Annotated in this window: 50 protein-coding genes (1 of these 50 running past the window's edge); 11 read left to right on the top strand and 39 right to left on the bottom strand. The window is 73.7% G+C overall.

Going from position 1 to position 57671, the window contains the following annotated elements; translation table 11 throughout:
* Nucleotides 1-76: 76 nt before the first annotated feature.
* The 4 genes from AB0910_RS23295 to fmt form a co-directional block, all read right to left on the bottom strand.
* Complete coding sequence (locus AB0910_RS23295; protein WP_366746556.1) at nucleotides 77-1126, bottom strand: sugar-binding domain-containing protein; 1050 nt, start codon at nucleotides 1124-1126, stop codon at nucleotides 77-79.
* 141 nt (nucleotides 1127-1267) lie between these two features.
* The gene (rpe, locus tag AB0910_RS23300) at nucleotides 1268-1951 is read right to left on the bottom strand and encodes a ribulose-phosphate 3-epimerase (protein WP_366746557.1); all 684 of its coding nucleotides are present in this window, start codon (nucleotides 1949-1951) and stop codon (nucleotides 1268-1270) included.
* Between the two features lie 157 nt (nucleotides 1952-2108).
* Nucleotides 2109-3572 carry a transcription antitermination factor NusB gene (locus tag AB0910_RS23305; RefSeq protein WP_366746558.1) on the bottom strand — a complete coding sequence of 488 codons (1464 nt, stop codon included), beginning with the start codon at nucleotides 3570-3572 and terminating at the stop codon, nucleotides 2109-2111.
* 293 nt (nucleotides 3573-3865) lie between these two features.
* Nucleotides 3866-4810: a methionyl-tRNA formyltransferase gene (gene fmt, locus AB0910_RS23310; protein ID WP_366746559.1), complete on the bottom strand. Its 945-nt coding sequence runs from the start codon at nucleotides 4808-4810 to the stop codon at nucleotides 3866-3868.
* A gap of 275 nt (nucleotides 4811-5085) precedes the next feature.
* Between fmt and AB0910_RS23315 the strand changes: the two genes are divergently transcribed.
* The gene (locus tag AB0910_RS23315; protein ID WP_366746560.1) at nucleotides 5086-5646 is read left to right on the top strand and encodes a hypothetical protein; all 561 of its coding nucleotides are present in this window, start codon (nucleotides 5086-5088) and stop codon (nucleotides 5644-5646) included.
* Between the two features lie 574 nt (nucleotides 5647-6220).
* Here the strand turns inward: AB0910_RS23315 and AB0910_RS23320 are convergent.
* Nucleotides 6221-8356, bottom strand: a complete 2136-nt coding sequence (locus AB0910_RS23320; protein WP_366746561.1) for a primosomal protein N' — start codon at nucleotides 8354-8356, stop codon at nucleotides 6221-6223.
* A 473-nt stretch (nucleotides 8357-8829) separates the two neighbouring features.
* On the opposite strand from AB0910_RS23320, the gene AB0910_RS23325 reads away from it, so the two are divergent.
* The 6 genes from AB0910_RS23325 (at nucleotide 8830) to AB0910_RS23350 (ending at nucleotide 19444) form a co-directional block, all read left to right on the top strand.
* Nucleotides 8830-11700 carry an AAA family ATPase gene (locus AB0910_RS23325; protein ID WP_366746562.1) on the top strand — a complete coding sequence of 957 codons (2871 nt, stop codon included), beginning with the start codon at nucleotides 8830-8832 and terminating at the stop codon, nucleotides 11698-11700.
* Nucleotides 11701-12350: 650 nt separating this feature from the next.
* A complete protein-coding gene (locus AB0910_RS23330) occupies nucleotides 12351-13976 on the top strand; it encodes a S53 family serine peptidase (protein ID WP_366746563.1) in 1626 nt (541 codons plus the stop codon).
* A gap of 242 nt (nucleotides 13977-14218) precedes the next feature.
* Complete coding sequence (locus AB0910_RS23335; RefSeq protein ID WP_366746564.1) at nucleotides 14219-15475, top strand: helix-turn-helix transcriptional regulator; 1257 nt, start codon at nucleotides 14219-14221, stop codon at nucleotides 15473-15475.
* 53 nt (nucleotides 15476-15528) lie between these two features.
* On the top strand, nucleotides 15529-16305 hold the full coding sequence (locus AB0910_RS23340) for a toll/interleukin-1 receptor domain-containing protein (protein WP_366746565.1): 777 nt from the start codon (nucleotides 15529-15531) through the stop codon (nucleotides 16303-16305).
* Nucleotides 16302-18290: a hypothetical protein gene (locus tag AB0910_RS23345; protein WP_366746566.1), complete on the top strand. Its 1989-nt coding sequence runs from the start codon at nucleotides 16302-16304 to the stop codon at nucleotides 18288-18290. Before AB0910_RS23340 ends, AB0910_RS23345 begins: the two co-directional genes overlap by 4 nt.
* Nucleotides 18287-19444, top strand: coding sequence for a hypothetical protein (locus tag AB0910_RS23350; protein ID WP_366746567.1), 1158 nt, complete (start codon nucleotides 18287-18289; stop codon nucleotides 19442-19444). Before AB0910_RS23345 ends, AB0910_RS23350 begins: the two co-directional genes overlap by 4 nt.
* Nucleotides 19445-19513: 69 nt before the next feature.
* On the opposite strand, the gene AB0910_RS23355 is transcribed toward AB0910_RS23350, so the two are convergent.
* The 14 genes from AB0910_RS23355 to pyrR form a co-directional block, all read right to left on the bottom strand.
* On the bottom strand, nucleotides 19514-19813 hold the full coding sequence (locus tag AB0910_RS23355; protein WP_366746568.1) for a YciI family protein: 300 nt from the start codon (nucleotides 19811-19813) through the stop codon (nucleotides 19514-19516).
* A 75-nt stretch (nucleotides 19814-19888) separates the two neighbouring features.
* Entirely contained in the window at nucleotides 19889-21121 is a 1233-nt protein-coding gene (gene metK, locus AB0910_RS23360; RefSeq protein WP_366746569.1) for a methionine adenosyltransferase, read from the bottom strand.
* Between the two features lie 283 nt (nucleotides 21122-21404).
* Nucleotides 21405-22616: a bifunctional phosphopantothenoylcysteine decarboxylase/phosphopantothenate--cysteine ligase CoaBC gene (gene coaBC, locus AB0910_RS23365; protein WP_366746570.1), complete on the bottom strand. Its 1212-nt coding sequence runs from the start codon at nucleotides 22614-22616 to the stop codon at nucleotides 21405-21407.
* Nucleotides 22617-22796: 180 nt separating this feature from the next.
* Nucleotides 22797-23069, bottom strand: a complete 273-nt coding sequence (gene rpoZ / locus AB0910_RS23370; RefSeq protein WP_366746571.1) for a DNA-directed RNA polymerase subunit omega — start codon at nucleotides 23067-23069, stop codon at nucleotides 22797-22799.
* A gap of 111 nt (nucleotides 23070-23180) precedes the next feature.
* Nucleotides 23181-23744, bottom strand: coding sequence for a guanylate kinase (gene gmk, locus AB0910_RS23375; RefSeq protein WP_366746572.1), 564 nt, complete (start codon nucleotides 23742-23744; stop codon nucleotides 23181-23183).
* A gap of 38 nt (nucleotides 23745-23782) precedes the next feature.
* Nucleotides 23783-24106 carry an integration host factor gene (locus AB0910_RS23380; RefSeq protein WP_345646552.1) on the bottom strand — a complete coding sequence of 108 codons (324 nt, stop codon included), beginning with the start codon at nucleotides 24104-24106 and terminating at the stop codon, nucleotides 23783-23785.
* A gap of 219 nt (nucleotides 24107-24325) precedes the next feature.
* Entirely contained in the window at nucleotides 24326-25213 is an 888-nt protein-coding gene (gene pyrF / locus AB0910_RS23385; RefSeq protein ID WP_366746573.1) for an orotidine-5'-phosphate decarboxylase, read from the bottom strand.
* The gene (locus tag AB0910_RS23390; RefSeq protein ID WP_366746574.1) at nucleotides 25210-26322 is read right to left on the bottom strand and encodes a quinone-dependent dihydroorotate dehydrogenase; all 1113 of its coding nucleotides are present in this window, start codon (nucleotides 26320-26322) and stop codon (nucleotides 25210-25212) included. Before AB0910_RS23390 ends, pyrF begins: the two co-directional genes overlap by 4 nt.
* 8 nt (nucleotides 26323-26330) lie before the next feature.
* Nucleotides 26331-29648: a carbamoyl-phosphate synthase large subunit gene (gene carB, locus AB0910_RS23395; RefSeq protein ID WP_366746575.1), complete on the bottom strand. Its 3318-nt coding sequence runs from the start codon at nucleotides 29646-29648 to the stop codon at nucleotides 26331-26333.
* The gene (gene carA / locus AB0910_RS23400; RefSeq protein WP_366746576.1) at nucleotides 29641-30789 is read right to left on the bottom strand and encodes a glutamine-hydrolyzing carbamoyl-phosphate synthase small subunit; all 1149 of its coding nucleotides are present in this window, start codon (nucleotides 30787-30789) and stop codon (nucleotides 29641-29643) included. Before carA ends, carB begins: the two co-directional genes overlap by 8 nt.
* Nucleotides 30786-31412 carry a hypothetical protein gene (locus AB0910_RS23405; RefSeq protein ID WP_366746577.1) on the bottom strand — a complete coding sequence of 209 codons (627 nt, stop codon included), beginning with the start codon at nucleotides 31410-31412 and terminating at the stop codon, nucleotides 30786-30788. The genes carA and AB0910_RS23405 overlap by 4 nt, the downstream gene beginning before the upstream one ends.
* Nucleotides 31409-32701 carry a dihydroorotase gene (locus tag AB0910_RS23410; protein WP_366746578.1) on the bottom strand — a complete coding sequence of 431 codons (1293 nt, stop codon included), beginning with the start codon at nucleotides 32699-32701 and terminating at the stop codon, nucleotides 31409-31411. The genes AB0910_RS23405 and AB0910_RS23410 overlap by 4 nt, the downstream gene beginning before the upstream one ends.
* Nucleotides 32698-33732 (bottom strand): aspartate carbamoyltransferase catalytic subunit, encoded by a 1035-nt coding sequence (locus AB0910_RS23415; protein ID WP_366746579.1) that lies wholly within the window; start codon nucleotides 33730-33732, stop codon nucleotides 32698-32700. Before AB0910_RS23415 ends, AB0910_RS23410 begins: the two co-directional genes overlap by 4 nt.
* A gap of 100 nt (nucleotides 33733-33832) precedes the next feature.
* Entirely contained in the window at nucleotides 33833-34420 is a 588-nt protein-coding gene (pyrR, locus tag AB0910_RS23420; RefSeq protein ID WP_366746631.1) for a bifunctional pyr operon transcriptional regulator/uracil phosphoribosyltransferase PyrR, read from the bottom strand.
* 206 nt (nucleotides 34421-34626) lie between these two features.
* Between pyrR and bldD the strand changes: the two genes are divergently transcribed.
* Entirely contained in the window at nucleotides 34627-35127 is a 501-nt protein-coding gene (gene bldD, locus AB0910_RS23425; protein ID WP_225022367.1) for a transcriptional regulator BldD, read from the top strand.
* Nucleotides 35128-35387: 260 nt separating this feature from the next.
* Here the strand turns inward: bldD and nusB are convergent, their stop codons facing one another.
* From nusB to rpsD, 15 genes are all read right to left on the bottom strand, one after another.
* The gene (gene nusB, locus AB0910_RS23430; protein WP_366746580.1) at nucleotides 35388-35816 is read right to left on the bottom strand and encodes a transcription antitermination factor NusB; all 429 of its coding nucleotides are present in this window, start codon (nucleotides 35814-35816) and stop codon (nucleotides 35388-35390) included.
* Between the two features lie 2 nt (nucleotides 35817-35818).
* Nucleotides 35819-36385 carry an elongation factor P gene (efp, locus tag AB0910_RS23435; protein WP_366746581.1) on the bottom strand — a complete coding sequence of 189 codons (567 nt, stop codon included), beginning with the start codon at nucleotides 36383-36385 and terminating at the stop codon, nucleotides 35819-35821.
* A gap of 81 nt (nucleotides 36386-36466) precedes the next feature.
* Complete coding sequence (locus AB0910_RS23440) at nucleotides 36467-37576, bottom strand: M24 family metallopeptidase (protein WP_366746582.1); 1110 nt, start codon at nucleotides 37574-37576, stop codon at nucleotides 36467-36469.
* A 72-nt stretch (nucleotides 37577-37648) separates the two neighbouring features.
* Entirely contained in the window at nucleotides 37649-38578 is a 930-nt protein-coding gene (locus tag AB0910_RS23445) for an AAA family ATPase (RefSeq protein WP_366746583.1), read from the bottom strand.
* Between the two features lie 79 nt (nucleotides 38579-38657).
* The gene (gene aroQ, locus AB0910_RS23450) at nucleotides 38658-39098 is read right to left on the bottom strand and encodes a type II 3-dehydroquinate dehydratase (protein WP_366746584.1); all 441 of its coding nucleotides are present in this window, start codon (nucleotides 39096-39098) and stop codon (nucleotides 38658-38660) included.
* On the bottom strand, nucleotides 39095-40198 hold the full coding sequence (gene aroB, locus AB0910_RS23455) for a 3-dehydroquinate synthase (protein WP_366746585.1): 1104 nt from the start codon (nucleotides 40196-40198) through the stop codon (nucleotides 39095-39097). The genes aroQ and aroB overlap by 4 nt, the downstream gene beginning before the upstream one ends.
* Complete coding sequence (locus tag AB0910_RS23460; protein WP_366746632.1) at nucleotides 40195-40680, bottom strand: shikimate kinase; 486 nt, start codon at nucleotides 40678-40680, stop codon at nucleotides 40195-40197. Before AB0910_RS23460 ends, aroB begins: the two co-directional genes overlap by 4 nt.
* Before the next feature lie 29 nt (nucleotides 40681-40709).
* Entirely contained in the window at nucleotides 40710-41894 is a 1185-nt protein-coding gene (gene aroC, locus AB0910_RS23465) for a chorismate synthase (RefSeq protein WP_366746586.1), read from the bottom strand.
* A gap of 182 nt (nucleotides 41895-42076) precedes the next feature.
* Nucleotides 42077-42946 carry a shikimate dehydrogenase gene (locus AB0910_RS23470; protein ID WP_366746587.1) on the bottom strand — a complete coding sequence of 290 codons (870 nt, stop codon included), beginning with the start codon at nucleotides 42944-42946 and terminating at the stop codon, nucleotides 42077-42079.
* Entirely contained in the window at nucleotides 42943-44784 is a 1842-nt protein-coding gene (mltG, locus tag AB0910_RS23475; RefSeq protein WP_366746588.1) for an endolytic transglycosylase MltG, read from the bottom strand. Before mltG ends, AB0910_RS23470 begins: the two co-directional genes overlap by 4 nt.
* A gap of 122 nt (nucleotides 44785-44906) precedes the next feature.
* Nucleotides 44907-45371: a Holliday junction resolvase RuvX gene (gene ruvX / locus AB0910_RS23480; protein WP_366746589.1), complete on the bottom strand. Its 465-nt coding sequence runs from the start codon at nucleotides 45369-45371 to the stop codon at nucleotides 44907-44909.
* Complete coding sequence (gene alaS / locus AB0910_RS23485; RefSeq protein WP_366746590.1) at nucleotides 45368-48037, bottom strand: alanine--tRNA ligase; 2670 nt, start codon at nucleotides 48035-48037, stop codon at nucleotides 45368-45370. The genes ruvX and alaS overlap by 4 nt, the downstream gene beginning before the upstream one ends.
* The gene (locus AB0910_RS23490) at nucleotides 48037-48414 is read right to left on the bottom strand and encodes a hypothetical protein (protein WP_366746591.1); all 378 of its coding nucleotides are present in this window, start codon (nucleotides 48412-48414) and stop codon (nucleotides 48037-48039) included. Before AB0910_RS23490 ends, alaS begins: the two co-directional genes overlap by 1 nt.
* A gap of 7 nt (nucleotides 48415-48421) precedes the next feature.
* Nucleotides 48422-48853, bottom strand: coding sequence for a DUF948 domain-containing protein (locus AB0910_RS23495; RefSeq protein ID WP_366746592.1), 432 nt, complete (start codon nucleotides 48851-48853; stop codon nucleotides 48422-48424).
* A gap of 240 nt (nucleotides 48854-49093) precedes the next feature.
* Nucleotides 49094-49708: a 30S ribosomal protein S4 gene (gene rpsD, locus AB0910_RS23500; protein WP_225014964.1), complete on the bottom strand. Its 615-nt coding sequence runs from the start codon at nucleotides 49706-49708 to the stop codon at nucleotides 49094-49096.
* Nucleotides 49709-49926: 218 nt separating this feature from the next.
* Between rpsD and AB0910_RS23505 the strand changes: the two genes are divergently transcribed.
* Nucleotides 49927-50619: a DUF2470 domain-containing protein gene (locus tag AB0910_RS23505; RefSeq protein WP_366746593.1), complete on the top strand. Its 693-nt coding sequence runs from the start codon at nucleotides 49927-49929 to the stop codon at nucleotides 50617-50619.
* Between the two features lie 58 nt (nucleotides 50620-50677).
* Here AB0910_RS23505 and AB0910_RS23510 read toward each other — a convergent pair whose 3' ends face one another.
* The 4 genes from AB0910_RS23510 to AB0910_RS23525 all read right to left on the bottom strand — a co-directional run bounded on the left by AB0910_RS23510 (nucleotide 50678) and on the right by AB0910_RS23525 (nucleotide 54874).
* Nucleotides 50678-52030: a replication-associated recombination protein A gene (locus tag AB0910_RS23510; RefSeq protein ID WP_366746594.1), complete on the bottom strand. Its 1353-nt coding sequence runs from the start codon at nucleotides 52028-52030 to the stop codon at nucleotides 50678-50680.
* 54 nt (nucleotides 52031-52084) lie between these two features.
* Complete coding sequence (locus AB0910_RS23515) at nucleotides 52085-52720, bottom strand: vitamin K epoxide reductase family protein (RefSeq protein ID WP_366746595.1); 636 nt, start codon at nucleotides 52718-52720, stop codon at nucleotides 52085-52087.
* Nucleotides 52721-52865: 145 nt separating this feature from the next.
* Entirely contained in the window at nucleotides 52866-54134 is a 1269-nt protein-coding gene (gene hisS, locus AB0910_RS23520) for a histidine--tRNA ligase (protein ID WP_366746596.1), read from the bottom strand.
* A 14-nt stretch (nucleotides 54135-54148) separates the two neighbouring features.
* Complete coding sequence (locus AB0910_RS23525) at nucleotides 54149-54874, bottom strand: MBL fold metallo-hydrolase (protein ID WP_366746597.1); 726 nt, start codon at nucleotides 54872-54874, stop codon at nucleotides 54149-54151.
* Between the two features lie 232 nt (nucleotides 54875-55106).
* Between AB0910_RS23525 and AB0910_RS23530 the strand changes: the two genes are divergently transcribed.
* Nucleotides 55107-55916 (top strand): peptidylprolyl isomerase, encoded by an 810-nt coding sequence (locus AB0910_RS23530; RefSeq protein ID WP_366746598.1) that lies wholly within the window; start codon nucleotides 55107-55109, stop codon nucleotides 55914-55916.
* A 162-nt stretch (nucleotides 55917-56078) separates the two neighbouring features.
* Nucleotides 56079-57308, top strand: a complete 1230-nt coding sequence (locus AB0910_RS23535; RefSeq protein ID WP_366746599.1) for a DUF349 domain-containing protein — start codon at nucleotides 56079-56081, stop codon at nucleotides 57306-57308.
* Between the two features lie 134 nt (nucleotides 57309-57442).
* On the opposite strand, the gene AB0910_RS23540 is transcribed toward AB0910_RS23535, so the two are convergent.
* Nucleotides 57443-57671: the end of a RelA/SpoT family protein gene (locus AB0910_RS23540; protein WP_366746600.1), read on the bottom strand. Its footprint extends 2285 nt past the window's final position; 229 of the gene's 2514 nt are visible here — the last part of the coding sequence; the start codon falls outside the window, past its right edge; its stop codon occupies nucleotides 57443-57445.

Consider the following 57671-nt stretch of genomic DNA (forward strand, 5'->3'; position numbering starts at 1 on the left):
GCCGTGCCTTGGACGTTCCTCCAAGGCACGGCCCCACCGGGCTGGTGCGCGCGGTCCGCAGGCCCGCGCGGGCGGGTCAGTCCCCGTCCGGGTCGGCGCGCTCCAGGGCGGGGCGGGGCGCCGGGGTGAAGTCCTTCAGCAGGAAGTCCGCCGCGACGGTGTCCGTGACCAGGCTGGTGACGAGCCCGGAGCGCAGCACCGCGCCGATCGCCTCGGACTTGCGCCGCCCGCCCGCGATCGCGACCACCTCGGGGATGCGGCGCAACCGGTCGGCCTCCACGGTGATGCACCGCTCGCCGAGGTCCCTGCCGACCCTGCGGCCCTGCGCGTCGAAGAGGTGCGCCGACATCTCGGCGGCGACGCCGAGCGAGGAGTAGTGCGCCCGCTCCTCCTCGGGGAGCATGTCGTGCACCGTCGAGATGCCCGCCTCCCAGGAGCCGATGGACACGGCGGCGACGGTGACCTTGTCGAAGTAGTCGAAGGCGCGGGCGATGCCCGGCTGGTTGCGCAGCGCCGACGCCGTCGCCGGGTCGGGCAGCAGCATCGGCGCGTAGATCGGGTGCGCCTCGCCGCCCGAGACCTGCGCGGCGCGGCGTACGGCCTCCACCGAGCCGCGCTCCGCCGTACCCGCGTCGTACACGCCGGTCAGCTGGACGACCGTGCACGGCGGCAGGCGGTCGAGCGCCGCCGCCATGTGGATGGTGGACCGGCCCCAGGCGAGGCCCAGCACGTCGCCCTCGGTGACCAGCTCGCCCAGCAGGTCGGCGGCGACCTCGCCGAGGTTCTCCGGGTCGGGCGACTCGTCGGCGCCGTCGGCGGGCGACTCCACCACCACCGCGTGCCGCAGCCCGAAGCGGGCCCGCAGCGCGTCGGAGCGCTCCGCGTCCAGCTCGGCGGGCACGCGGATCTCGATCCGCACCAGGTCGCGTTCGAGGGCGGTCTCCAGGACCCTGGCCACCTTGAAGCGGCTGACGCCGAACTCCTCGGCGATCTGGATCTTGGACTTGCCCTCCAGGTAGAACCGGCGCGCCATGGCCGCCGCCTGTACCAGTTCCGCGGGTCCCATGCGCAGGGCCGGCCGCCCCGCCGAGATTCCAGGCACCGCGTTCTCCTTCACTCTGCGCACCCTCTGGACTCGCCGTTCATCCTGTCAGATACGTCGGTAGTCGATCAGCCCTGTCGGGCCCCGTTCACTTGACCGTGGCGCACCGGCCGCACGGCCGCCGCGCCCGCGCGGCCCCGCGCCGCCGCCCCGGCCCCGGCGCGGTCAGTGGCCGCAGGACCAGGACGCCTTGGCGGTGGTCTCGTCAGCCTGGTGGCGCAGCATCCGCACCGCGGCGGCGGGGTCGTCCGCCCCGTAGACCGCGGAGCCCGCGACGAAGACGTCCGCCCCGGCGTCGGCGCACCGTTCGATCGTGTCGGCGGAGACGCCTCCGTCGACCTGGAGCCACAGTTCGAGGCCGTGCCGCGCGATCAGCTGCCGCGTCCTGCGGATCTTCGGCAGCATGATGTCGAGGAACGCCTGGCCGCCGAAGCCCGGCTCCACGGTCATGATCAGCAGCATGTCCAGCTCGGGCAGCAGGTCCTCGTACGGCTCGACCGGCGTGGCCGGCTTGAGCGCCATCGAGGCGCGGGCGCCCTTGGCGCGGATCTCGCGCGCGAGGCGCACCGGCGCCGCCGCGGCCTCCGCGTGGAACGTCACGGACCCCGCGCCCGCCTCGACGTACTGCGGCGCCCACCGGTCGGGCTGCTCGATCATGAGATGGCAGTCGAGCGGGGTGCTCGTCGCCCTGCCCAGCGCCTCCACCACGGGGACGCCCAGGGTCAGGTTGGGCACGAAGTGGTTGTCCATCACGTCGACGTGCAGCCAGTCGGCGCCGTCGACGGCCTTGGCCTCCTCGGCGAGCCGGGAGAAGTCGGCGGACAGGATGCTGGGGTTGATCTGTGCCATGCGCCAAGCCTCCCACGGACCGGGGGCCGTTCCTGCCCCGGTCCACGTTTCGGTACGGACCAAGGGGTCCTGCGGTTCGGTACGGACCAGGGGTCCTGCGGTGCGTGCGCACCGCCCGCGGCATGCGTGCGCACAGCCCGCAGACGGGCCGCGCCGGTCAGGACGTGCGGCGCAGCAGCGCGAGGTACATGGCGTCCGTACCGTGCAGGTGCGGCCAGAGCTGGATGTCCGGGCCCTCGCCGAGTGCGGGGACGCCGGGCAGCAGCGGGCGCGCGTCGACCAGCTCGGCCCCGGTGCGGCCCTCGCGCAGCACGTCGTCCACCACGACGCGGGTCTCCGCGAGGTGCGGTGAGCAGGTCGCGTAGCCGACGACGCCGCCGACCCGCACGGACCGCAGCGCCTCGCGCAGCAGGCCGCGCTGGAGCGGCGCGAAGCCCTTCAGGTCGTCGGGGCGGCGGCGCCAGCGCGCCTCCGGCCTGCGGCGCAGCGCGCCGAGGCCCGAGCAGGGGACGTCGACGAGCACCCGGTCGAAGGCGCCTTCGCGCCACGGCGGCCTCGTGCCGTCCGCCGTGACGACCTGGGCGGGCCCCGGGTTGCCCGCGAGGGCGCGCTCCACGAGGCGCGCGCGGTGCGGCTGCTTCTCGGCGGCGAGCAGCGCGGCCCCGCGCTCCGCTGCGAGCGCGGCGAGGAGCGCGGCCTTGCCGCCAGGCCCTGCGCAGCCGTCGAGCCAGCGGGCGTCGGGGCCTTCGAGGGGCGCCTGCGCGAGGGCGAGCGCGACGAGCTGGCTGCCCTCGTCCTGGACGCCGGCCCTGGAGTCCTTCACGGCCCGGAGCGCGCCGGGCTCGCCACCCTCGGCGAGCCTGACCGCGTACGGCGACCAGCGGCCCGGCAGGCCGCCCTCGTCGCCGACCGCGTCGAGCAGCTCGCCGGTGGTGGACCTGCCGGGCCTGGCGACCAGCGTCACCTCGGGCCGCTCGTTGTCCGCGGCGAGCAGGTCCTCGATCCCGGCGCGGCCGCCGCCGAGCGCGTCCCACAGCGCCGAGACCACCCAGCGCGGGTGGGCGTGCACGACGGCGAGGTGGTCCTCGGGGTCGTCGTCGTACGGCGGCGCGACCCGGGCGAGCCAGGTGTCCAGGTCGTCGGCGGAGATCTTGCGCAGCACGGCGTTGACGAACTTGGCGCGGCCGTCGCCGAGTACCACCCGGGCCAGCTCCACGGTCGCCGAGACGGCGGCGTGGGTGGGGATGCGCATGCCGAGGAGCTGGTGCGTGCCGAGCGAGAGCACGTCGAGCACCGGCGGGTCGACCTCGCGCAGCGGCCGGTCGACGCAGGCGGAGATGACGGCGTCGTACGTGCCCTGCCTGCGCAGCGTCCCGTAGACCAGCTCGGTCGCGAGCGCGGCGTCGCGCGCGTCGAACCCGGACTGCTCGCGGGCCTTGCCGAGCAGCGGGGGCAGGACGAGGTTCGCGTACGCGTCGCGCTCGTCGACCGCGCGCAGCGCCTCGAAGGCGATGATGCGCGCGGGGTCCTTCCTGGGGCGCCGGTACGGCTTGCCGGTGCGGCGTCCACCGCCCGGCGTGTGCGGCTGCTGCCTGCGGGCCCTGGGGGCCTGGTCGTTCAAAGGTGCTCCGGGGGTACGGGGTGGGGTCGGCCGACGCGGACCGCGGCTCACGGATACCCGGTCGTCCGCGCCCACCGGGCCCGGGACCAGCGGCGCTCCCAGGGCGGCTCGCCCGCACCCCGGTCCTCACGTCCCAGCGTACGCGGGCTGCGAAGGGGCTGTGCGGGCGGTACGGGCGGGGGCCGGGAGCCCTGCGGGCGCCGTACGGACGGCGGTCGGGCGCGGCCCGTGGACAGGACGCGCTCACGGTGGCGCGCGGTCAGGTGCCGGGACGCGCTCGCAATGCCGCGCGGTCAGGCGGCCGGGGTCCCGCCGAGGTGTTCGCCGGGGGCGATGCGGACGCCGCGTGCCCAGTCGGCGGCACGCATCGGCTTCTTGCCCTGGGGCTGCACCCACAGGAGTTCGACGGCGGTCGAGCCCGTGCCGACGTGCACGGTGTTCTTGCCTGCGGCGAGCGCGCCGGGCGCGAGGTCGGTGCGCTCGGGCGCGGGCGCCAGGTGGACCAGCTTCAGGCGCTCGCCCCTGAACAGGGTCCACGCCCCGGGCGCCGGGGTGCAGGCGCGCACGACGCGGTCGACGCGCAGCGCGGGCGCCGCCCAGTCGACGCGGGCGTCCTCGACGGTCAGCTTGGGCGCGAGGGTGATGCCGTCCGCCGGCTGCGGCACGGGCTTGAGCGTGCCGTCCTCGATGCCGTCCATCGTGGCGACGAGCAGCCCGGCGCCCGCGAGCGCGAGCCGGGTCAGCAGGTCCCCGCTGGTGTCCGTGGGGCGCACGGTCTCGGTGAGCACGCCGTACACCGGGCCGGAGTCGAGGCCCTCCTCGATCTGGAACGTGCTCGCGCCCGTCACCTCGTCGCCCGCCATCACCGCGTGCTGCACGGGCGCGGCCCCGCGCCACGCGGGCAGCAGTGAGAAGTGCAGGTTCACCCAGCCGTGTGCCGGAACGTCGAGGGCGACCCGCGGCAGCAGCGCCCCGTACGCGACGACGGGGCAGCAGTCGGGGCCGATCTCCCGCAGGCGCGCGAGGAATTCCTCGTCGCGCGGCTTCGCGGGGCGCAGGATCTCGATGCCCGCCTCCTCCGCGCGCTCGGCGACGGGGCTCGCGACGAGCCTGCGGCCGCGGCCCGCGGGCGCGTCGGGCCTGGTCACCACGGCGGCCACCTCGTGGCGCTCCGACGCGATGAGGGCGTCGAGAGCGGGTACGGCGACCTCGGGGGTCCCTGCGAAGACGAGCTTCATCGGTGGCGTGCTGCCTCTCGGAAGGGGGCGGTGGCGGCCGGGCGCGGCCCGTGCCACGGGTCTGCGGGAGCGCACCAGTTTATGGCGCGGACGGCACGCCCGCCCCACCGGCGCCCCGTGGGGCGCGCGGCCACCCACGCGCCCCACGCATATGCCCCTACGCCCCCGCAGCGTGACCACAGCCCAGGTGTCGCGTTGTCAAGAGAGATTGACCACATCGGGCCGCACCGGTACGGCCCGATTCCTCATTCCACGCCGGTCCGAGAGGCTCGTCCATGGCCGACCACGCAACCCACGACGCACAGGCCCGTGCAAGTCTGCACATGTTGGTGCGGGACATCGAGCGCGTCCGCCGCCAGGTGGACGCCCTGCGTACCCTCACCGCCCAGTTGGGCAATGTCTACCGGCCCCGGCGGACGGGCCCCTCCACGGGCTTCGTCGTCTACGGGCGCGCGCCCGCCCCGACCGTACGGCTCGCGCAGGAGCTGCGCGACAGCGTCGAGACCCTCGTGACGGCCGCGGTGGACTTCGACCGCTCGCTCGGCTTCTCCTGGGACGCCGTCGGTTCCGCACTCGGCGTCACGAAGCAGGCGGTGCACCGCCGTTACGGGGCCAGGCGCACGACGCCGCGCCCGGGGGCCGTGGAGGCGGCGGACGCCGCGGCGCCGCACAGGCAGCTGCCCGCGACGGGCGCCCTGCCGTCGGTGCCCGCGGCCCGCTCGATGCCGCCGCAGCCCGGCGCCGAGCCGCGCGACACCCACCACGACCCCCACGAGGAACGCGAACTCCACGAGGAGCAGCGGCCGCCGGTCTTCCCGAGCCCGCGCAGCAGCTGACACGGCACGGCCCGGCGCGGGCGCCGCGGTTGGGCACACGGTGCGGCCGCCGCGGCCGGGTACGCGGTGCGGTCAGGAGCGGATGCGGCAGCGGGTACGCGCCCGGGCACGGGCATCGGGCCGGGTACGCGCTCGGGAGCGGGCTTCGCGGCCCGGTAAACGCCCCCGGCGTCGCAGCCGCCTACGCGCCCGGGCCCGCCGGCCGGAGCCGGGCGCGGCGCCGCTGCGCACCGGTCGTGGCCGCCTTCACCGTCACCGGCGCGGGCCCGGCCCCGTACCGCACACCGCACCCGCGCTGACCGGCTCGGCCGCCGACCGCCCGAGCCGGTCGGTGCGGCGGACGGTCGGGCGGACCGGTGCAGCGAGTCGGGCGGACCGGTGCGACACGCGGGCCCGCCCGCCGCACCGGTCGGCCCACCTGAACGGGGACCGGAGGCAGGCCGATTGTCCGGCATGACGCCGGGCCCCGAGGGGCGCCCGCGCGAAGGCCCCGGGCCTGCGGGGTCCGCCGCACGCGAAGGCCGCGGGCCCACACCGCCGGGCGGGCCAGCTCGGAGGCCGGGCGCCTGCGGTGTCAGCCGATGTCGGGCGGGTCGACGCGGACCCGCACCGTGGGTGCCGCGGCGCCGCGCGAAAGGCGGGCTGCCTGAGCCTCCTTGAGCGCCGCGGCCAGCGCTGCTCCGCTTCCGGGGGGCACCCGGAGCAGCACCCGCTCCCAGCGCTCGTCCGGGGGCGCCTCGCCCCGCCGGGGAGCGCCCCTGGGGGCGCTGCGCACCGGTACGGGCCCCAACACCTCGGCGTCCCCCGGCAGTCGGGTGCTCGCCACGAACGCGGCCACGGCCTCCGGCGGCCCGGCCACCGACGCCATACGCGACACCGGCGGGAAGCCGAGCTCCGCGCGCTCCGCGAGCTCGCGGCGCGCGTGGCCCACCGGGTCCCAGCGGACCAGCGCCTGCACGGGGCGCAGCGTCGGCTCCGCCACCACGACGACCCTGCCCCCCTCCGCCTGGCCGCGCACCAGGGAGGCCGCCTGGAGCCAGCGCCGCAGGGCCTCCTCCCCCGCCCGCAGGTCGGGCCGCGACACCATGGCCCAGCCGTCGAGCAGCAGGGCGGCCGCGTATCCCCCCTCGGCGACGGGTTCCGCGCCCGGCGTGCTGACGACGAGCGCGGGGCGGCCGGGCACCGCGTCGAGCACATGGTCCCGGCCCGAGGTGCGCACCGGCACCGCGGGGAAGGCCCGGCCGAGCTCCTCGGCCGTGCGCCCGGCGCCGACGACCCGGGCCCGCAGCCTGGGGCTGCCGCACTCGGGGCAGTGCCAGTCCTGGGCCGCCCTGCCGCACCACGCGCACCGCAGTTCGTGCGCGCCCGCCGCCTCGACGGGCCCCGCGCAGCGCGCGCAGCGCGCCGGGGTGCGGCAGCGCTCGCAGGCGAGCCGCGGCACGTATCCGCGGCGCGGCACCTGCACCAGCACGGGCCCTGAGGCCAAAGCGTCCCTGACGGTCTGCCAGGCAAGGCTGGGCAGCCGGGCGGCGCGCGCCGCCTCGTCGCGGGCGAGTTCGGCGTCGCCGACCGTGCGCACCAGGGGCGCGGCGGACCGCACCTGCTCCCGGGAGGCGGCGAGCGGCGCGGCCCAGCCGGTGGCGACGAGCTGCGCGGCCTCGACGGTGCAGCCCGTGCCGCCCAGCAGAAAGGCCGTACGGTCCTGCTGGGCGCGGAGCAGCAGCACCTCACGGGCGTGCGGCTGGGGCGCGTGCTGCTCGCTGTGGCTGCCGTCGCCGTCGTCCCAGAGCGCGACGAGCCCCAGGTCGCGCACGGGCGCGAACATCGCGGCCCGGGTGCCGACCACGGCCCGTACGGAGCCGCGCCGCACGGCAAGCCACTCGCGGTAGCGCTTCTCGGGTCCCGCCTCCGCCGTGAGCAGCGCGTGCCTGCCCTCCCCCAGGATCCCGGTGAGGGCCGCGTCGACCCGGGCCGAGGCCCGGCCGTCCGGCACGACGACGAGGGCGCCGCGCCCCGAGGCGAGCGTCGCTGCGACGGCGCGGGCGAGCTCCGCCGCCCAGTGCGGTCCGGGCAGCGCGCTCCACACGGCACGCGGCGCGGCGCCCGCGGCGAGCGCTTCGAGGAACGCGGGCCCCGTCTCGTACCGCTCCCAGGTGCCGGGCTCGGGCGCGGGCGGCGGCGGCGCGGGCCCGGGCGACGCCGCGCGCTCGGCGCGGGCGCTGCGCGGGGGCACGGCGAGCTGGAGGACGTCGGCGAGCGAGCCCGCGTAGCGGTCGGCGACGGCGCGCGCGAGCCGCAGCAGCTCGTCACTGAGCACCCGCTCGGGCGAGACGACGTCGGCGAGCGCGGCGAGGGGGCCCGAGTAGTCGGAGGTGGCGCGCCGCTCGACGAGGAAGCCGTCGATCAGCCGCCCGCCCTCGCGCCGCCCGCCGCGCACGGCGTGCGCGCCCGCGCCGAACCGCACGCGCACGCGCACGCCGGGCTGCGCGTCCGCGTCGAGTTCGGCGGGGACCGCGTAGTCGAAGTACTGGTCGAGGTGGAGCACGCCCTTGTTGACCACGACGCGCGCGACCGGCAGCCGCTCCGCGAGGGCGGCGCCGCGCCAGGTGCGCGGCTTGGCGCGGGGCGTCTTCGCCTCGCGCACGGTCTCCCTGATCAGCGCGAGCTGCTCCCCCTCGGTCCCCTGCTCCCGCTCGTCGCCGCTGCTCACAGCCCCATACCTACCAGACACCTGTGACACGGCGCCCGCCCGCGCGGAGGTCGGGCTCTCCGGCTCCCGGGTTCGCGACGCCCGGCACCCGACCCCCGGCCCACAGGTACGGACCAATCCCGCCCGCGCCGGCCGTCCGGGCCAATAAAAAGCAAAGCCGACGCAAAGGCGGCTTAGAGAGTCACCCATGAGCCGGTTCGATCTTCCGCACCGATCCCACGGGCCCGCGGACGGCGGCACCGGCCGGGGCGCGCCGGCGGACGGCGGCGGTCCGCGCAGGCGGGAGCGGGGACACGCGGCGCGGCGCGGGCCCCTCCCCGGGGGCGGGCGACGGCGCGGGGCGGGCGGCGCGCGGCGCCTGTACCACTCTTGACACGGCGTCGATGTCGTCCTGTCATGAGCACGCGTACGGGCCGCGGCAGCGGGGTCCGCAGCACCGCGAAGTACCGCGAACGAAAGGGTGGTCCGTCAGCGTGCGAGATCTCCTTTCCCGGCGGGAGACCGCGTACCGGGCGGAGTCCCGCCCTCCGCTTGTTCTGCGCGGCCAGCAGGCACCTCTGGACGCCGCGGGCGACGCGCTGCGCGGGGGCCGCGGCGTCCTGCTGTACGGGCCCACGGGCAGCGGCAGGACGACGGTCGTGGAGGCCCTGGCCGCCCGGTTCGCGCCGGACGGCGCGCCCGTGCTCTCCTGCACGCCCGCGCAGGAGGACGCGAGGCTGCCGTACGTCGCCCTCGTCGACCTGTTCGGCCAGCTGCCGGGCGAGGTGTTCGACGCACTGCCGCCGGAGCGCGCCCGGGTGCTGCGCCAGGTGCTGCTGCACTGCCGGGTGACCGTCGAGGAGCGCGACGGGCTCGCGCTGCGGATGGCCGTGACCGAGGCACTCGCCCTGTGCGCCCAGGACGGGCCCGCGCTGCTCGTGCTCGACGGGCTGCACTGGCTGGACGAGCAGAGCGCCGACGTGCTGTCGTTCGCCGCGCGCAGGCTGCGCGGCGCCGCACTGCGGGTCGTCGCGACCGAGCGGGTGGCCCCCGGCGGCCAGCCGGCCCGCCCCTGGTGCTGCCCGCCGGGCACCGCCGAGATCCCGCTGCCGCCGCTGCCCGACGACGACATCGCGGCGCTGCTCGCCGCCGCGGGCGGCGAGCCGCTGCCGCCGCAGGCGCTCCGGGTCGTACGCAGGATCGCCGCGGGCAACCCCGGCTACGCACGCGAACTGGCCCGCGGGGCACGGCTCGAAGGGGCGCTCGACGCGGACGGCAGCCCCCGTGTTCCCGGCAGGCTACGCGCGTCGACCCTGGCGGGCGCACGGGAGCTGCCCGCCGCCGCGGTGCGGACCCTGCTGGTGTGCTGCGCCGCCGCGCGCCCCGACCTCACGCTCCTGCGGGCCGCGGGAATCGCCGAGGCCGAGGCCCACCTCGGGGCGGCCGAGAAGGCGGGCGTGGTGGTCCTCGGCGCGGACGGCGCCGTGGTGTTCACGCATCCGCTGGTGCGGGCCTCGCTCTACGCGGACGCGCCGACACGGGAGCGCCGCGCGGCGCACGCGCTGCTCGCCGACGCCGTCACGGACCGGCGGCGCGGCGCACGCCACCTGGCGCTCGCGCACCCCTACGAGAACGAGAAGGTCGCGGCCGCCGTGCTGGCCGCCGCCGGCACGGCCCACGCGGAGGGCGCCCTCGACGACGCCGCGGAGCTCGCCAGGCTGGCCGCGGACCGCACGCCCTCCGGCACCGGCACCCATGACGCCCGCCGTCTGCGGGCCGCCGAGTACGCCTGCGACGCGGGGCGCCGCGACCAGTGCGCGCAGCTGGCCCGCGCGGTGCTGCGCTCGTCGTCCTCGCCGCGCCTGCGGGTCGCCGCCAGGATCGTGCTGCTGCGCAACGCGGGCCAGGCGCTCGAAGGCCTCCAGGACGTGCTGTCCGGCGGTTTCAGGGACGCGGCGGGCGACGGCGTGCTCACCGCGCGGCTGCACCACTGGGCGGCGCTGCGCAGCCTGGTGCTCGGCGACCCGGCGGAGGCGGCCCGGCACGCGCTGTGCGCCACCACGGGCGAGGCGGTCGCCGCCGACCCGGTCACCGGGCTGAGCGCCCTGACGACGCTGGCCCGGGTCCACTCGCTCACCGGCAGGACCGAAGCGGCGAGGGCCACGCTCGACCGGGCGCTCGACCTCGCGGTGCGCGAGGGCGACCCGCGCCGCCGCGGCATGGTCCGCATGCGGGCCATGCTCGCGCTCGACGACGACCAGGTGGCCACGGCGCGCTCCCAGCTCGGCCCGCTCCTGTGCGACGAGGGCGGCAGCGGCAGGGAGTGCGTCGACTACACCAGCGTCGAGGACCATGTGGCGACCCTGCTCGCCCTGGTCAGGACCCAGGTGCGCGCGGGCGACTGCCGCGCGGCCGTGCGGGACGCGCAGCGCTGCGCCCGCGCGGCCGCCGAGGCCGGCCTCGTGTCGGCGCCCGCGCTGTACGCCCGTGCGCTCGCCGCGTCCGTGGGCGCGGCGGCCGACGAGGCGCGGCCCCTGGCGGCGGACGCCGTACGCGCCTCGGAGGCGGACGGCGACCGCCTCTTCCTGCTGCGCGCACTCGCCGCGCAGGCGCAGACGGCACTCTTCGAGGGCTCGCTCCAGGGCGCCGCCGACGCGGTGGGGACGCTGCTGCGGGTGCGGGAGATCGGCGGCGCCATGGGGGTCGCCGACCCGCCGCTGCTGCACTGGACGGCCGACCTGGCCGAGGCGCAGGTGATGCTGGGCGACACCGAGGCCGCGGACGAGGCGCTCGCCGAGGCCCGCAGCCACGTGCACGGCGGGACACCGCAGAGCGTGCTCGCGGCGCTCGAACGCGCCGAGGGCCTGCGCGAGGCCGCCTGCGGACGGGCCCGCGAGGGCGCGGAGCTCCTCGCCGCCGCTGCCGCGAGGCTGCGCCCGCTCGGCCTCCCCTTCGACCTGCTGCGCACCCTGATCGCCCTCGGCACCGCCGAGCGCAGGGCCCGGCACAGGACGGCCGCGAACCGCGCGCTCTCCGAGGCGCTCGAACTCGCCGAGGCGCACGGGGCCGTCCCCCTCGCGGCCCGCGCCCGCGCCGAACTCGCCCGCCTCGGTGCCCTCGACGGCGGCGGCGCCGCAACCCTGACGGCCACCGAGACCCGGATCGCCGAGCTGGTCACCGGCGGCGCGTCCAACCGGGAGGTCGCGGCGAAGCTGTTCATCAGCGTCAAGACCGTCGAGGGCAACCTCTCCCGCGTCTACCGCAAGATCGGCGTGCGCTCCCGCACCGCGCTGGCCCGCGCCATGACCTCCCCCGAGGCCTTCGCCACCCCCGGCCCCGGCGCGCCGGGCGGCCGCAGAGCCTGAAGCACGGGCGCGCGCCGCTCCACCGGTACGCGCCGGCCCCGCGAACTCCCGCGTGGGCCCGCGGCGATGGCGCTGCCCGCGGGCGCGGGCGGGCCGCCCCTTGCGTCGGGGCCCTGTGCCCCGCGGGTGCGCACGCGGCGCCCCGTACGCCCGCGCCGGCCCGCGCGGCAGGCGCGTACCGGCGATCCGGCCCCGTACCCGTACCCGTACCCGTACCCGTACCGACCGTGCCCGCCCCCACGCACGTACCGACGGCCGCCCCCAACAAACGGACCAGTGGCCCGATCCCGATCCCTGACCCCAACACCCGCGTACGGCACCCCCGTCCGGATGTCGGCGTCCGGCGCCCGCGTCCCCTGATCCGGCGGCAGCGGTCCTGCCGAAGACTCCCGGCCGCCGCGTCAACGGCCCCTGGCCGCATGCCGGCACAAGCCAACCCGCCCCCGGCGTCGCACCGGCACGATGCCAACCGCCCCGGCCTCACGCCGACATGACGTGCCCCGCGACGCGGCGCCGCAACGCCCCGGCCACACGAAACACCGTCTCAACACGGCGAGCAAGGGTTCCCCCGCTTATGGACAAGTCCCCTTTCTCCCTAGCGTGTTCCACGTCACCCTTTCGAGACTCGAACTTCCCCCCGGAGGCTGTTCGTGACCCCACGTCTCAAGTTCCTCGCCCTCGCCGCCGCACCGGTTCTGCTGGCCGTCGCCGTCCCCGTCGCCGCCGCCGGCACCCCCGGCCCCTCGGCGACGCGTGCCGCGGTCGCGGGCGACGTCGTCCCCGGGCTCACCGCCCACGCGGCGCGCACCGGTTCTGTCGCCGCCGACACGTCCCTGTCCGTGGCCGTGAGCCTCGCGCCCAGAGACCACGCAGGACTCGCGGCGTTCATCTCCCGCGTCACCGACCCGGCCTCCGCCGACTACGGCCACTACCTCACCAAGGCACAGTTCGCGGCCCGTTACGGCCGTACCGACGCCGAGGTCGCCAAAGTGAAGGAGTACCTGAAGTCGCAGGGCCTCACCGTCGGCAAGGTCCACTCCGGCAACCTGCTGATCGACGCCCACGGCACCGCAGCGCAGGTGCAGAAGGCGTTCGGCACCACGCTGTCGACGTACAAGGACAAGTCCACCGGCCGGTCGTTCTACGCGAACGAGGCCGCGCCGACCCTGCCCGCGTCCGTCGCGTCCCTGGTGAGCGACGTCTCGGGTCTCAACAACCAGGTGGTCCTGCACCACCAGGCCGCCAAGGTCACCCCCCACAACGGCCCGGGCGGCGGCTACACCCCGGCGCAGATCAAGGGCGGCTACAACGTCTCGTCGTCCACGACCGGCAGCGGCCAGAAGATCGCCCTGCTGGAGTTCGACGGCTTCCAGCAGTCCAACATCACCAAGTACGACAGCCAGTACAGCCTGGGCTCCGCCGCCCCGACCGTGAAGAAGGTCGACGGGGGTTCCGGCTCCCTCGGCGACGGCCAGGTCGAGGTCGAACTCGACATCGAGGTGCTGAACGCGATCGCGCCCAAGGCCGCGGTGACGGTCTTCGAGGGCCCGAACTCGGACGCCGGCGAGGTCGACACGTACCAGGCCATCGTCGACAGCGGCATCCCGACCACGTCGATCAGCTGGGGCGCGGCCGAGACGCAGCGCACCAGCTCCAACCTGAGCGCGGTCGACGCCGTGTTCCAGCAGGGCGCGGCCGAGGGCCTCGGCTTCTACGCCGCCTCGGGCGACAGCGGCTCCGACGACGCGGGCAACGGCGGCACCTCCGTCGACTTCCCGGCCAGCGACCCGAACGTGACCGGCGTGGGCGGTACGACGCTGACCGTGACGTCCTCGAACGCCTGGAGCCGCGAGACCGCGTGGAGCGGCGGCGGTGGCGGCAAGTCCAGCAAGTTCTCGATACCGAGCTGGCAGACCTCGGTGCAGCAGAGCCAGGGCGGCGGCAAGCGCCAGGTACCCGACGTCTCGGCGCTCGCCAACCCGAGCCCCGGCGTGTCCATCTACTCGCAGGGCCAGTGGGGCCAGGTCGGCGGCACCAGCGCAGCGGCGCCCGAATGGGCCGCGTACGCCGCGCTCTACAACCAGCAGGCCGCCGCGGCAGGCAAGCCGAACCTCGGCTTCGCCAACCCGGCGCTCTACGCCACGGGCGGCACCGGCTTCCACGACATCACCAGCGGCAGCAACGGCGCCTACTCCGCCGCCAAGGGCTGGGACTTCACCACGGGCTGGGGCTCCTACAACGCCTCGACCCTGACGTCGAAGCTGCTCGGCCAGTAACAACCGGCCCCAGGGCCGCACCGACGCGAGGGGCGTGAGCCACCGGTCCCCACCGGCGACCCACGCCCCTCGCCCATGCCCGCACACCTCATACACCGCGCCAACTACCCCTCACGCAGGGGGCATTGAAGCACCAAGTGGAAACGGGAAACACCCGCACGCTCTTGTGACCCCCGAGCGACGCCCCGACCCTGGTCAAGGGGCCTGACGCCCTGCGCGACGACTCGACATCGGGAGCCCAGGTGCTTGAGGGACAGTATGCGTTCGGCAGCGAACTGCGCCGGGCACGGCACGCGGCAGGGCTGACGCTCAGCCGGCTCGCGGCCCGCGTCCACTACAGCAAGGCGCAGCTCAGCAAGGTCGAGACGGGGCAGAAGCGCCCCTCCCAGGAACTCGCACGCCTCTGCGACGCCGCACTCGGCACCCAGGGGGCGCTGCTGGGCCTCGTACCGGCGCCGTCCGTGCCGCGTACAAAGCGGGAAGCCGCCGCCGACGAGGAAGGCGGCGCGGCGCCCGCGCGGCGCGGCCTCCTCGCCGCGGGCGCGGCGGCCGTGCTCGGCACGGCGGCGACGCCGTCCGCGTCGGCGGCGCCCGCCGCCGACGGCGCACTGCTCGACATCTCGCGGAACCTCTTCGCGGAGTTCCGCCGCCTCGGCCAGTCCGCACCGCCCGGCGCCGTGCTGCCCGCACTCGCCGAACAGACGCGCGTGCTGCGCCTGTTGGCGCGGCGCAGCGGCGCCCGTACCCGAGACGGGCTGATCGCGCTGAGCTCCCGGTACGCCGAGTTCGCGGGCTGGATGGCGCAGGAGGCGGGCGACGACCAGGCCGCCCTGCGCCTGACTGACGAGGCGGTGGAGTTGGCCGCGGCCGCCGGGGACAGCGATCTCGCCTCATACGCGCGGGTCCGCCGGGCACTCGTCTCGTACTACCGCGGCGACGCGGCGGAGACGCTCGCGCTGACCGCCACCGTCAGCTCCCCCGCCCTGCCGCCCCGGATCCTGGGACTCGCCGCGGTGCAGGAGGCCGAGGGCCACTCGCTCGCCGGCGACCACGGCTCCAGCATGCGCGCACTCGACCGTGCCCGCGCCCTGCTCGCCCGGGTGCCCGCCGATCCTGCCCAGCCGGTGCTCGGCGCCAGCCATGTCCCCGACCAGGTCGCCATGATCACCGGATGGTGCCTGCTCGACCTCGGTAGGCCGCGCCAGGCCGCCGAGGTCTTCGACCGCGAGATGCACCGTGTGGCGCCCACCGCGCTGCGCACCAGGGCGCGCTACGGCACCAGGCAGGCGCTGGCCCACGCGCTCGCGGGCGACATCGACCAAGCCTGCGCCCTCGCCCACGATGTGCTGAGCGCCGTCCACACGGTCGGTTCAGCGACCGTCGCCCTGGACGTCCGCCGCCTGTCGCGCACGCTGGCCCGCCATCCGCGCCACCCGGCGGTCAAGGAGGTCGAACCGCTCCTGGCCTTCGCCCTCTCCCCCGCCGCGCGCCTGCTCTGACCCGCATTCCGCACCTCACTTCCATCCCTTTACCGAGGAGGGGCCCCTCTGCCATGCCCTACAACGCCGATGTCTTCATCAACTACCGCACCAAGGACGGCGAGCACGTCGCCGGGCAGCTGTACGAGAGCATCACGAAGCGGTTCGGCGACGATCGCGTGTTCCGCGACGGGAGCACGCTGACGCCCGGCCGTCCCTTCCCCACCGGGATCATGGACGCGCTGCACGCGTCCTCCGTGTGCATCGCCGTCGTCGGCGAGGGCTGGGCGGCGTCGCCGCTGCTGCGGCGCGAGGACGACTATGTACGGCGCGAGCTGCTCGAAGCCCTTGAGCGCGGCATCACCGTGCTGCCCGTACTGATCGACAAGACGCCCTGGCTGAAGGCGGCGGACCTGCCGCCCGAGCTGGCGCGCCTCGCCGAGATCCAGGCCATGCGCCTGCGCGCCTACGACTCCAGGCACGACCTGGCGGAAATCGGCGACTACCTCTCCGACATGGTCCCCGCGCTCCGCACATCCGACCGGGAGGGCGAACAGAAGGAGGACAAGCCCAGCGGCTCGGTCAACAATGCCGCGGGCGACAACACCGGCAGCGGGACGCTGATCCAGACCCGCGACACGGGCGACATCGACACCAGCACCCACACCAACACGACGTCCATCGGCCGGGCCGGGCACGTCCACAGCGGCTCGGGCGACCAGCACAACACCGCCCCGCAGCACGCGCCGCACCTGGGCCACGGCTCCTTCTACGTGGCCGGGGACCAGTCGGGAGGCGGCAACACCAACACCTTCCACTACGGCGAGCGGGACCGGGACGGTGATCGGTGAGCGTCCTCTGGTCGGAGATCGCCACGGCGGCTGCGGTGCACTCGGGGACCGGCACCCAGAACAATTACTACAGCGTCCATCCGCCCGGGGACCAGGCCCCCCTGTCCGAGGACTCCACGGGACGCGCACCGCGCGAGCTCGCCAAGGAGCACCTGCTCTGGCTGATGCCCCGCTTCGAACCGCCCACGGGATACGCCAGGGCGTACGCGAGACTCGTGAGGCACCATGTCGTCCTGCTGGACGGAGAGCCAGGAACGGGGCGCACGGCCACGGCCGAGGTGCTGTTGCGCAACCATGCCCCGCGCAGGGACACCTTCCACGAGATCGTCGCGGATCCGGAGCAACAGCTGCTCGATCCCGAACAGATCGCGGAGGACGGCCGGTTGCTGCTCGACCTGTCCTCCGCTCCCCGCGGTCGGCTGCAGGAGGTCGAGAAGCAGCTCGGCTCCTTCACGACGACACTCGAAAGGCGTCACGCGGCACTGGTGGTGATCCTTCCCACCGGCTCCGCCCGGAACCTGCCGTCGTTCCTGGGCCGGAAGGCCGCTCTCATCGAGCGGCCCCCGCACGCCGAGATCAGGATCCTCAGGCGGTTCCTGCGGCTGTCCCATGTCCGGGGGCGGGAGACCGCACCGCCCCCGCAGTCGCTGAAGCGCTTTGTCGATGCGAACCACTCGCTGGAGGAAGCCGCCCGCTTCGCATGGCAGGTGAGCACGGCGGTCAGCGAGGGCACTCCCTTCTCCGCCGCGTGCGACACGGTCGCCACCATGCTGGCGGACCGGTCGGGCGAGGCCTCCGCCCTGCTCGCCCGGGTGCGCGACAGCCGCACACGCGGCCTGCTCATCGCCACCGCCCTGTTGGAGGGTGCGAGGAGTGACGCCGTGCACGAGGCGGCACGAGCGCTGCACACGAGCGTCGGCGGCGAGGCGGGAGCCTCCCCCGTGCTGGCCGCCCGCCCCTTGTCGGAACGCTTCCTCTCGATCGACGCAGGAATCCAGCCCGACGGCTGTGTGCGCTTCGCCGCCCCTGGCATGGCAAAGGCCGTCGCCCGCCAGGTCTGGCGCGACTTTCCGGACCTCAGGAACGCCCTGCGGACGTGGGTCGCCGCAGCTCTGGCCCTGCCCCGCCTGCACGAGCCCGAACGGGAAGCGCTGGTCCTGCGGTTCGCGGAACTGTCCCTGCACGAGGAGCACCACGAAGACCTCAAGGACCTGGCCCTGCAATGGTCCCGGTCGTCCTCGGGCTACGAACGGCGCGCTGCCGTGCGCCTCCTCGGTGCCGGACTCGGACACCGTACGGCCGGCCAGGAGTTCCGGGCGTACCTGTACGACCGCTCACGGCAGGAAACACTCACGCGGCCCGAACGGCAGGTCCTCGTCGCGGTCTGCCGGGGCGACCTGGCCGTGCACCACCCGTTCGCCGCCGTCGTACGCCTGCACCACCTGGCGCGGCGCGAGGCGCCGGGCACGGTGGCGGGCGATGCCCTCATGGAGCTGGCAGCCGAGGGGCGGCGGCTCCTGCGCTTCCTTCTCGGACGAGTCACGCACAGCTCCGACGGCGAACCCCACCGGGTGCCCGACGCGGAACTCTTCCTCCGCTGCGCGGACTCACCGCACGTACGCGGCGGCTCAGGGGCCGAGGGCCGTCCGCTCGCCGCGGACCCCGCCGTCCGGGCCGAGCTGGCCACCGGGTGGGCCGAGGTCTTCGCCTGCCTCGACACCGGCCGCTGGTTCCCGTGCGCACGCGGCTGGTTCGACACGGCCGCACGGGACGGCGACGCCCACGGCCTGGTGGACGTGCTCATCGACGCATGCCAGGGCCGCAGCTCCGCGCAGGGCCTGCTCTACCGGGCGGCCGTGCGCTGGGCGGCCACGCGCCCCGCGGGGGACACCGCGGCGTTCGCGCTGCCCGGCGCGATCCTGCAACGGGTCAAGGAAATCCACGCGCACCGAGCCGCCCTTCCACGGGAGACCCCCACGCCATGAGTTCCGCGACCAAGACCGTGTCCGTCTTCCTGACGCTGATCGGCGCTCTCGTCCTGGCCCTCGTCGGCTTCTGCACCCACTGGCCGCCGTGGGCCTGGGCGTTGGGCGCTTTCGGGATCGCCGTGCTGCTGACGGCAGGCGGGGCTGTCGCGCGGCGCAGGGCCGAGCGGTTCCCCCGGCACCTGCTCGCGGAGCCCGATCTCCCGATCCCGCCGGTCGAGCGGCGCGAGGTGCGGGTGCGTGACGTCGCCCTTCCCAGCGAGCTGCCCGACTACGACTTCCTCTTCTCGGCAACCGTCCGCTGGTGCCCGGTCAGCGGACCCGACCACGCTCCGCTCGTCAACGCGGGCGCGCTGGCCGTCGACGCCGTCCTGGCCCGCGCGCAGCAGGTCACTGCGGCTAGGCATCCCGCCAGGGCTTCCCTCGTGCAGCACGAGCTGAACGGCGCGCTGGGCACGATGTTCACGGTGCGGGACGGCAGGGCGGAGGCGATGGCGGTCGACGTGCGCCTGTGTCTGTCGGACGCCGACCAGGAACGGCTCGTCAAGCTGGCCGAGGTGCGCAAGAACGAGGCGGTCTGGGAGCACGAGCGCAAGTACGAGCAGAGCCGGCGCGCCTATCTCGGCGATGACGTCCTCAAGGACACCGGGAGCGCCGTGGTGTGGGCGCTGCACCGCAACGACGACAAGGTCGACAGGACAGTGCAGGACATCGGCCTGCTGGCCGAGTTGACGGCCGCGGCCAACAACGTGGAGCTCGCCGAGCGGTTCCACCGGTTCGTCCCCTCCCTGGCCTCGGCACTCTCCGAGCCGCACGGCGCGGCTGCCGGAGATCAGGAGGAGGCGGAGGGCAGGGGCGCGTTCGCGGTGTTCAGCCGGTTCGTCGAGGGCCTGGGCCCGGTGGCGGCTCCGGGGGACATCGTGCTCGTCGCGAGCGTCGTCGCGGACTTCGTGGCCGACAAGGACCCCGAGGAGGCCGAGCGGATCAGAGACCGGTTCGTCCACGGCGGGCCCGAGGGCCGGGGCGGCCCCGAGGGGCAAGAGGGCCAGGGCGGCGCCGACGACCCGGACGGCCCACTGGCACCCGCCGGGATGTCGCCCGACGGGACAGGGCCGCGTCCCGGCCTCGCGCCCGAGGTCGAGCCGCCCCTGTGACCGGGCGCGGAGCCGGGGGCGCTCCCGGAACGGGGGCCCCGCCGCCACCGCCCGGCGCCCCGCCGGGTGTCAGTCGCGGGGCTTCTCGCGGTACGGGGCGAGGGCGGGGGACGTCCTTGTGGGGGTGAACTCCGTGATGCGGTACGTGCAGACCCCGGCCAGGGTGAACGGGTCGGCCGCTGCGAGGCGTTCGGCCGCGGCGCGGTCGTCGGCGACGGCGAGGAGGACGCCGCCGTCGCGGGGGACCTTGCGGCCCGAGGCGATGACGCGGCCCGCCGCGATGTGCTCGTCGAGCCAGGCCACGTGGTCGGCGAGCGCGGCGTCGACGCGGTCCATGGGGGCGGTGTAGGTGAGTTCCAGTACGAACATGGGTCCAACGTAACGGGGCCCGGTCCCCCGCCTGGGCGGAGGGCCGGGCCCTGGTCGGCGCGCGGCGCCGTGCGGTCAGATGCCCGCGGCCTCGCGGAGCGCGTCGACGCGGTCGGTGCGCTCCCAGGTGAACTCGGGCAGCTCGCGGCCGAAGTGGCCGTACGCGGCGGTCTTGGCGTAGATCGGACGCAGCAGGTCGAGGTCGCGGATGATCGCGGCGGGCCGCAGGTCGAAGACCTGGCTGATGGCCTTCTCGATCTTCTCGTGGTCGACGGTCGCGGTGCCGAACGTCTCGACGAACAGGCCCACCGGCTCGGCCTTGCCGATCGCGTAGGCGACCTGGACCTCGCAGCGGGCGGCGAGGCCCGCCGCGACGACGTTCTTCGCGACCCAGCGCATCGCGTAGGCGGCGGAGCGGTCGACCTTCGACGGGTCCTTGCCGGAGAAGGCGCCGCCGCCGTGGCGCGCCATGCCGCCGTACGTGTCGATGATGATCTTGCGGCCGGTGAGGCCGGCGTCGCCCATGGGGCCGCCGATCTCGAAGCGGCCCGTGGGGTTCACCAGCAGCCGGTAGCCCTCGGTGTCGAGCTTGATGCCGTCCTCGACGAGCTGCTGGAGCACGTGCTCCACGACGAACTCGCGGATGTCGGGGGCGAGCAGCGAGTCCAGGTCGATGTCGGAGGCGTGCTGCGAGGAGACGACGACCGTGTCCAGGCGGACGGCCTTGTCGCCGTCGTACTCGATGGTGACCTGTGTCTTGCCGTCCGGGCGCAGGTAGGGGATGGTGCCGTTCTTGCGGACCTCGGACAGGCGGCGGGAGAGCCGGTGCGCGAGGTAGATCGGCAGCGGCATCAGCTCGGGCGTCTCGTCGCACGCGTAGCCGAACATCAGGCCCTGGTCGCCGGCGCCCTGCTGGTCGAGCTCGTCGACCTCACTGCCCGCAGCGCCCTCGGCACCGGCGGCGACGCGCCGCTCGTAGGCGGAGTCGACGCCCTGGGCGATGTCGGGCGACTGGGCGCCGATGGAGACGGAGACCCCGCAGGACGCGCCGTCGAAGCCCTTCTTGGAGGAGTCGTAGCCGATCTCCAGGATCTTGTTGCGCACCAGCTGGGCGATCGGGGCGTACGCCTTGGTGGTGACTTCGCCGGCGACGTGGACGAGGCCCGTGGTGATCAGGGTCTCCACGGCGACGCGGGAGGCCGGGTCCTCGGTGAGGAGTGCGTCGAGGATGGTGTCGCTGATCTGGTCAGCGATCTTGTCGGGGTGACCCTCGGTCACTGACTCCGAGGTGAAGAGACGGCGGGACACATCGCTCCCTGGGGTTGCAGCGGCTGCTGACTCGATCAGCTGATCATTGACGGCTTGAGTGCGGCCGGAGCTGCGTCCTGCCGCACTCTCGCGCCAGTTTATCGGTCACCCCGCTCCCGGAGTCCAGACATCTCGCTCCGTGAGCGTGGTGTGGCCTCCGTTACCCGGAACGGAAACGCCTCCAGCGGGGCCCGTCTGGGCGTTTGCGGGTTTCCCACCGTCTCTTCCGCTTCGGCGCGCCGTCCACCCCTGGAGACGGATGACCAGCATGCGGACAGCGGGGTCACGGTGCGGGCAGCCGCCCCACCACCAGGTCCCAGACCGTGTCCGCGAGCGCCTCCTTGGGGCCGTGCGGCACGGGCGTCTCGGCGCCGTCCGCGGCCAGCACCACGGCCTCGTTCTCCTCGGCGCCGAAGGTCTTGTGCTCCCCCACCTCGTTGACGACGAGCAGGTCGCAGCCCTTGCGGCGCAGCTTCGCGCGGCCGTTGGCCAGGACGTCGTCCGTCTCGGCGGCGAAGCCGACGACGACCTGCCCCGGCGCGGGGCGCTCCGCGGCCAGCTGGTGGAGGATGTCCGGGTTCCGCACGAGCGCCAGCGGCTCCGGCTCCGCGTCGTCCCGCTTCTTGATCTTGCCCTGGGCGTAGGCGGCCGGCCGGAAGTCCGCGACGGCGGCGGCCATCACCACGGCGTCCGCGTCCGCGGCCGCCTTCAGCGCGGCGTCCCGCAGTTCGAGGGCCGTGCCGACGTGGACGACGTCGGCGCCCGCCGGGTCGGGGAGGCCGGTGTTGGCCTCGATCAGCGTGACCCGCGCGCCGCGCGCCACCGCCGTGCGCGCCAGGGCGAAGCCCTGCTTGCCCGACGAGCGGTTGCCGAGGAAGCGCACCGGGTCGAGCGGCTCGCGGGTGCCGCCCGCGCTGACCACCACATGGCGGCCCGCGAGGTCGGCGGGGAGCGCACCGCGGGTCAGCGCGGCGCGGCACACCTCGAAGATCTCGCCGGGTTCTGGCAGCCGCCCCTTGCCCGTGTCGACGCCGGTCAGCCGGCCGACGGCGGGCTCGATCACGACGGCGCCCCGCCGGCGGAGCGTCGCCACGTTCTCCCTGGTGGCGGGGTGCTCCCACATCTCCGTGTGCATGGCGGGGGCGAAGACGACGGGACATCGGGCGGTCAGCAGGGTGTTCGTCAGCAGGTCGTCGGCGAGGCCGTGCGCGGCCCTGGCCAGCACGTCGGCGGTGGCGGGGGCGACCACGACGAGGGCGGCGGCCTTGCCGATGCGCACGTGCGGCACCTCGTGCACCCCGCTCCAGACCTCGGTGGAGACCGGGTGGCCGGACAGCGCCGACCAGGTGGCCTCCCCGACGAAGTGCAGCGCCGAGGCCGTCGGCACGACCGTGACGTCGTGCCCCGACTCGGTGAGCCTGCGCAGCAGCTCGCACGCCTTGTATGCGGCGATGCCGCCCGCCACGCCCAGAACGACCCTCGGCCTGTCCACCATGCCTCCCGCTCCCACACTCTCGCGCGGGGCGGCGGTCCGCGCCCGCCGCTCCTGCTCCCATGACACACCACAGGCCCGGCAGTCGTCTGCCGGGCCTATGGACAACGTGTCGATCATATGACCAACCGTGCGTGCGGTGGGTCCACAGCAGTACCGCGGTACCGCTGCGCGTCCGCGGTACTACTGCGGCGGCGCCTCGATGGCCTCGGACGTCAGCAGGCCCGCGTTGATCTCCCGCAGGGCGATCGAGAGGGGCTTCTCGTGCACATGGGTGTCCACGAGGGGGCCCACGTACTCCAGCAGGCCCTCACCGAGCTGCGAGTAGTACGCGTTGATCTGGCGCGCGCGCTTGGCCGCGTAGATCACCAGGCTGTACTTGGAGTCCGTGGCCTCAAGCAGCTCGTCGATCGGCGGGTTGATGATGCCCTCGGGCGGGGTCATGGAAGAGGACACTCTCTGGCCTTCCGAAGAATGAATCGAGATTGCGCGGCCACGGCCGCCCGGTCACACCGGCACCGTCACGTCCGCGCGGGGACGCCCGCACGCTCGCGCGCGGGCACTGAATCAGGACACTTCCATCAAGGCTAGCAGCTCGCGCGCCACGTCCTCGACGGAGGTGTTGACCAGGGTGGTGTCGAACTCGGACTCGGCGGCGAGCTCGATCCTGGCGGCCGCGAGCCTGCGCTCGATCACGTCGGCCGGCTCGGTGCCGCGCCCGGTGAGCCTGCGCACCAGCTCGTCCCAGTCGGGCGGGGCGAGGAAGACCAGCCGGGACTCCGCCATCGAGTCCCTGACCTGCCGGGCGCCCTGGAGGTCGATCTCCAGCAGCACCGGCTCACCGGCATCGAGGCGGTCCAGGACCGGGGCCCGGGGCGTCCCGTAGCGGTGCCCGGCGAACTCCGCCCACTCCAGCAGCTCCCCGTTGGCGACGAGCTTGTCGAACTCGTCGTCCGTCACGAAGAAGTACTGGACGCCGTGGCGCTCCCCGGGGCGTGGCTTCCTGGTCGTGGCCGACACCGAGAGCCACACCTCGGGATGAGCCTTGCGCATATGGGCGACGACCGTGCTCTTGCCGACCCCTGAGGGTCCGGAGAGCACGGTCAGCCGCTGCCGTGCCTCTGCTGCCATGCAGCGATTATCCAGGTTCCCGGGGGTGCCCGGAAACGTCACGCTGAGGTGCTGCCGAACTCGCGCTCCAGGGAGGCGATCTGGTTGGAGCCGAGGCCGCGCACCCGGCGGCTCTCGGAGATGCCGAGACGCTCCATGATCTGCTTGGCGCGGACCTTGCCGACGCCGGGCAGCGACTCCAGCAGCGCCGAGACCTTCATCTTGCCGATGACGTCGTTCTCCTGGCCCTGCTTGATGACGTCATGGAGGGAGGCGCCGGAGTGCTTGAGTCGATTCTTGACCTCGGCCCGCTCCCGGCGAGCCGCGGCGGCCTTTTCGAGCGCGGCTGCGCGCTGTTCAGGGGTAAGGGGCGGAAGAGCCACGCCTACGTCACCTCGGATGTCGAACTGTCGGATACGGACCGGCGCGGGGACTGCCGTCCCGCGCCAGGCGAGCAACGGGCAACGCTCTGCTCGTCGGCTCTGGTGGGGAGACTATCGGCCAAGACCGCCGGAGTCAGCGAGAACAGATGAAAAGTCCCTGGTCAGCATCGCCCGACCGGTACATTTCCGACATTTTCCACCTCTTTTCGACTCCAGGTTTTACCTGAACCCCTCATTCCGGTGGTCCAGGGCCGCCCGCACCTCGTCACGGAACCGCTCCGCCGCCTCCCTGAGCGGCCCCGCACCGGGCCCGTGGCGCAGGATTCCGCGGCTCACGCTGGGCACGACCCGGCCCACCGCGGCGCCGAAGACCGCCGGCAGATCCGCGGGTGTCGCGCCCTGCGCGCCGATGCCGGGCGCGAGCAGCGGGCCGTTCACGTCGAGGCCGGCACCCGTGTCGCCGAGGGTCGCGCCCACCACGGCGCCGACCGAGCCGAGGGGCTCGGCCCCCGCGTTCTCCGCCGCGATGTGGTCGAGCACCACCTGCGCCAGCGTGCGCCCGTCGGGGGCCGTGGCGCGCTGCACCTCCGCGCCCTCCGGGTTGGAGGTCAGCGCGAGCACGAACACGCCGGCGCCGCCGGCCGCTGCCGCGTCGAGCGCGGGCCGCAGCGACCCGAAGCCGAGGTACGGGGAGAGCGTGACCGCGTCGGAGAAGAGCGGGGAGTCCGCGTCGAGGTACGTCGCGGCGTAGGCGGCCATCGTGGAGCCGATGTCGCCGCGCTTGGCGTCGGTGAGGACCAGCGCGCCCGCGGCGCGCGCGTCCGCGACGGTGCGCTCCAGGACGGCGAGGCCCCGGGAGCCGAACCGCTCGAAGAAGGCCGACTGCGGCTTCAGCACCGCGACCCGGTCGGCCAGCGCCTCGACCGTCGTACGGGCGAAGCGTTCGAGGCCCGCCACGTCGTCGCCGAGCCCCCAGGCGCTCAGCAGCGAGGCGTGCGGGTCGATGCCCACGCAGAGCGGGCCGCGGGTGTCCATGGCGCGCCGCAGCCGCGCGCCGAAGGGCTCCGGCCCGCTCAGGCGGCCGCCTTCCTCCTCCGGCGCGCTCATGCGGCCGCCGCCTTCCTGACGTCCGCGCCGACGGCGTCGGCGAGGGTGGCGTACGGCCCCGCGGCGAGGCGCGCGGCGAGGCCCTTGTGCACGGCACGGCACCAGAACGGGCCCTCGTAGATGAAGGCGCTGTACCCCTGCACCAGGGTGGCGCCCGCCAGGATGCGCTGCCAGGCGTCCTCCGCGTCCTGCACGCCGCCGACGCCGACCAGGATGATCCGGTCGCCGACCCTGGCGTACAGGCGGCGCAGCACCGCGAGGGAGCGCTCCTTGAGCGGCGCGCCCGACAGGCCGCCGGTCTCCGCCATCAGCGCGGGCGGCGACGAGAGTCCGAGGCCCTCGCGGGCGACGGTGGTGTTGGTGGCGATGATCCCGTCGAGCCCGAGTTCCACGGCGAGGTCGGCGACGGCGTCGACGTCCTCGTCCGCGAGGTCGGGGGCGATCTTCACCAGCAGCGGGACGCGCCGGTCCGGCACGGCGCGGTCCGCGGCCTCCCGCACCGCGCTCAGCAGCGGCCTCAGGTGGCCGACCGCCTGGAGGTCGCGCAGGCCGGGCGTGTTCGGGGAGCTGACGTTGACGACCAGATAGTCGGCGTGCGGGGCGAGCCGCTCCGCCGACGTGGCGTAGTCGGCGACGGCCTCGGACTCCGGCACCGCCTTGGTCTTGCCGATGTTGACGCCGACGACCGGGCGGAAGACGGGGCGGCGCGCGCCGAGGCGCGCCGCGACCGCGGCGGAGCCGTCGTTGTTGAACCCCATGCGGTTGATCAGCGCGCGGTCGCGTACCAGCCGGAACAGCCGGGTGGGCGGGTTGCCCGGCTGCGGCCGCGCGGTGACGGTGCCGATCTCGACGTGGTCGAAGCCGAGCATCGCCATGCCGTCGATCGCGACCGCGTTCTTGTCGAAGCCGGCGGCGAGCCCGAAGGGGCCGTGCATCCGCAGCCCGAGCGCCTCGGTGCGCAGCTGCGGGTAGCGGGGCGCGAGGACCGCGGCCGCGTACGTGCGCAGCACCGGGACGCGCGCGGCGAGCCTGATCCACCGGAACGCCAGGTGGTGCGCGCGCTCCGGGTCCATGCGGCGGAAGACGAGGCGGAAGAGGAGTGCGTACATGCGGCGCCTCAGTCCTCCCTGGCGGCGGTCAGGTGCTCGGCGTGCTCCTGGAGGGAGCGGACGCCGACCCCGCCGTGGTTGAGCGCGTCGATGCCCTGGACGGCCGCGGCGAGCGCCTGGACGGTCGTCAGGCAGGGCACGGCGCGCGCGACGGCCGCGGTGCGGATGTCGTAGCCGTCGAGCCGGCCGCCGGTGCCGTACGGGGTGTTGACGATGAGGTCGACCTCGCCCGCGTGGATGAGCTGGACGATGGTCCGCTCGCCGTCCGGGCCCTCGCCCTCGCTCTGCTTGCGCACGACGGTGGCGTTGATGCCGTTGCGCCGGAGGACCTCCGCCGTGCCCGAGGTCGCGAGCAGCTCGAAGCCGTGGGCGACCAGCTCGCGCGCCGGGAAGATCATCGAGCGCTTGTCGCGGTTGGCGACCGAGATGAAGGCGCGGCCCTTGGTGGGCAGCGGCCCGTACGCTCCGGCCTGCGACTTCGCGTATGCGGTGCCGAAGACGGAGTCGATGCCCATGACCTCGCCGGTGGAGCGCATCTCCGGGCCGAGGACGGTGTCGACGCCGCGGCCCTTGATGTCGCGGAAGCGCGACCACGGCATCACGGCCTCCTTGACGGAGATCGGCGCGTCGAGCGGCAGGTCGCCGCCGTCGCCGGCGCCGGGCAGCAGTCCTTCCTCGCGCAGCTGCGCGACCGTGGCGCCCAGGGAGATGCGGGCCGCGGCCTTGGCGAGCGGCACGGCCGTCGCCTTGGAGGTGAAGGGCACGGTGCGGGAGGCGCGGGGGTTGGCCTCCAGCACGTAGAGGATGTCGCCGGCGAGTGCGAACTGGATGTTGATCAGGCCGCGTACGCCGACGCCGCGCGCGATCGCCTCGGTGGAGGCGCGCAGCCGCTTGATGTCGTGCCCGCCGAGCGTGATCGGGGGCAGGGCGCAGGCGGAGTCGCCGGAGTGGATGCCGGCCTCCTCGATGTGCTCCATGACGCCGCCGAGGTAGAGCTCGGTGCCGTCGTAGAGGGCGTCGACGTCGATCTCGATGGCGTCGTCGAGGAAGCGGTCGACCAGGACGGGCCTGGTCGGGCTGATCTCGGTGGACTCCTCGATGTACGAGGCGAGCCTGGTCTCGTCGTACACGATCTCCATGCCGCGGCCGCCGAGCACGTACGAGGGCCGGACGAGGACGGGGTAGCCGATCTCGTCGGCGATCGCCTTGGCGCCGGGGAAGGACGTGGCGGTGCCGTGCTTGGGCGCGGGCAGCCCGGCCTCGGCGAGGACGCGGCCGAAGGCGCCGCGGTCCTCCGCGAGGTGGATGGCCTCGGGCGAGGTGCCGACGACGGGCACGCCGTTGTCCTTGAGCGCCTGGGCGAGGCCGAGCGGGGTCTGGCCGCCGAGCTGGACGACGACGCCCGCGACCGGGCCCGCCTGGGTCTCGGCGTGCACGATCTCCAGCACGTCCTCCAGGGTGAGCGGCTCGAAGTAGAGCCGGTCGGAGGTGTCGTAGTCGGTGGAGACGGTCTCCGGGTTGCAGTTGACCATGACGGTCTCGTATCCGGCGTCGTGCAGCGCGAAGGAGGCGTGGACACAGGAGTAGTCGAACTCGATGCCCTGGCCGATGCGGTTGGGCCCGGAGCCCAGGATGATCACCGCGGGCTTCTCGCGGGGCGCGACCTCGCTCTCCTCGTCGTAGGAGGAGTAGAAGTACGGCGTGCGCGCGGCGAACTCGGCCGCGCAGGTGTCGACCGTCTTGTAGACGGGCCGGACGCCCAGCGCGTGGCGCACCTCGCGGACGACGGCCTCGGGCAGGCCGCGGACGGCGGCGATCTGCGCGTCGGAGAAGCCGTGCCGCTTGACCGCCGCGAGCAGCTCGGGGGTGAGCTCGGCGGCCGCCGCGATCTCGTCGGCCAGCTCGTTGAGCAGGAACAGCTGGTCGACGAACCACGGGTCGATCTTCGTGGCGTCGAAGACCTCCTGCGGGGTGGCGCCCGCCCTGATGGCGCGCATCACGGTGTTGATGCGGCCGTCCGTGGGGGTGCGCGCGGTCTCCAGCAGGGCGGCCTTGTCGAGCCCCGCGGCGTCGCCTGCGAAGTCGAACTGGCTGCCCGCCTTCTCCAGCGAGCGCAGCGCCTTCTGGAGCGCCTCGGTGAAGTTGCGGCCGATCGCCATGGCCTCGCCGACCGACTTCATGGTGGTGGTGAGGGTGGAGTCGGCGGCCGGGAACTTCTCGAACGCGAAGCGGGGCACCTTGACGACGACGTAGTCGAGCGTGGGCTCGAAGGACGCCGGGGTCTGCTCGGTGATGTCGTTGGGGATCTCGTCGAGCGTGTAGCCGACGGCCAGCTTCGCAGCGATCTTCGCGATCGGGAAGCCGGTGGCCTTGGACGCGAGCGCCGAGGAACGGGAGACCCGCGGATTCATCTCGATGACGATGACCCGGCCGTCCTCGGGGTTGACCGCGAACTGGATGTTGCAGCCGCCGGTGTCGACGCCTACCTCGCGGATCACGGCGATGCCGATGTCGCGCAGGGTCTGGTACTCGCGGTCGGTCAGCGTCATCGCGGGCGCGACGGTGATCGAGTCGCCGGTGTGGACGCCCATCGGGTCGAAGTTCTCGATGGAGCAGACGACCACGACGTTGTCGTTGCGGTCGCGCATCAGCTCCAGCTCGTACTCCTTCCAGCCGAGGATGGACTCCTCGAGGAGCACCTCGGTGGTGGGCGAGAGCATCAGGCCCTGGCCCGCGATGCGGCGCAGGTCCTCCTCGGTGTGCGCGAAGCCGGAGCCCGCGCCGCCCATGGTGAAGGAGGGGCGCACGACGACGGGGTAGCCGCCGAGCTCGTCGACGCCGGCCAGCACGTCGTCCATGGTGTGGCAGATCACCGAGCGGGCGGACTCGCCGTGGCCGGTCTTGCGCCGCACCTCCTCCACGACGCCCTTGAAGAGGTCGCGGTCCTCGCCCTTGTTGATCGCCTCGACGTTGGCGCCGATCAGCTCGACGCCGTACTTGTCGAGGGTGCCGGCGCCGTGCAGCGAGATCGCGGTGTTGAGCGCGGTCTGGCCGCCGAGGGTGGCGAGCAGCGCGTCGGGGCGCTCCTTCGCGATGATCTTCTCGACGAACTCGGGGGTGATCGGCTCGACGTAGGTGGCGTCGGCGATCTCCGGGTCGGTCATGATCGTCGCCGGGTTGGAGTTGACGAGGATGACCCGCAGGCCCTCGGAGCGCAGGACGCGGCACGCCTGGGTGCCCGAGTAGTCGAACTCAGCGGCCTGGCCGATGACGATCGGTCCCGATCCGATGACCAGGACGGACTGGATATCGGTGCGCTTAGGCACGCTGGTCCTCCATGAGCTTGGTGAAGCGGTCGAACAGGTAGGCGGCGTCGTGCGGGCCCGCGGCGGCCTCGGGGTGGTACTGCACGCTGAAGACGGGCCGGTCGACCAGCCGCAGCCCCTCGACCACGTCGTCGTTGAGGCAGACATGGGTGACCTCGGCGAGGCCGTAGGGCGTCTCGGTGGCCCGGTCGAGCGGCGCGTCGACGGCGAAGCCGTGGTTGTGCGCGGTGACCTCGACCTTGCCCGTGGTGCGGTCCTGCACGGGCTGGTTGATGCCGCGGTGGCCGTACTTCAGCTTGTACGTGCCGAAGCCGAGGGCGCGCCCGATGAGCTGGTTGCCGAAGCAGATCCCGAACAGCGGCGTGCCGCGCTCCAGCACGGCCCGCACGACGGTGAGGTCGGCGGTGGCCGGGTCGCCCGGGCCGTTGGCGAGGAAGACCCCGTCGGGGCGCACCGCGTAGACCTCCTCCACGCTGGAGGTGGCGGGCAGGACGTGCACCTCGATGCCGCGCTCTGCCATGCGCTGCGGGGTCATGCCCTTGATGCCGAGGTCGAGGGCGGCGACGGTGAACTTCTTCTCGCCGATCGCCGGCACCACGTACGGCTCCGCCGTGGTGACCTCGGCCGACAGGTCGGCGCCCGTCATCTGCGGGGCGCTGCGCACCCGGTCGAGGAGCGCGGCCTCGTCGGCGAGCGCGCCGCCGGAGAAGATGCCCACCCGCATGGCGCCGCGCTCGCGCAGGTGGCGGGTGAGGGCGCGGGTGTCGACGCCGCTGATGCCGACGACGCCCTGCTCGGTGAGCTCGTCGTCGAGGGTGCGGCGCGAGCGCCAGTTCGAGGGGGCGCGCGCGGGGTCGCGTACGACGTAGCCGGAGACCCAGATCCTGCGGGACTCGCGGTCCTCGTCGTTGACGCCGGTGTTGCCGACGTGCGGGGCCGTCATGACGACGACCTGGCGGTGGTACGAGGGGTCGGTGAGGGTCTCCTGGTAGCCGGACATGCCGGTGGAGAACACGGCCTCGCCGAAGGTCTCCCCCACGGCCCCGTAGGCGCGGCCGCGGAACGTGCGGCCGTCCTCCAGGACGAGTACGGCGGGGGACGCCTGGCTGAGGGCGGTTCCCCGGGTGGACGAGGCGGTCATCGTGCGGGGCCTTCCGTTGTGGCGGTCGTGGCGGGGGCGCGGCCGTCGGCCGCGTCGTGCGGGTGGAGGGAGTTGACCGCGCTCACCCACGCGGTGTGCTCGGCCGAGCGGTCGGAGCGGAAGCCGGAGTCGAGGAGCCTGCCGCCGTGCTCCCAGGTCACGACCAGCAGCCCGCCCTCGGCGAGCACCTTGCCCGCGATGCCCTTGTCGAGGCGGGCCTCGCGCAGCCGGTCGTTGGGGACGAAGAAGTCGTTCGCGCCGGGGCGCACCACTTCGAGTCCCGCGTCCGTGAGGGTCAGCTCGACGCGGCTGCGGGCGCCGAGGCCGTGGGCGACGATGCGGTCGAGCCACTGCCCCGCGCTGGTGGAACCGTGGTAGCGGCCGCTCATGGTCAGCTTCACCGCGCCATGCTCCGCGGGCACGGCGGGCAGCTCGGGCAGGTCCGACTGGAGGCTGCCGCGCCACTTCCAGCCCTGGCGCATCAGCCAGTAGACGAGCGCGATGAAGAGCACCAGGCCGATGACCCAGCCGATGCGGCCGCTCCAGTCCGTCACGGGCGCCGAGTGCTTCGCCTTGGCGAGGGTGGCGGCGGGCAGGAGGGCGGTGAGGTGCGCAGATGTCATGCCAGATTCCCGTCGGTGACCGTGGCCTTGCCCCGCAGGAAGGTGTGGGTGACGCGCCCCGGCAGGTCACGGCCCGCGTACGGGCTGTTGCGGCTGCGGGAGGCGAAGTCCGCGGGGACCACGGCTCCACGGTATGCCGGGTCGACGAGGACCAGGTTCGCGGGCTCGCCGGGGGCGACGGGCCTGCCGTGACCGGTGACCCGGCCGATGGCGGCCGGGCGGTACGCCATCCGGTCGGCGACGCCGGCCCAGTCGAGCAGGCCGGTGTCGACCATGGTCTCCTGCACCACGGAGAGGGCCGTCTCCAGGCCGACCATGCCCATGGCGGCTGCGGCCCACTCGCAGTCCTTGTCCTCGTGCGGGTGGGGCGCGTGGTCGGTGGCGACGCAGTCGATGGTGCCGTCGGCGAGCGCCTCGCGCAGCGCGACCACGTCGGCGTCGGTGCGCAGCGGCGGGTTGACCTTGTAGACGGGGTCGTAGGAGCGGACCAGCTCGTCGGTGAGGAGGAGGTGGTGCGGGGTGACCTCCGCGGTGACGTTCCAGCCCTTGGACTTGGCCCAGCGCACGATCTCCACGGAGCCCGCGGTGGAGAGGTGGCAGATGTGCACGCGGGAGCCGACGTGCGCGGCGAGCAGCACGTCCCGGGCGATGATCGACTCCTCGGCGACCGCGGGCCAGCCGCCGAGCCCGAGCTCGGCGGAGACGGCGCCCTCGTTCATCTGGGCACCCTCGGTCAGGCGCGGCTCCTGGGCGTGCTGGGCGACGACGCCGTCGAAGGCCTTCACGTACTCCAGGGCGCGCCGCATGATCACCGCGTCGTCCACGCACTTGCCGTCGTCGGAGAAGACACGGACCTGCGCGGCGGAGTCGTGCATGGCGCCGAGCTCGGCGAGCTGCTTGCCCTCAAGGCCGACGGTGACGGCGCCGACGGGCCGCACGTCGCAGTAGCCGGAGGCGAGGCCGAGCCGCCACACCTGCTCGACGACGCCCGCGGTGTCGGCGACCGGGAAGGTGTTGGCCATGGCGTGGACGGCGGTGAAGCCGCCCTTCGCGGCGGCCTTCGTGCCGGTGAGGACCGTCTCCGAGTCCTCGCGGCCCGGCTCGCGCAGGTGGGTGTGGAGGTCGACGAGGCCGGGCAGCAGGACGAGTCCTTCGGCGTCGACGACGGTCGCGGAGTCCGGGGTGGGGACCGCGCCGACCCGGCTGATCGTTTCGCCTTCGACCAGGACGTCCTGCCGCTCGCCGCCGAGGATCCGTGCGCCCCGGATCAGGGTGGTGTTCGTGCTCACTTGCTCTCCTCGGTGACGCTGGTGTCGGTGGCGCTCTGGCGGGTGGTGGCGACGGCCGGCTCGTTGCCGCCGAGCAGCAGGTACAGGACGGCCATGCGGATGGAGACGCCGTTCGCGACCTGCTCCACGATGGTGGCGCGCGGGGAGTCGGCGACCTCGGCGGTGATCTCCATGCCGCGGTTCATCGGGCCCGGGTGCAGCACCAGGGCGTGTTCTGGCATGCGGCGCATGCGGTCGGCGTCGAGCCCGTAGCGGCGGGAGTACTCCCGCTCCGTGGGGAAGAAGGCCGCGTTCATCCGCTCGCGCTGGACGCGCAGCATCATCACGGCGTCGCTGCCCGGCAGCGCGTCGTCCAGGTCGTAGGAGACGTCGCAGGGCCACCGGTCGGCGCCGACCGGCACCAGGGTGGGCGGGGCGACGAGGGTGACCTTGGCGCCCAGGGTGTGCAGCAGCAGGACGTTGGAGCGGGCGACGCGGCTGTGCAGGACGTCGCCGACGATCGTGACACGGACGCCTTCGAGGTCACGGCCGAGCCCCTCGTCGGCGCCGACGATCCTGCGGCGCAGGGTGAAGGCGTCGAGCAGGGCCTGCGTGGGGTGCTCGTGGGTGCCGTCGCCCGCGTTGACGACGGCGCCGTCGATCCAGCCGGAGGTGGCGAGCCGGTAGGGGGCGCCCGAGGCGCCGTGCCGGATGACGACGGCGTCCGCGCCCATCGCCTCCAGGGTGAGCGCGGTGTCCTTCAGGGACTCGCCCTTGGAGACCGACGACCCCTTGGCGGAGAAGTTGATGACGTCGGCGGAGAGCCGCTTGGCCGCGACCTCGAAGGAGGTGCGCGTCCTGGTGGAGTCCTCGAAGAAGAGGTTGACGACGGTGCGGCCGCGCAGGGTCGGCAGCTTCTTGATCGGCCGGTCGGCGACGCGTGCCATCTCCTCGGCCGTGTCGAGGATCAGGACGGCGTCGTCGCGGGTGAGGTCGGCGGCGGAGATCAGGTGGCCTGGTGTCCGGGGGCTCGCCCCGGGGAGACGCAGCATCTCGGTGTGCTCCGGTGGGTCTGGTGCGCGGGCGCGCGGCGGCGCGCCCGCTGCCGTGTGGCGGGTCGGGACGGGGCTCGGTGCCGGGGCCGGCGTGCGGCTAGCTGCCGCCGGCGCCGAGCAGTACGGTGTCGCGCCCGTCCATCTCGCTGAGCTGGACCTTGACGGTCTCCCTGAGGGAGGTCGGGAGGTTCTTGCCGACGTAGTCGGCGCGGATGGGCAGCTCCCTGTGGCCCCGGTCGACGAGGACGGCGAGCTGCACGGCGCGGGGGCGGCCGATGTCGCCGAGCGCGTCGAGCGCGGCGCGGATGGTGCGGCCGGAGAAGAGGACGTCGTCCACGAGGACGACCAGTCTGCCGTCGATCCCGTCACCGGGGATGTCCGTGCGCGCGAGGGCGCGCGCGGGCCGCATCCGCAGGTCGTCGCGGTACATGGTGATGTCGAGCGAGCCGACGGGCACCGTCCGGCCGGCGATCTCCTCCAGCTTGGCCGCGATCCTGCGGGCGAGGAACACACCGCGGGTCGGGATGCCGAGGATCGTCACATCGTCCGCGCCCTTGGCGCGCTCCACGATCTCGTGGGCGATGCGGGTGAGCACCCGGGCGATGTCGGGTGCCTCCAGGACGGGCCGTGCGGCGCCGGAGCCCGGGGCGTGCTGCGTGTGCTGCGTGCTGCTGTCTGCATCCATGGAGCTCATGGAGAACGGACCCCCTTCTCCGCCTCACGGGACGGACGTTAAAGGACGTCATGATTGCGCCATGCATCCTACCAGTGGCGGTACGGCGCCCCTCGGGGGACCCTCGGTTGTATCCGGTACGGACCATCCGGCTTGACGCATCAGGGTAACGCTGCGTAACCTTACAGTGAGTTACGAGACTTCGTCCGGGGAGCTATATGTCCAGCGAATACGCAAAACAGCTCGGGACCAAACTCCGGGCCATCCGCACCCAGCAGGGCCTCTCGCTCCATGGCGTGGAGGAGAAGTCCCAGGGGCGCTGGAAGGCCGTGGTGGTCGGTTCGTACGAGCGCGGCGACCGCGCCGTGACCGTGCAGCGCCTCGCCGAGCTCGCTGATTTCTACGGTGTCCCGGTGCAGGAGCTGCTTCCCGGCACGACCCCCGGCGGAGCGGCCGAGCCGCCGCCGAAGCTGGTCCTGGACCTGGAGCGGCTGGCGCACGTGCCGGCCGAGAAGGCGGGCCCCCTCCAGCGGTACGCGGCCACGATCCAGAGCCAGCGCGGCGACTACAACGGCAAGGTCCTCTCGATCCGCCAGGACGACCTGCGCACGCTGGCCGTGATCTACGACCAGTCGCCCTCGGTCCTCACGGAGCAGCTGATCAGCTGGGGCGTCCTGGGCGCCGACGCCAGACGCGCGGTGGCGCACGAGGAGGGCTGAGCCCCCCTCCGCCGGAACACACCAGCAGAAACGTCACGTCCTGAGGGGCGGGCCCCCGGCGGGGCCCGCCCCTCGGCGTATGCGCGCACCGTGATGGCACGGCGCGGGCCGGGATCGGGCCCTGCGGCGCCGTGCGACCCGCCGCAGGACGCACGGCGGCCCGTGGCGGAGGCGCCCCCGAGGGGGCGTCCGCCACGGGCCGTGAGCCGTCTTCGCGGGTGCGCGGGCCGCGCCCGCGCCGCGGGGGCCCGGCCGCCGGTTCAGACGCGGCGCAGGCTCGGCTTGAGGTCCTTGAAGCGGCCGAGCAGGCCGTTGACGAAGGCGGGCGACTCGTCGGTGGAGAACTCCTTGGCGAGCTGCACCGCCTCGTCGATCACCACCGCGTCCGGCGTGCCGTCGACCCAGACCAGCTCGTACGCGGCGAGCCTGACGATGTTGCGGTCCACGACCGGCATGCGGTCGAGCGTCCACCCCACCGCGTAGGTCGAGATCAACTCGTCGATCCTGGCCGCCTGCGTGGCGTACCCCTCGACGAGCTCCATCGTGTACTCCGTCACCGGAGGCTGGCGGTCGTCGGTCCTGGCGTGCCGGATCCAGTCGGCCATGACCGTGGCGACGGACTCGCGGCGCTGGTCGGCCTCGAAGAGGATCTGGAACGCGCGTTTCCGGGCGTTGTTCCGGGCGGCCACGGTTAGCTGTTCACCCGGCCGAGGTACTCGCCGGAACGCGTGTCGACCTTGATCTTCTCACCGGTCGTGATGAACAGCGGGACGCCGATCTCGTACCCGGTCTCCAGCTTCGCCGGCTTGGTGCCGCCGGTGGAGCGGTCGCCCTGGACGCCCGGGTCGGTGTGCTCGATGACCAGCTCGACCGCGGCGGGCAACTCGACGTAGAGCGGGTTGCCCTCGTACATGGCGACCGTGCCCTCGAAGCCTTCGAGCAGGAAGTTCGCGGCGTCGCCGACGACCTCGCGGCTGACGTGGATCTGGTCGTAGGTGCCCATGTCCATGAAGACGAAGTACTCGCCGTCCATGTACGAGAACTGCATGTCGCGGCGGTCGACGTTGGCCGTCTCGACCTTCACACCGGCGTTGAAGGTCTTGTCGACCACCTTGCCGGACAGCACGTTCTTGAGCTTGGTGCGCACGAAGGCCGGGCCCTTGCCGGGCTTGACGTGCTGGAACTCGACGACGGACCAGAGCTGGTCTCCGTCGAGCTTGAGCACCAAACCGTTCTTGAGGTCGTTGGTGGATGCCACGGTTGCGGATCTCCTGGACTGAAGCAGGTGGGACCAGGGGTGCACTGCTCCCGGGCCCCGGCCCCCGTACGAGGAGGGATCCTAGAGCGCGAGCAGTTCCTTGGTCGTGATGGTGAGTAGCTCGGGTCCGCCGTCCGCCTCGGGGCGGACGACGAGCGTGTCGTCGATCCGGACGCCGCCCCTGCCCGGGAGGTGGACCCCGGGTCCGACGGTGACCGGCACACAAGCGTCCAGTTTACCCATGGACCCGGGGGCCAGCTCCGGCTCCTCCGCGATTTCGAGCCCCACCCCGCGCCCGGTGACGGGGTCGAGCGTCTCGGCGCGGCCGGCGGCCGCCAGCCGCTGCCGCACCGCGCGGTCCACGTCGCGGCAGCCCACGCCGGGCGCCAGCGCCTCGCGGCCGGCCCGCTGCGCGGCGAAGACCAGCTCGTACAGCTCGATCTGCCAGTCCGCGGGTGCCGAGCCGATGACGAACGTCCGGGCGATGCCGCAGCGGTAGCCCCGGTACTCGGCGCCGAGCCGGACGGTGAGGAAGTCGCCCTCCTCGACCCGCCGGTCCGTCGGCCGGTGGGCGGCGCGGCCCGAGTGCGGCCCGGTGGCGACGGACGTGCGGAAGGCGGGCCCTTCGGCGCCGTGGTCGACGAGCCTGCGCTCCAGTTCGAGGGCGAGATGGCGCTCGGTGCGGCCGACCAGGATGGACTCGAGCAGTTCGCCGAGCGCCTGGTCGGCGATCTCCGCGGCGATCCGCAGCCGGGAGATCTCCTCCTCGTCCTTGACGACCCGCAGCTGCTCGACGGCGCCGCCGAGGTCGGCGAGCGCCACGCCGGGCGCCGCGGCGGCCAGCGCGCGGTGGCGTGCGACCGTCAGGTGGTCCTCCTCGACGGCCAGCGGGCCCGCGGCCCCGGCCTCGGCGAGCAGGCGGGCCGCGGTGGGCGCGGTGTCGCGGGACCGCTCGCACACGACGGTCCGCAGGCCGTCGTCGGGACGCCCGCAGGCCCCGCCGTCCTCGGGCGCCGGGGGGCACAGGAGCACGTCGTCCCCTTCCGGCCCGAGCAGCAGGGAGGCGCCGGGGGGCGCGCCGCCCGCGAGGTAGCGCACGTTGGCGGGGCCGCAGACCAGGGCGGCGGCGCTGCCTGCGGCGCCGTACCGGTCGCGCAGCCGGGCACGGCGGGCCGCGTACACCTCTGACATGGTCCGAGCGTACGAGCGGGGGCGTGCCCCGGCCGGTCGGGCGCGTCCGACCGGGGGGCGGGCCGCGCGGGGCTACCAGGCGGGCGGGCTCGCGACGGACTGCGCGAGCACGTCGTCGAGGAGCCGCGCCGTGGTGGGCACGTCGAGGGTGCTGTTGTCGATGATCGGCAGTCCCGAGCCGTACCAGCCGGCCATCCGGCCGTGGATGCCGGCGACCTCCTCGTCGGCGAGGCGCCGGTTGCCCTCGCGCTTCGCGTTGCGTTCCAGCACCACTTCGAGCCCCGGCAGCAGGACGACCGGGAGGAGTCCCGGTCCTACGTGCCGCTTCCAGCCGCCGAGGCCGACGACGGGCCGGTCGGGGAAGACGGCGTCGTCGAGGATGCAGGAGATGCCGTTGGCGAGGAAGTTGCGCGCGGCGAAGCCGCAGGTGCGGCGGGCCAGCCGGTACTGGGCCTCCGAGTGCTCGTTCCAGCCGCTCTGCGGGTCGGCGAAGCCCGAGCACACCCATTCACGCACGTCGTCGAGGCTGATGTGGGCGGTGGGGACGCGGCGGGTGCGGGCCCAGTGCCTCGCCACGGTGGTCTTGCCCGCGCCCGCGGGCCCGATGAGCAGCACAGCGAGCGTGGCGGTGCCCGTGCCGCCCTCGGGCGCGGCGCCGTGCACGGGCACCGGGCCGCCGGGCGGCAGGGTGACGTGCCCGGTGGACTCCGCGGGCCGCTGCGGGGCCGCCTGGCGGCCTGCGCGCGGGCCCGGCGGGTGGCCGGCCGCGGGCCCCCCGGGCGGCGGGCCCGGCACGGGGGCCGCGGGCGCCTGCCCGGGCGCGGGAAGCGGGGCGGGTGCCGGTATCGGCGGGGCGGGCGGCGGACCCGCGGGGCGCGCGGCGGCCGGCGGGTCCTGGAGGGGGAAGCCGTCGTCCTGGTCGCCGGACGGCGCGGGCCCCGCGGGCGGGCCCCAGACCGGGAGGTGCCAGTCGTCCTCGGACGCGCCCATCGCCTGCTCCATCTCCTGCCACTCCGTCTCGTACGACCGGGGTGCTGCCCCCCAGAACCGTACCGCCCCCGGGCGCGGGCCCGAGAGGGTGTCAGCCCGTCAGCTCCTCGGCGAGCGCGCGCAGGGCGAGCCGGTAGGAGCCGATCCCGAAGCCCGCGACCGTGCCGCTTGCGACCGAGGCCACCACGGAGTTGTGCCGGAACTCCTCGCGGGTGTGCGGGTTGGAGATGTGCACCTCGATGAGGGGCGCGGTGCGCTGCGACATCGCGTCCCGCATGCCGTACGAGTAGTGCGTGAACGCGCCGGGGTTGACCACGACGGGCAGCTTGTCGTCGGCGGCCTCGTGGAGCCAGCGGATCATCTCGCCCTCGTCGTTGGTCTCGCGCACCTCGACGTCGAGCCCCAGCTCCTCGCCGAGGGACCGGCAGGTCTCGACCAGGCCCGCGTAGGTCGTCGCGCCGTAGATGTCCGGCTCGCGTGAGCCGAGGCGGCCCAGGTTCGGGCCGTTGAGCACGAGCACCCTGCGGGTCACGCTGCGACCTCCCCGAACGCGGCGACCAGGAAGGCCGGGTCGGGGCCTTCGAGCACGGAGGGCTTGCCGAGCCCGTCGAGGACGATGAAGCGCAGCAGGTCGCCGCGGGACTTCTTGTCGACCTTCATCGTTTCGAGCAGCTTCGGCCACTGGTCGCCGCGGTAGGTCAGCGGCAGGCCGACCGAGCCGAGGATGGCGCGGTGGCGGTCGGCCGTCGCGTCGTCGAGCCGGCCCGCGACGCGGCCGAGCTCGGCGGCGAAGACCATGCCGACGGAGACCGCGGCGCCGTGCCGCCAGGTGTAGCGCTCGTTCTTCTCGATCGCGTGGGCCAGCGTGTGCCCGTAGTTGAGGATCTCGCGCAGGCCCGACTCCTTGAGGTCGCTGGAGACGACGTCGGCCTTCACCCGGATCGACCGCTCGATCAGCTCGGCCGTGTGCGGGCCCCGCGGGCTGCGCGCCGCCTCCGGGTCCGCCTCGATCAGGTCGAGGACGGCGGGGTCGGCGATGAAGCCCGCCTTGATGATCTCGGCCAGGCCGCTGACGTAGTCGTGCGTGCCGAGCGAGTCGAGCGCGGCGAGGTCGCAGAGCACCCCGGCGGGCGGGTGGAAGGCGCCCACGAGGTTCTTGCCCTCGGCCGTGTTGATGCCCGTCTTGCCGCCGACGGCCGCGTCGACCATGGCGAGCACGGTCGTCGGCACGGCGATCCAGCGCACCCCGCGCAGCCAGCTCGCCGCGACGAATCCGGCGAGGTCCGTGGTGGCGCCGCCGCCGACGCCGACGATCACGTCGCTGCGGGTGAAGCCGCTCTGCCCGAGCGCCTTCCAGCAGTACGCGGCGACCTCTGCGGTCTTCGCCTCCTCGGCGTTGGGCACCTGGACGGCGATCGCTTCGTAGCCCTGCCCCGCGAGGTCGTCGCGCAGCGCGGTGCCGGTCTCGGCGAGCGCCTCGGGGTGGATCACGGCGACCCGCTTGGCGCGGCCGACGAGGCCCGCGAGCTCGCCCAGCAGGCGGCGCCCGACCAGCACCTCGTAGGGGTCCGTGCCCGCGGTGCCGCCGATCCCGATCCGGATGACCGGCTGCTCCGCTGTCTGCTCCGTCATGCCTTCCTCAACTCCAGTGCGTCCAGTACGCCGTCGGCCACCTCGTCCGGGGTGCGCCCGTCGGTGGCGACGACCACCCTGGCGACCTCCGTGTACAGGTGGCGGCGCTCCTCCATGAGCCGCTTCCACTGCTGGCGCGGGTTGACGACGGCGAGCAGCGGGCGTGCCGCGTCGAGGCCGGTGCGCCGTACGGCCTCCGCGACCTCCATCGACAGGTAGGCCACGGGCAGCCCGGCGAGCAGCCGCCTGGTGCCGTCGTCGAGCACCGCGCCGCCGCCGAGCGCGAGCACGCCGTCGTGCCCGGCGAGCGCCTCGGCGACCGCGGCGCGCTCCAGCGCGCGGAAGTGCGGCTCGCCGTCGTCCACGAAGATCTCGGAGATCTCCCGGCCGTCGGCGGCGACGATGTCCGCGTCGGTGTCGCGGAAGGTGGTGCCGAGGCGCGCGGCGAGCAGTTCCCCGGCCGTCGACTTGCCGACCCCCATGGGGCCGACGAGCACGATGCGCGGCCCGGTCACCGGATCGCCAGGTTGTCGAGGTACGAGGTGACGTTGCGCCGGGTCTCCGCGACGTGGTCGCCGCCGAACTTCTCCGCCACCGCGTCGGCGAGCACCAGCGCGACCATCGCCTCGGCGACGATGCCCGCGGCGGGCACGGCGCACACGTCGGAACGCTGGTGGTGCGCCTTGGCGGGCTCGCCGGTCGCGGTGTCGACGGTGGCCAGGGCGCGCGGCACGGTCGCGATGGGCTTCATCGCGGCTCGCACCCGCAGCAGTTCGCCGGTGCTCAGCCCGCCCTCGGTGCCGCCGGAGTGGCCGGATGCGCGCCTGATGCCCTGGTCGGTGACGAGGATCTCGTCGTGCGCCTGGGAGCCCGGCACCCGCGCGAGCTCGAAGCCGTCGCCGAGCTCGACGCCCTTGATGGCCTGGATGCTCATCAGGGCCCCGGCGAGGCGCGCGTCGAGCTTGCGGTCGGCGTGGACGTGCGAGCCGAGGCCGACGGGCACGCCGTAGGCGAGGACCTCCACGACGCCGCCGAGGGTGTCGCCGTCCTTGTGCGCCTGGTCGATCTCCGCGACCATCGCCTCGCTCGCGTCCGCGTCGAGGCAGCGCACCGGGTCGGCGTCGAGGCGCTCCACGTCGGCGGGGACCGGCAGCACACCGCGCGGCGCCCTGGCTGCGGCGAGCTCGACGACGTGCGAGACGATCTCGATCCCCGCCGTCTCCTTGAGGTACGAGCGAGCGACGGCGCCGAGCGCGACGCGGGCCGCGGTCTCGCGCGCGCTGGCGCGCTCCAGGATCGGGCGCGCCTCGTCGAGGCCGTACTTCTGCATGCCGGCGAGGTCGGCATGGCCGGGGCGCGGGCGGGTCAGCGGGGCGTTGCGCGCCAGCTCGGCGAGGATCGCGGGGTCGACCGGGTCGGCCGCCATGACCTGCTCCCACTTGGGCCACTCGGTGTTGCCCACCATGACCGCGACCGGGGAGCCGAGGGTGAGGCCGTGGCGTACGCCGCCGAGGAAGGTGACCTCGTCGCGCTCGAACTTCATCCGCGCGCCGCGCCCGTACCCGAGACGCCGGCGGGCCAGGTGGTCCGCGACGTCGTCCGTGGTGATCGGCACGCCGGCGGGAAGGCCCTCCAGCGTCGCGACGAGTGCGGGGCCGTGCGACTCCCCCGCCGTCAGCCAGCGCAACCTGCTCAACGGTGCTCCTCATGTCCGCGCCTTGAATGCCTTGAATACCGCGGCGCGGCCGGACGCGGGGCCCGGACGGCCGTGCCCCGATCCTCCCACGCCCGGCGGGGCGGCCCGGGCCACGGTCCACAGGACGGACGAATCGTCCGGCAGCCGGACATCGCCCTTCTGCCCGGCGCCCGGACGCGGGGCTACGCGCTCCGCTCGGCCAGCGCCCGCTCGCCCGCCGCCCGCATCGCCGCGACGGGCGCCTCGGGCAGCCCGGTCATCAACTCGACCTGGAGCGCCGCCTGGTGCACCAGCAGGTCAAGCCCGGAGACGACCTGCCCACCGGCCGCGTACCAGGCGGCGGCGAGCGGTGTGGGCCACGGCTCGTACAGCACGTCGAAGAGGGTGCAGGGGCCCGGCGGCACGCTGCCCGCGAGGGCGTCCGCCGCGCCCGCCGGGGTGGTCGCGATCACCAGCTCGGCCCCGAACGCCTCGGCCGCGCGCTCCCACGGCGCGGTGTGCACGTCCACGCCGAGCCGCTCACCCCACTGCCGCATCTCGGCGGCGCGCGCCTCGCTGCGCACGTACGCCGTCACCCGGCCGCCGCACACTCCGGAGAGCGCGGCGAGCGCCGACGAGGCGGTGGCGCCTGCGCCGAGCACGGCAGCCGAGCCGACGGAGCGCACGCCGCGCTCGGCGAGCGCGGCCACCATGCCGGGGATGTCGGTGTTGTCGCCCCGCGCGCAGAGCCCGGGGCCGTAGGTCACGGTGTTGACGGCCTCGACTGCCGCGGCCGCGTCACCGACCTCGTCGAGCAGCGGGATCACGGCGCGTTTCAGCGGCATGGTCAGCGAGAAGCCGGCCGGCCGCGCGTCGCCTGCCCGGTCGGGGAAGGTCTTGAGGAAGCCGGGCAGGGACTCCTCGTCCACCTCGTGGCGCTCGTAGCGCCACTGGGCCAGGCCGAGTTCCGCGTAGGCCGCCCGGTGCAGGGCCGGGGAGAGCGAGTGCGCGATCGGCGAGCCGAGGACCGCGGCGACGTGCGGCTCGTGCAGGGTCCCGTCCTCGTGGGTCATCCGCCGAGGCCCTTCTGCTTGTCGTTGAACTTCTGCTTCAGCGCCTCGAACTCGGCGTAGGTCTTGGCGAACTCGGTCTTGTTGTCGCCGTCGGTCGCGACGAAGTACAGCCAGCCGTCGTGGGTGGGGCTGATCGCCGCGGCGAGGGCGTCTTCGCCGGGGTTGCCGATGGGTCCTGGCGGCAGCCCCTTCTGCGTGTACGTGTTGTACGGGTCGTGGTTGCCGTTGACCTCGGCCTCGCTGATGTTGATGTGGCTCTGGCCCTTGAGGTAGTTGTACGTCGAGTCGAACTGGAGCAGCTGGTGGGTCTGCTCGTTGTCGGGCTTGAGCCGGTTGTAGACGACCTCGGCCATCTTGCGGAAGTCGTCGTGCGTCTTGCCCTCGGCCTGGACGAGGCTCGCGACCGTCAGCAGCTGCCAGGGGTCGTCGAGCCCGACCGACTCCGCCTTGGCCTGGAGTCCGTACTTCGCATACTCGGCGTTGGCACGGGCCACCATCTTCTTCAGGACGTCCTCGGGCTTCGAGTCCCTGCCGACCGGATAGCTGGCGGGGAAGAGGAAGCCCTCCAGCGGGTCCTTGATGTCCCTGCCGTCGTCGGCCCAGCTCGGCAGGCCGAGGTTCTTCGACTCGTCGGAGGCGACCGACCTGGTCGTCCCCGCCTTGAGTTCGAGCTTCTTGTCGATCATCGCGTAGATGGTCGCGTCACGGGTGCCCTCGGGGATGATCAGCGCGTTGCGGCTGCTGGGGCTGAGCATCAGCGCGACGGCGTCCTTGCCCGACATGTGGTGTTTCAGCGTGTAGACGCCCGCCTGGATGGTGTTGCCCTTGGGGTTGTGGTCCTGCGCCACGACGAACGCGCCTGAGCTCTTGACCACGCCGCTCTTGACCAGCAGCGACGCGATGTCGGAGCCGTTCGCGCCGTCCGGGACGGTGATCTGGACCGTCCCCGTGCCCGTCCCGGTGAAGTCCGGCGGCGGGCCGAACCTGTGCTGGTAGAAGGTGTATCCGAAGTACCCGAGCCCGCCGACGCCGCCGACCAGCACCACGGCGACGACCAGGCAGGCCATCCCGCTGCGGCCCTTGCGCTTCTTGCCGCCGCCCGAGCCGCCGCGGCCGTCGTACGCGTCGGGGTCGTCGTACGCGTCGGGGTCGTCGTCCTCGTCGTGTTCGTCGGTGTGGTCACCGTCGCGGCCGGGGGCGGGCGCGTCCTCGCCGGTGAAGAAGGGGTGGGTCTCCTCAGGCGGGTCGTCCCAGTCGAACCCGCCGGGCGCAGGTTCCTGCCGGCGGCCCGACTGCGGCTGCTGCTCGGGCTGCGGCGGGCCCGGCTGCTGCTGGTAGGCGGCGGGCTGCTGGTGCGCGCCGGTGTCCCAGCCGCCCTGCGCGGGGTCGTACTGCGGCTGTCCGTACGGGTCGTGGCCCTGGCCCGGATAGCCGCCGGGCACCTGCCCGTACGCCTGCGGCGGCTGCTGCTGCCAGCCGCCCTGGGAATAGCCCTGGCCGCCGTCGCCGTAGCCGGGGTCCTGCTGCCCCTGGTACTGCTGCCCGTACTGCTGCTGGTCCTGGTAGCCCTGCTGCGGGTACGGCCCCTCCTGGTAGGGCGGGTACTGCGGGGCCGCGTACCCCTGCTCCTGGTAGCCGGGCTGCTGCGGGTACTGCTGGTGCTGCTGATACTGCTGGTAGGGGTCGTGGCCGGCCGCGTAGGGGTCCTGCTGCTGCCCGTACTGGTGCTGCGCTCCGCCGTCCTCGCCGGCCTGCGGTGCCTCCCACCCCTGCTCCCCGTACAGGGGGTCGTCGGGGTGCCAGGGTGCGGAGCCTGAGCCCCGGCCATAGTCGGTCATCGATCCCCAAAATGCCGCGAGGGGTCGGCCGTGCGCCGAAGCGCCGCGGCCGCGCCGCCTCTTTCTTGTGCGGCAGCTGTTCGAATCGCCGTCGCATCGCGCGGAACGTTACCGTACCGCGATCAGCCGGCCGCTTCGACGGGTTCGCCCGGGGCAGCGCCCGAGGTGCGCTCGGTCTCCAGCGCGCTCTGGAGGATGACGACGGCCGCCGCCTGGTCGATGACGGAGCGGCCCTTGCGCGAGGTGACGCCCGAGGCCCGCAGGCCGCCCGCCGCCGTGACGGTCGACATGCGCTCGTCGACCAGCCGCACGGGCACGGGGGCGACGCCGCGAGCGACCTCGCGGGCGAAGGCGCGCACCTTGGCGGCCGCGGGGCCCTCGCCGCCGCGGAGCGAGCGCGGCAGCCCGACCAGCACCTCCAGCGGCTCGTACTCCTCGACCAGGGCCCGCAGGCGCCGGTGGGCGGCCGGGACGTCGCGTCCCTGCACGGTCTCCACCGGCGTCGCGAGGATGCCGTCGGGATCGCTGGACGCGACCCCGATCCTGGCGTCCCCCACGTCGATCGCGAGACGGCGTCCGCGCCTCACGAGCCCTCGGCCACGAGCCGCTCGACGGCGGCGATCGCCTCGGCGACCGCGCTCGCGTCCTGCCCGCCGCCCTGGGCGACGTCCGGCTTTCCGCCGCCTCCGCCGCCGAGGGTCCTGGCCGCGGCGCGGACCAGGTCGCCGGCCTTGAAACCGCGCTCGCGCGCGGCCTCGTTGGTGGCGATGACCGTCAGCGGACGGCCGCCCGCCGTGGTGAACAGGGCGACGACGGCGGGCCGGGCGGCCGGGATGCGGCCCCGCACGTCGAGCACGAGGCGGCGCAGGTCGTCCGCCGAGGTGCCGTCGGGGACCTGGCCGGTGACCAGGGCGGTGCCGTGCACGTCCTTGGCGCCGTCGGCGAGCCCACCCGCAGCGGCGAGCACCTTCTCGGCACGGAACTTCTCGATCTCCTTCTCGGCGTCCCTGAGCTTGCCGAGCATGCCGGAGACCCGCTCGGGGAGCTCGTCGGGGCGTGCGCCCTTGAGCAGCTCCGTGAGCTGCGCGACGACGGTGTGCTCCCTGGCGAGGAAGCTGTACGCGTCGACGCCGACGAGGGCCTCGATGCGGCGCACGCCCGAGCCGATGGACGACTCGCCGAGCAGCTTCACCAGGCCGAGCTGGGCGGTGTTGTGCACGTGGGTGCCGCCGCACAGCTCCTTGGAGTAGTCGCCGATCGTCACGACGCGCACGCGCTCGCCGTACTTCTCGCCGAACTCGGCGATGGCGCCCTGCTTCTTGGCGTCGTCGATGCCCATCACCTCGGCCTGGACGTCCAGGTCGCGGGCGAGCACCTCGTTGATCTTCTGCTCGACGTCGGTGAGGACGGTGCCGGGCACGGCCGCGGGCGAGCCGAAGTCGAAGCGGAAGCGTCCCGGGCTGTTCTCGGAGCCCGCCTGCGCGGCGGTCGGGCCGAGGGCGTCGCGCAGCGCCTGGTGGGTGAGGTGGGTGGCGCTGTGGGCGCGTGCGATGGCCCTGCGCCTGTGGGTGTCGATGGCGGCGAAGGCGGCGGCTCCCACCGTCACCTCGCCGACCTGCACGCTCCCCTTGTGCACGTAGACGCCGGGCACCGGCTGCTGGACGTCGCGCACCTCCACGACGGCGCCGCTGTCGAGCCTGATGCGGCCCTGGTCGGCGAGCTGGCCGCCGCCCTCGGCGTAGAACGGGGTGCGGTCGAGGACGACCTCGACCTCGTCGCCCTCGGATGCGGCGGGCGAGGAGACGCCGTCGACGAGCAGGCCGACGACCCTCGACTCGCCCTCGGTGAGGCTGTAGCCGGTGAAGACCGTGGCGCCGTGGGCGTCGGCCACCTCGCGGTAGGCCCGCATGTCGGCGTGGCCGGACTTCTTGGCCCTCGCATCGGCCTTGGCGCGCTCCCGCTGCTCCTTCATCAGACGGCGGAAGCCGGCCTCGTCCACGGAGAGGCCCTGCTCGGCGGCCATCTCCAGGGTGAGGTCGATCGGGAAGCCCCAGGTGTCGTGGAGCAGGAACGCCTTGTCGCCCGCGAGGACGGCGGAGCCCGCCGCCTTGGTCTCGGTGACGGCGGTGTCGAGGATGTTGGTGCCGGCCTTGAGGGTCTTGAGGAAGGCGGCCTCCTCGGCGAGGGCCACCGTCTCGATGCGCCTGCGCTCGGCCTCGAGCTCGGGGTACTGCTGCCCCATCGTCTTGATGACGGTGTCGACCAGCTCCTGGACCACGGGTCCGGTGGCGCCCAGCAGGCGCATGTTGCGGATGGCGCGGCGCATGATGCGGCGCAGCACGTAGCCGCGGCCCTCGTTGCCGGGGCTGACGCCGTCGCCGATGAGCATCACCGAGGTGCGCATGTGGTCGGAGACGACGCGCAGCGACACGTCGGAGGCGTGGTCGGCGCCGTAGGCGATGCCGGTGAGGTCGGTGGCCTTCTTGATGACGGCCATCGAGGTGTCGATCTCGTACATGTTCTGCACGCCCTGCAGGATCATCGCGAGGCGTTCGAGTCCGAGGCCGGTGTCGATGTTCTGCTGCGGCAGGTCGCCGAGGATCTCGTAGTCCTTGCCGGTGCCCTCGCCGCGGATGTACTGCATGAAGACGAGGTTCCAGATCTCCACGTACCGCTCGTCGTTGACGGCGGGGCCGCCCTCGGCGCCGAACTCGGGGCCGCGGTCGTAGTTGATCTCGGAGCAGGGGCCGCAGGGGCCAGGCACGCCCATGTCCCAGTAGTTGTCCTCCTTGCCGAGCCGCTGGATGCGGTCGGGGGAGACGCCGACGACGTCGCGCCAGATGCGCTCGGCCTCGTCGTCGTCCTCGTAGACCGTGATCCACAGCCGGTCGGCCTCCAGGCCGTAGCCACCCTTGTCCTGGGGGGTGGTGAGCAGCTCCCAGGCGTACTGCGCCGCGCCTTCCTTGAAGTAGTCGCCGAAGGAGAAGTTGCCGCACATCTGGAAGAACGTGCCGTGCCGCGTGGTCTTGCCGACCTCTTCGATGTCGGGGGTGCGCACGCACTTCTGGACGCTGGTGGCGCGGTCGAAGGGCGGCTTGACCTCGCCGAGGAAGTAGGGCTTGAAGGGGACCATGCCGGCGGGGACGAGCAGCAGAGTCGGGTCGTCAGCGATGAGCGACGCCGAAGGGACGACGGTGTGCCCGCGCTCCTCGAAGAAGCTCAGCCAGCGGCGGCGAATTTCAGCCGACTCCATCAGTGGTCCTCATTCCGGTTGTGTTCGTTGGAGGGGTGGGGGGTGCCGGGACCCGCGGCGCGCCGTCCGCGCGCGCTCCCGCCGGCCGGGCGCCCCCGGTCGACGGCCCTGACCAGGCGGGGGTCGGCGGCGGGCAGGGCGCGGTCGTGGGGCGCTTCGATGCCGAGCGCCTCGCCGAGTTCGGCCTCGCGCCTGACCATGCCGGTCCGCACGTCGAGGGCGAAGTCCTTGAGCCGGTGCCCGGCCTCGACCGCGCGGTTCGCGGCCTGCGCCGCGAGGCTCTCGGGGGTGAGCTGCCTGATCTTTCGGTTGACCTTGGTGGTGGCCCACACGCCGGCCGCTGCGCCCGCGGTGAACCAGAACGTACGGCGGAACATCGCTGCGTCAGCCCTTCCTCTTCCTGCGTCGTGCGGCGGGCACCGTGCGGCCGACGAGCACCCCGCGGCGCTCGGGCTCCGGCTCGGGGGCCGCTCCCCTGCGGGACATCGCCTGGCGCACGCCGTAGCCGAACGCGGCGACCTTCACCAGCGGACCGCCGAAGGTGGAGGCGACGGTCGAGGAGAGCGCGGAGGCGTTGGAGGTGACCTCCTGGACGTCGGAGGCGATGGAGTCGACCCGTTCGAGCTGGGTCTGCGCCTCGCGCACCGTCGCCGAGGCGTCCGCGAGCAGCGGGACCGCCTGTTCCGTCACATCCGCCACGAGCTTGGTGGTCGCCTTGAGCGTCTGCGCGAGCCTCACCAGCACCACGGCGAGGAACGACACGAGGATTGCCCAGAACACGGCCACCAGGATCCCGGCAACCTCTCCACCGGTCACACCGCACCGCTTCCTGCTTGGTCACGGACACCCGACGGGGTCCGAAGAGTCGTGCTCCGACCCTATCGCGCCACCGCCCGGCGCCCGAACCGGATTCGGGGGCGCGCGAGGCGCCCGCGGGCGCCTCCAGAGCGGAGGGGGCGGTGCGCGCCGGGGCCGGGTCCCGTACGGCGAAGGCCCGCCCCTCCCGCGCCGGAGCGCGGGGAGCGGGCGGGCCTTGGCGGGTGTACCGCGTCCGGGTCAGCGGGCGTAGTACTCGACGACGAGCTGCTCGTCGCAGATCACGGGGACTTCCTTGCGCTGCGGGTCACGGTCCAGGCGGAACGCCAGGGCCTTCAGGTTGACCTGCAGGTAGCGCGGGGTCTCGCCCTCGGTGTCGTTGCCGCCCTCGCGGGCCACCTGGAAGGGGACCTTGCTGCGGCTGCGCTCGCGGACCATCACGACGTCGTCGGGGCGGACGCGGAACGACGGCTTGTCGACCTTGTGGCCGTTGACCTCGATGTGGCCGTGGACGACCATCTGGCGCGCCTGGTAGATCGTGCGGGCGATGCCGGAGCGCAGGATCAGCGCGTCCAGGCGGCGCTCCAGCTCGATGACCAGGGCCTCGCCCGTCTTGCCCTCGGCCTTGCGCGCGCGGTCGTAGGCGCGCGCCATCTGCCGCTCGCTGATGTCGTACTGCGCGCGCAGGCGCTGCTTCTCCAGCAGACGGACCTTGTAGTCGCTGTTCTGCTTGCGGCCGCGGCCGTGCTCGCCCGGCGGGTAGGGACGGGCCTCGAAGTACTTGACGGCCTTCGGCGTCAGCGCGATACCGAGCGCACGCGACTTCTTGACCTTGGGACGCGACTGGTTAGGCACGTTCTCCAGACCTCCGTTGTAGGTTAGGTTAGGCTCACCTTACTTAAGGAGATCGCATGTCTCGCCCTGGGAACACCACGCGCATCACAGACGGCCCCGACAAGAGGCAGGGCACCGAATCGACGGAGGTCCGATCAGCTCATGGTCAGCCGCGTCCCTGCCACGACCACGGACGAGAGGACGACCGGGACCGGGGCAACGGGCTTGAGATCGCCCGGATGCCGTCAGCAGCCGAGCGCACACGAACTCTCGTACAGAGTACATGCTCCGCGGTGCTGCTCCTGCCGGGTCTCGAACAGGCCCCGCCCTACGCGATGGTGCCCGAGGAACGCGCCGTCGGGCAGGACGGCGAGGTGCTGCTCGTGTTCCCCGAGCGCTCCCCCGCCGTACGGGCCGCCTCCCACGCGCACGACGACGAGCTGGGCGCGGTCCTCGAAGTGACCGACGTCGCCCCCGTCGCCGTCCCCCACCGCATCCGCGGCCGCGCCTGGGTCTCCGGCTGGCTCACCCGCGTGCCCGGCAGGGCCGCGCCCGGCACCGCGACCCTGCGGCTGGAGACCGGCGACGTCTCCGTCGACGACCTGTGGGGCACGGAGGCGGTCGAGGCCGAGGACTTCGCCGCCGCAGCGCCCGACCCGCTCGCGGAGCACGAGGCGGAACTGCTCCAGCACCTGGCCGCCGCGCACGGCTGTGAGGTGCAGCTGCTGCGCGGCCTGCTCGGCGAGCACACCGGCGCCCGGTGGGCCGCCGGCACCGTCGCCGTCCCCCTGGCGCTCGACCGCTTCGGGCTGCGGGTGCGGTTCGTCGGGGTGCGCACCTTCGACGCGCGCTTCGACTTCCCCGAGCCCGTCGACGGGGTCGGCGGGCTGCGCCGGGCCATGCGGACGCTGTTCGAGGCGGCGGCGGGCTGACCGGCGCCGCGGGCGCGCATCCGGCCCGGCCGAGGCCGCCGGGCCGGCCCCCGAGTGGTCAGGCCCCCTCGCCCCGCAGCCGCTCGCGCACCTTCTCCACCACGTCCGCGTACCGCGCCTCGGCGCCGTAGCGCGTCGGGGAGTAGTACGTACGGCCCCGCAGCGCGTCCGGCAGGTACTGCTGGGCCGCGATGGCGCCCGGCACGTCGTGCGGATAGACGTAGCCCTGCGCGTGGCCCAGCTTGGCCGCGCCCTTGTAGTGGCCGTCCCGCAGATGCGGCGGCACCTGCCCGGCCGCGCCCTTCTTCACGTCCTCGAGCGCCGCACCGATCGCGAGCGTCGCCGCGTTCGACTTCGGCGCGAGGGCCAGGGCGATCGTCGCGTGGCTGAGGGTGAGGGCCGCCTCGGGGAAGCCGATCATGGCCACGGCCTGGGCGGCGGCGACCGCGAGCGGCAGCGCCGTCGGGTCGGCGAGGCCGATGTCCTCGCTCGCCGAGATCATCAGCCGCCTGGCGATGAACCGCGGGTCCTCGCCCGCGTCGATCATCCGCGCCAGGTAGTGCAGGGCCGCGTCCACGTCGGAGCCCCTGATCGACTTGATCAGCGCGCTCGCCACGTCGTAGTGCTGGTCGCCGTCCCTGTCGTAGGTGACCGCCGCGCGGTCGACCGTCTCCTCGAGCGTCGCCAGCGAGATCCCGCCCTCGCCCTTGTCCAGCGCGGCGCCCGCCGAGGCCTCGAGCGCGGTCAGCGCGCGCCGGGCGTCGCCGCCCGCGATGCGCAGCAGGTGCGCCTCGGTGTCCTCGGGCAGCTCCACGGCGCCGCCGAGCCCCCGCTCCTCGGTGAGCGCCCGGCGCAGCAGCCCGCGCAGGTCGTCGTCGGTGAGGGGTTCGAGCGTCAGCAGCAGCGAGCGGGAGAGCAGCGGGGAGATCACCGAGAAGTACGGGTTCTCCGTGGTGGCGGCGACCAGGGTCACCCAGCGGTTCTCGACGGCGGGCAGCAGCGAGTCCTGCTGGGCCTTGCTGAAGCGGTGGATCTCGTCGAGGAAGAGGACGGTCTCCCTGCCGTACCCGCCGGAGGCGCGGCGGGCGCCGTCGATGACGGACCTGACCTCCTTGACGCCCGCGGTGATGGCGGAGAGCTCGACGAAGCGCTTGTCGGTGGCGCGGGAGACGACGTACGCGAGGGTGGTCTTGCCGATGCCGGGCGGACCCCAGAGGATCACCGAGGAGGGACCCGCGGGGCCGCTGCCCTCGCCGACCAGGCGCCGCAGGGGGGAGCCCGGCCGCAGCAGATGCTGCTGGCCGACCACCTCGTCCAGGGTGCGCGGGCGCATCCGGACCGCCAGGGGACTGCTGGAAGGGTCTTTCTCCTGGCGGTCTTCCGCCGCTGCGGTAAAGAGGTCGGGCTCCACGCCTGAAAGCCTAAGCCAGGGCGCCGACAGTGCGGCGGGCGGCGGCCCGGCAGGTCAGCTGGTCCAGAAGCTCCACCAGTTCGTGAGGATCAGCAGGCCGATAATGGCGAGGTGCAGGGTCGGCAGGATCCAGGTGAAGTCGGCGAAGAAGGAGCGCAGCCAGCGTGGCGCGGGGATGACGCCGTTGCGCACGTTGTGCGAGAGCGTGTACCAGAACATGATCACCGTGCCGACCCAGGCCAGCATGCACCACAGGCACAGCGCGTGGATGCGGTACAGGGACTGGAACTGGAGCCAGGTCACGAAGCCGACACCGAACAGCGTGCCCGCCTGCAGGCCGAGCCAGTACCACCGCTGGTGCCTTGCGCCCGCCAGGATCGCGAGGCCGATGCCCATGACGACCGGGTAGGTGGCGAGCCCCAGCATCGGGTTGGAGAACCCGAAGACGTGGGCCTGGTCGCTCTTCATGACGTTGCCGCAGGAGATGACCGGGTTGAGGCTGCAGCCGGGCACGAAGCCGGGGTCCTTCAGCAGCTTGAACTCGTCCAGGGTGATCACCCAGGCGGCGAGCAGCCCGGCGGCCCCGGTGAGGACGAGCAGTATTCCGAAGGCACGGCTGCCGGCGATCGGCGCTCCGCCGAGCCGTTTCGTCTCCCCCGTGGAGGAGACGGAGTCCAGCGTGGTGGTCATATCCCTGTCCGGTCGCTAGGAAGGCGGTGTGGGCAGGGCCATTGTGCCGTACGAGTGAGGCCGCGCACCGTTCGGACGGGATAAGCGCGAGCTGTGGGGACCGGCCCGCTGGCCGGGTCCGGTCCCCCTCTCACGCGCCCGTGCGTCAGCCGCGGCCGAGCAGCGCGCGCACCTTGTCGACCACCGCGTCGAGCGCGACGGCGTGCTGCTCGCCCGACTCCATGTCCTTGAGCTGGGCGACGCCCTCCGCGAGGTCGCGCTCGCCGGCGACGAGCGTGTAGCGCGCGCCCGACCTGTCGGCGCTGCGCATCGCGCCCTTGATGCCCTTGCGACCGTAGCCGAAGTCCGCGGCGACGCCCGCCCTGCGCAGCTCGGTGACGACGGAGAACAGCGCCCGGCGCGCCTCGTCGCCCAGCGCCACCGCGAACACGCTGGTGGTGGGCGGCAGTTCGAGGCTGATGCCCTCGGCCTCCAGTGCGAGGACCGTGCGGTCGACGCCGAGCGCCCAGCCGACGGACGGCAGGGCGGGGCCGCCGATCATCTCGGACAGGCCGTCGTAGCGCCCGCCGCCGCCGACCGCGGACTGGGAGCCCAGGCCGTCGTGGACGAACTCGAAGGTGGTGCGGGTGTAGTAGTCGAGACCGCGCACCAGCCGCGGGTCGTCCTCGAAGGCGACGCCCTGCGCGGTCAGCAGCTCCCTGACCTCGTCGTGGTAGGCGCGGCAGGCGTCGCACAGGAAGTCGCGCAGCAGGGGCGCGCCGGTGAGCTGCTGCTGTACCTCGCGCCGCTTGTCGTCGAGGACCCGCAGCGGGTTGATCTCGATGCGGCGGCGGGTCTCCTCGTCGAGGTCGAGCCCGCGCAGGAAGGCCTGGAGCGCCTCGCGGTAGACGGGGCGGCACGCGCGGTCGCCGAGCGAGTTGAGCAGGATGCGGAAGCCGCGCAGCCCGAGCGAGCGGTACGCCTGGTCGGCGAGGATGATCAGCTCGGCGTCGAGCGCCGGGTCCTCAGCGCCGATCGCCTCGGCGCCGACCTGGGAGAAGTGCCGGTAGCGGCCCTTCTGCGGGCGCTCGTAGCGGTAGTACGAGCCCGAGTACCAGAGCTTGACGGGGAGGTTGCCCGCCTTGTGGAGGTTGGCCTCAAGCGCGGCGCGCAGCACGGAGGCGGTGCCCTCGGGGCGCAGCGCGAGCCGGTCGCCGCCCTTGGTCTCGAAGGCGTACATCTCCTTGGTGACGATGTCGGTGGACTCGCCGACACCGCGCGCGAACAGCTCGACGTTCTCGAATCCCGGCGTCTCCGCGTAGCCGTAGCCGGAGCGCCGCAGCGGCTCGGCGAGGGCGTCGCGCACCGCCAGGTACGTGGCGGACGCGGGCGGGAGCAGGTCGTAGGTGCCCTTGGGGGCCTGGAAGGTGCTCATGGGGATCGCTGGGTTCACATTCCTCGTCGCGGTGGCGCGTCCTCGGCGTCCCCGCTCGCGCGGGCGGCTGCCGCCCGGCGGAGGTAGGGGTTGCCCGCGCGCTCCTGGCCGATGGTCGTCTGGGGGCCGTGGCCCGAGAGCACCACGGTCGAGTCGTCGAGCGGCAGGCACACGCGGCCGAGCGACTCGAACAGCTCGTCGGGGTCCCCGCCCGGCAGGTCGGTGCGTCCGACGGAGCCGGCGAACAGCAGGTCGCCGGAGAAGAGGACCGGCGGCACGCCGCCGTCCGCACTCTCCGGCAGCCCGAAGGTCACCGACCCCTTGGTATGGCCGGGGGCGTGCGCGACGGTCAGGTCGAGGCCCGCGAGCCGGAGCGCGGCGCCGTCGGACAGCTCGCGTACGTCGTCGGGCTCCCCCACGGTCAGCTCGCCCATCAGCTGTGCGCCGACCGAGCGGCCGAGGCCCTTCTCGGGGTCGCTCATCATGAAGCGGTCGGCGGGGTGGATCCAGGCGGGCACGCCGTGCGCGCCGCACACCGGCACCACCGAGGCGACATGGTCGATGTGGCCGTGGGTGAGGATGGCCGCGACGGGCTTGAGCCGGTGCTTCGCCACCGTCTCCGCGACGCCCTCGGCGGCGCGGTGGCCGGGGTCGATGATCACGCACTCCTCACCTGCGGCGGGGGCGACCAGATAGCAGTTGGTCCCCCAGGCCCCGGCGGGGAACCCGGCAATGAGCACGATCGTCCTTCATGTCGTCGAGCGGTCGGCGGCGGACGCGCCGCCTGCCGACGGGCGGTCCGCGGGTCGGTACCCGCGGCGGCAGGTCACGGGCGGGCGTCGCGGCAGATCACAGGCAGTGCACAGACCCTACCGGGACCGCGAATTCCACAGCGAACCCATATAGCGTACGGGGTCAGTCCTGCCGGACGGATCCGACATCCGACATCCGAACACCTAGGGAGTAGACCCGGTGGCCAACAACGACCAGCGGCGGCGGCAGCTTGCCAGGGACAAGTTCGAGCGGCAGCAGCGGCGCAGGATGGAGGCGCGCAGGCGCGCCAAGCGCCGCAACGCGGTCATCGCCTCCGTGGTGGGCGCCGTGGTGGTGATCGGCGGTGGCGGCACCGCGTTCGCCGTCATCGGCGGCAAGGACGACGGGAAGAAGGCCGACGCGGCCGCCTCCCCCGCCGCGGCACCGTCCCCTTCGGCCTCGGCGTCGGCCGCGCCCGAGCCGAAGATGACCATCGACAAGACCGCGAAGTACACGATGGACCTGAAGACGAACCGGGGCACCATCGGGATCGCGATGGACGCCGCGAAGACCCCGCACACGGTCAACTCGTTCAAGTACCTCGCGGACAAGAAGTTCTTCGACGGCACCACGTGCCACCGGCTCACCGACGACAGCATCTTCGTGCTCCAGTGCGGCGACCCGACGGGCAAGGGCACGGGCGGCCCCGGATACACGATCCCCGACGAGAACCTCACCGCGCTCGGCAAGCCGGCCGCGGACGGCTCGGTGACGTACAAGGCGGGCACGGTGGCGATGGCCAACACCGGCCAGCCGCACACCGGAGGCAGCCAGTTCTTCCTCGTCTACAAGGACTCCAAGCTGCAGCCGAACTACACGCCGTTCGGCACGATGGACAGCGCGGGGCTGAAGGCCGTGCAGGCCGTGGCGAAGGCGGGGGTCGCGGGCAGCACCGCGAAATCACCGGTCCACGACGGCGCACCCAAGGACGCGGTGACGGTGCAGAAGGCCACCGTCGACAAGCAGTGACCCGCTGTACCGGCCAATGAATTTCGGCCGTGCGGAGTGCGGACAGCCGGGCGGCCGTTCGCCTATGTTGGGCGTTATGCAGGGCGGGCGCTGCCCGCCCCGGGAACCGTGGACGACGCCGGGGGACGCTGGTCCCTCCGGGTGTCAGCTGGAGGAGGCGCTGTGAGCAGCGACCCGTGGGGCCGAGTCGACGAGACGGGCACCGTGTACGTGCGTACGGCCGAGGGGGAAGTGGTCGTCGGGTCCTGGCAGGCGGGATCGCCGGACGAGGCCCTCGCCTACTTCGAGCGCAAGTACGAGGGCCTGGCCGTCGAGATCGGACTCCTTGAGCGCCGGGTGCGGACCACCGACCTGTCGGCGAAGGACGCGACGGCCGCCATCGACCATCTGCGCGCCCAGGTGGACGAGCACCACGCGGTGGGCGACCTGGACGCGCTCGGGAAGCGGCTCGACGCCCTCGTCGCGACGGTGGAGTCCCGCAGGGAGGAGCGCAAGGCGCAGCGCGCCCGGCAGACGGACGAGGCGCGCCGCTCGAAGGAGGCGCTGGTCGCCGAGGCCGAGGAGCTGGCGCAGAGCGACCAGTGGCGGGTCGCGGGCGAGCGGCTGCGGGGCCTCGTGGACACGTGGAAGGGCCTGCCGCGGCTCGACCGCAAGTCCGACGACGAGCTGTGGCACCGCTTCTCGCACGCGCGCTCGGCGTTCTCCAAGCGCCGCAAGGCCCACTTCGCGGCGCTCGACGCGCAGCGCGAGGAGGCCAGGCAGGCCAAGGAGGCACTGGTCGCCGAGGCCGAGGCGCTCTCCGGCTCCACGGACTGGGGCGGCACGTCGGCACGCTACCGCGAGCTGATGACGGCGTGGAAGGCCGCCGGGCGTGCGCAGCGCGAGGCGGAGGACGACCTGTGGAACCGCTTCCGCGGCGCTCAGGACGTGTTCTTCGCGGCGCGCGGCGAGGTGTTCGCCGAGCGGGACGCGGAGCAGGCGGAGAACCTCAAGCTCAAGGAGGAGCTCGCCGAGGAGGCCGAGCGCCTGGTGCCGGTGCGGGACCTGAAGGCGGCGCGGGCCGCGTTCCGCGCGCTCAACGAGCGCTGGGAGGCCATCGGGCATGTGCCGAGGGACGCCCGCCCGAAGGTCGAGGGCCGCATGCAGGCGGTGGAGCGGGCGCTCCAGGAGTCCGAGGAGCGCGAGTGGCGCCGTACGAACCCGGAGGCGCGGGCGCGCGCAGAGGGGCTGACGGGCCAGCTCCAGGCGGCCGTGGACAAGCTGCGCGGCCAGATCGACCAGGCGCGGGCGTCGGGCAACAACGCGCGGGCCGACAAGCTCACCCAGGAGCTCGAAGGCCGCCAGGCCCTGCTCGACCAGGCCCTCAAGGGCCTTGAGGAGTTCGGCGGCTAGCACTGTTCGGCGGCCGGGACTTCGGCGGCCGGCCGGCAGGACGGGCGCAGCACGCCGGGCCCCGCGGAACGCATCCGTTCCGCGGGGCCCTTCGCCGTGTGCCGCCGCCGCGGCGCGCGCCCGTCGGCGGCGCGTCAGGGCCTGCGGGCCGAGGTGACGCGGTAGACGTCGTAGACGCCCTCCACGCCCCGTACGGCCTTCAGGACGTGGCCCAGGTGCTTCGGGTCGCCCATCTCGAAGGTGAAGCGCGAGGTGGCGACGCGGTCACGGGAGGTCTGGACCGCCGCGGACAGGATGTTCACGTGCTGGTCGGACAGGACCCGCGTGACGTCGGAGAGCAGCCGGGACCGATCGAGCGCCTCG

It is taken from the genome of Streptomyces sp. NPDC047002 (genome assembly GCF_040704505.1).
Lineage (GTDB): Bacteria > Actinomycetota > Actinomycetes > Streptomycetales > Streptomycetaceae > Streptomyces.

Coding starts and splice junctions, on each gene's coding strand:
- aroB (WP_366746585.1), bottom strand. CDS start 40,198: ATGACGGAGCAGACAGCGGAGCAGCCGGTCATCCGGATCGGGATCGGC.
- AB0910_RS23470 (WP_366746587.1), bottom strand. CDS start 42,946: ATGACCCACGAGGACGGGACCCTGCACGAGCCGCACGTCGCCGCGGTC.
- pyrR (WP_366746631.1), bottom strand. CDS start 34,420: ATGGATGCAGACAGCAGCACGCAGCACACGCAGCACGCCCCGGGCTCC.
- AB0910_RS23390 (WP_366746574.1), bottom strand. CDS start 26,322: ATGTACGCACTCCTCTTCCGCCTCGTCTTCCGCCGCATGGACCCGGAG.
- AB0910_RS23440 (WP_366746582.1), bottom strand. CDS start 37,576: ATGTCAGAGGTGTACGCGGCCCGCCGTGCCCGGCTGCGCGACCGGTAC.
- bldD (WP_225022367.1), top strand. CDS start 34,627: ATGTCCAGCGAATACGCAAAACAGCTCGGGACCAAACTCCGGGCCATC.
- rpe (WP_366746557.1), bottom strand. CDS start 1,951: ATGGCACAGATCAACCCCAGCATCCTGTCCGCCGACTTCTCCCGGCTC.
- pyrF (WP_366746573.1), bottom strand. CDS start 25,213: ATGAGCGCGCCGGAGGAGGAAGGCGGCCGCCTGAGCGGGCCGGAGCCC.
- AB0910_RS23505 (WP_366746593.1), top strand. CDS start 49,927: ATGCCGTCAGCAGCCGAGCGCACACGAACTCTCGTACAGAGTACATGC.
- fmt (WP_366746559.1), bottom strand. CDS start 4,810: ATGAAGCTCGTCTTCGCAGGGACCCCCGAGGTCGCCGTACCCGCTCTC.
- AB0910_RS23460 (WP_366746632.1), bottom strand. CDS start 40,680: ATGGGGGTCGGCAAGTCGACGGCCGGGGAACTGCTCGCCGCGCGCCTC.
- carA (WP_366746576.1), bottom strand. CDS start 30,789: ATGACCGCCTCGTCCACCCGGGGAACCGCCCTCAGCCAGGCGTCCCCC.
- alaS (WP_366746590.1), bottom strand. CDS start 48,037: ATGGAGTCGGCTGAAATTCGCCGCCGCTGGCTGAGCTTCTTCGAGGAG.
- gmk (WP_366746572.1), bottom strand. CDS start 23,744: ATGGCAGCAGAGGCACGGCAGCGGCTGACCGTGCTCTCCGGACCCTCA.
- AB0910_RS23350 (WP_366746567.1), top strand. CDS start 18,287: ATGAGTTCCGCGACCAAGACCGTGTCCGTCTTCCTGACGCTGATCGGC.
- hisS (WP_366746596.1), bottom strand. CDS start 54,134: ATGAGCACCTTCCAGGCCCCCAAGGGCACCTACGACCTGCTCCCGCCC.
- AB0910_RS23405 (WP_366746577.1), bottom strand. CDS start 31,412: ATGACATCTGCGCACCTCACCGCCCTCCTGCCCGCCGCCACCCTCGCC.
- coaBC (WP_366746570.1), bottom strand. CDS start 22,616: ATGGTGGACAGGCCGAGGGTCGTTCTGGGCGTGGCGGGCGGCATCGCC.
- AB0910_RS23315 (WP_366746560.1), top strand. CDS start 5,086: ATGGCCGACCACGCAACCCACGACGCACAGGCCCGTGCAAGTCTGCAC.
- AB0910_RS23355 (WP_366746568.1), bottom strand. CDS start 19,813: ATGTTCGTACTGGAACTCACCTACACCGCCCCCATGGACCGCGTCGAC.
- AB0910_RS23340 (WP_366746565.1), top strand. CDS start 15,529: ATGCCCTACAACGCCGATGTCTTCATCAACTACCGCACCAAGGACGGC.
- AB0910_RS23445 (WP_366746583.1), bottom strand. CDS start 38,578: ATGGAGCAGGCGATGGGCGCGTCCGAGGACGACTGGCACCTCCCGGTC.
- AB0910_RS23515 (WP_366746595.1), bottom strand. CDS start 52,720: ATGACCACCACGCTGGACTCCGTCTCCTCCACGGGGGAGACGAAACGG.
- AB0910_RS23490 (WP_366746591.1), bottom strand. CDS start 48,414: ATGTTCCGCCGTACGTTCTGGTTCACCGCGGGCGCAGCGGCCGGCGTG.
- AB0910_RS23415 (WP_366746579.1), bottom strand. CDS start 33,732: ATGCTGCGTCTCCCCGGGGCGAGCCCCCGGACACCAGGCCACCTGATC.
- mltG (WP_366746588.1), bottom strand. CDS start 44,784: ATGACCGACTATGGCCGGGGCTCAGGCTCCGCACCCTGGCACCCCGAC.